The organism is Levilactobacillus yiduensis, from assembly GCF_024718525.1.
Classification (GTDB): domain Bacteria; phylum Bacillota; class Bacilli; order Lactobacillales; family Lactobacillaceae; genus Levilactobacillus; species Levilactobacillus yiduensis.
Map to the genome: position 1 here is coordinate 1 of NZ_JAMXAZ010000010.1, position 57,671 is coordinate 57,671.

Here is a 57,671-nt window from a genome sequence, read left to right on the forward strand (position 1 = left end):
GAAGCATCATTTATTTAAGTTAGATACATATTATATGTACGAAGGCATTTCGTTTACACAAGATTCTTGACGCTACCAGAAAGTTCTACGGCTAGCTAATGTTGGTACCTTCGTGTACTCACTATATCCCTTGCCATTGGCAAAATCGCTGGCCCTAAGCTTATTCCCCTTAATTTTGTAATATTTGGTAGAAATGTAAGCCTTCTTCATGCCAGACGTTTTATCCTTCGTCTGTAGTTTGCGATACCCATACTTGTTCTTCGTAGTGAGCGTGAAAGTCTTATTCTTCTTGAGTTTTTTTGATAGCCTAAGATGATGATAATCAGACTGGCTGTCCTTTTGGATTATCCAATTTTTCTTCTTGTTTTGCATAACGATACCAAATGTATAAGTATTCTTGGAAAACTTATACATGGTGTCCACTTCACCTGGTGCTCCAAAACCACTCCGAAAATTCTTGGGAACCACGGTTAACTTAGCTGCTTGTGCGGTCGTTAGGGGCTGCTAGGCCGATGCCGAGAAATGCCGCTGACAATGCTACTGCTGAAATAATCTTTTTCATTTTCAATAGTCCTTTCTAGTTCCAAATCTGGCCGTTAACTCGTGGGAAGTGCTTGATCTTATGCATCGTCAGCAGTTTGCCGTGCTTGCCTTCACCGGCCTTAATCTTCTTGTTGCTAACTTTTTGAACACGATAATAGATAGCGTGCATCTTTAAAGTGGCCCGATCCGGGTACCCACCTTTGATGAGATAAGTCTTACCTTTCTTTTGATATTTAACTTTTTGAGCAACCGTCACACCTGCCTGTGTATGCTTAATTGTAAAAGTATGCTTGGTACCCTTAGCCCAGGTATAGTCCTTTTGCTTGTTCTCATATTTGGTCCGGAATTTCTTGTTTCGCACAAACTTTGGCAATCCCTTATGCCAAGTAGCCGCGTCCGCGGACGTTACGGCTAATCCACCAAAACTAACAGCAACTAAAGCAGTTACACCCAATTTAAATGCTTTATTCATCTTTTGATCTCCTCACTTATTAAAAATCACGTTTACCCTACAATTACTTTGCTTTTAAATTATTGAAGTAAGCATTACGACTAGCCAGCGTTGGCAACTTGTTGTATATACTAAAACCATCACCACGATTAAACCAATTCACCCTGAGCTTCTTGCCACTAAGCTTGTAATAAAATGTAGTCGTAAAGGCCTTCTTTGTTTCGGCTGACTTAACTTTGTACTGCAGTTTCCGGTAACCATGCTTGTTTGCTGTTCCAAGTGTAAAGGTCTTGTTGACCCGAAGTTTCTTGCTTAACTTGAGATTTACATATTCATTGTTCTTCTTGTTTAGAATCCAATTACCCTTCTTCGACTGACGAGCATTGGAAAAAGCATAGCTATTTTTAGTAAATTTAACGAGGTAATAATCTTCAGGTTTGCAACCCCAACTAGATCTCCAACTCTTAGGAACTGCCGTTACCTTAGCTGCTTGAGCTTGGGTTGACATGGCTAACCCGACACCCAGAAACGCTGCTGACAACGCTACTGCTGAAATAATTTTTTTCATTTTAAACGTCCTTTTTAGTTCCAGATATGGCCTTGAGCTCGTGGGAAACGCTTAAACTTAGTCATCGTCATCAATTTCCCGTGCTTGCCAAAACCAGCTTTGATTTTCTTGTTACTGATTTTTCGGACGCGATAATAAACAGTGTGCCGCTTTAAGCCCGGATCCACATAAATCCCCTTGATAAGATAAGTCTTACCTTTTTTCTGGTATTTAACATTCTTGGCAACCGTAATACCCGCCTGCGTATGCTTAATCGCAAAAGTATGCTTGGTACCTCTGGCCCACGTATAGTCTTTATACTTATTCTCAAATTTAGTCCGGAATTTCTTATTCCGTACAAATTTTGGTGCCCCCTTGTGCCAAGTAGCCGCATCCGCAGTCATTTCAGTTAATCCACCAAAACTAACAGCAATCAGTGCCGCAACCCCTAATTTCATAAATTTATGCATTTTCTATTCGCCTCACTGATCATTTCCGCCAAACAATTGAAAGAAGTAGCCCGCTGGATCGGTGTGCTTAGTTAGGTTTCCCAGTTGTATGCCAGCTACTATTTTCCCTTTAAATTTTTTCTGCCAATCAAAACGCAAGTGCTTCTTACGTACCCATAAAGTCGAATTGATTGGACCCCAATCAGACATATTTGTCTTTATTACGTACTTCTTACCTTTCTTGGCTAGCGTAAACGTCTTGTTACGCTTAACTTTTTTGGCTAGTTTCAGAGTCTTATTGGCGTTCCAATTGCCAACAAAGCGATTTCCTACAAAGTGTCCCAACGAGATGCTATAGGTAGTGGCAGACATTTTAATTCTAAGGATAGTTCCCTGTTCTTCACCGCCATTTTGATACCAACTTCCACGCATGTTTGCTGGAACCGTTTTAGCTGCAGAAGCATTCTGCATACCGAACCCCCACAGACCAAGCATGGTTGCCACGATTAGCAAAACAACGCTATGTTTTCTCAGCATTTCTTCTTCCCCCTTACTTGTAGCTTCCCATACCGAAGTTCACCTTAAAATATTTAGCGGCATTAGCATGCTGCTTAAATACAAGATAGTTCTCATCAGTATTCAATACACCGGCATTAGAATAAGTCCTAGTTCTGTTTCGCAATCCGCCTTTTACACGCTTCATTAAATGAATTGCACGCAAAAGTTTATCATGCCTCATTGAAATGGTTCGGTAGCCAGCTTTGTTATTCTTAGCTGAAATTGTGAAAGTTTTGTTCAATACGACCTTATCACTTAACTTATACACCTTGCCACCATTCCAATTAGGTTGCCATTTTCCTTTATTGAAGAATCCAGTTGAAACATAAAATGTTTTGCCAGTAATTTGAATACGCCTTATCCCAGCCTGACTAGTCTGCGAGTACCAAGTCCCCCGCAAAGACTTCGGCACGGACGTCCCTAACTTTGTCGCTGCTGACGCCGTTTGCGTTTGACCTAACCCGCCGAGGACGCCAAAACCCATTAACGTTGCGGCGATAATCCACGTTTTTTTCATTTGTAATTCTCCTATCCTTCAACCAAACTAGTTCATCGTAGTTGTAAGAATTTCCTTCGTTATCGGTAAGTAAGTATCCGTACGTGTTCCAGTTTTTGGAAAACGCAACTGTATCTTCAAACGAGTCTTACCCTTTACTTTGATGCGTTTAATTTTTCTAGTCACATTCCCATCTTGGAGAGTTCCATCTGAGTAGGTGAACTTGACCCTTAAGGTGTAGAACCCTTTTTTATCTGGTTTCTTACTTATCGTAAAGGTCTTGTTTTTCTTGACCTTCTTACCCAGTCGAAGCGTATGCTGTGTACCATTGATGACCCATTTGCCATGTTGGTATAAGCCAAAGCTATCCGTTAATGTCTTGGCCGTAATCTTGACACGATGAAGTCCAGACTCACCACCCCACGCAAACCAAGTTTTACGCAACGCTTGCGGTACGGTTCTCGTCGCTGCATCCGCAGTCGTTGCCGGCGCCGCAGCACCCAAACTAACCAATGCAACCAACACCACGCCGACCTGACGTAGCTGTTTGTTCACCTTTTTCATATGTAATCCTCCTCGGGTTGGTCATACACCAGCCCCGTGTTTACTGACTTGCGACAATAGCTGACGGTCAAGTTAATTAACCGTTTTCACAATCGCCCTCCCAAAGAATAGCAAACCCGGTTGGCCGATAACAGTTCTTCCGACCAGCAGAGTTGCGGGTAACTCTGCACGTGAGTAAACACAAAAAAGACGTAGCCAGCGTCGTCAAAACGTTGGTTACGTCCTTTCATTCACAATTATGAATCTAAATCAAATGCCAATGCCCGGGTCCACAACCCATTACTCATTTGGTAATAAGTCGTAACCTTGCCGTTGGAATCCGTCCGCTTGACCCGGTGCGTAATGGTGACACGCCGTTCAGCGATGTCGGCTGTGGTGCCTTTTTGCTTAGCCAACAGTGGGTCATCGAATGGCCGCGTGTAGACTGGGTAAATCTTCATCAAGGTCAAATCACGACTGTATTCTTCACTCGTGAAGGTATCAAAGACCAAGGCCTTGGCCCGAATCCAGTACTTCGTCGTCGACTTCTTGCTGAAGCGGATCCGGTACCATTTACCAGTATCGGCCGTGGCCCGCATGTCGATGTAGACCCGCATCTTCTTTTGCTTCTTCCAGTTGTACTTCATGATATTCCAGTTCTTATGACCACGAATATGGTTGTATAAGGAATACGTATCGAAGTTGTCCGCCAATTGTGCGTGTTGTGTATTCAAGCCCGCCACGTAAGTTTCGTTCTTGTTCGTTTGCTTACGCTTCTTCAGCTTCTGAGGCTTCGGCTTGCTGCTGGAGCTCGAGTTGGACGATGGCTTGTGGACCGTCGTGTTGGCGATGGTCTGTTGCGACGTGACGTTAGTGTTCACGACGTCGCCCTTGGTAATCTTGTTATCACTGATGTTGATGGTGTCTCCCGTTAACGGGAAGTTCCCTTTAACAAAGGTGGCACCGGTCTTTTGGGTGATGGCCTTGTTGCCGGTGATGGTGACATCGGTCATCGGGTTATCACTAGACTTGCTGTCCAAGAAGACGTATTGCTTAGTCGGATTAACGTTGGTAAACGTGTTATCCGTGATGTTCAGGTTCGTCATCGTGTAATCTGGTTCGGAGTTCAACAGGTAAATGTAGTTCCCAGAACCCAACACGTGTTGGTTGATGAACTGGTTCCCGGTGATCCACAGGTTGGAGATACCCTTGAAGTGAATCGTGGCGACCCCGTCATCCATCAATGGTTTGGGATCAACGACCGTGTTGTTGGTGAAGTGGACATCGTGAATGATGCCGGCCTTCCCATGGCCGTAGATAGCGTGTTCACCGATAGGGTTTGGTGCGTAAGATGAGACTTGCCCGGACTTCTTAGATACTGGCAAGAACTGGTTGTTATCGACCGTTACGTCATAACTTGGTAAGTTATCGTATTGATCGCCCTTGTTCTTGTATGACATCGCTTTCTTGTTGGAGTAGTCCACTTGAATAGCTTCCTTGAAGTCTTGTGAGCCGTTGAAGCCAGTAAACACTGAGTTCGTGATGTTCACATTGTGGCTCCCATCGATATCGATGTAGTGGCCCGTCGGTGATTCGGCGTTATCAAAGACACACTTGTCAAAATTAACGTTCGTGGCGTGGTGGATACTCTGGGTGAAGACGCTTTGGCCCTTCGACGTGTTATCGCCTTGGAACGTGGCACCCTTCCAGGTCACATTGCTGATACCGCCGTCGTAACCGGCTTCCGGACTCGGATAAACAAAGTTTACACGATTCCCATCTGTAATCCGGAAAACGGCACCCTTGTCAAATTTAAACGTGATGTTCGAATGTAGCTTAATGGCACCCGCGTCAAAGAGGTAAGTCCCCTTGGGCACGTGAATCGTGACACTCCCGCTCCATTTATCGATCATGGCTTGTAAGGCGTCATTGTTTGTCGTCTTAGCATCGCCGACCATCCCCTGGTGCTTTGCGTTAATCGTGGAAGCTGCTTGCGCAACCGTGGTTCCACTTGTCCGTCCCGGTAACACACCTACCGGACTTAGGCCTAACAGCGTTGCCCCCGTCGCAACGACTACCAGCAGGCCCAGTTTTTTCCTCAGATTCAAAAAATCCCCTCCAGTTCCAAAATTCTTTCCACATGTTCCATTATAGCCAAGACATGAAAGCGTTGGGTCATCTTAACCAAATTGTCACACGATTGAAAGATTCCAGTCGTAAAGGGGACTTATTTTCAAAAATTGAGAAAGGCGATTGCCTTACATTAACTTGGCAATATCATCGTGCAAACCAGCCAGCCGTTCAACGACTTGGCCACGAACTTGCGTATAAACCTTGACACCATCTGGCGTTAACTTCAAGTTGTGTTGCCGACGGTCGACTTGAGAAGCGATACTTTCGATTAAACCAGCCCGCAGTAGCCGTGAGATCTGACCGGAGATCATGGACTTGGAAACGCCGATTTGGCCGGCGAATTTCGTTGGGGTAAATTCGTCTTTTTGGTCCGTGATGGCGTGTAACAGGTTAAATTGTTCCAACGAGATCGTAATTTCCTCCGTCTTGATTGTGGTTACTGGCCGCATGATCTTTTGGAGTTGAGAGAACCATTCCAAGGATTGGTTTAAATCGTTCGTTTGCGTCATTTAATCTTTCTTCCTTTCTGCATTGCAATTAGTGGGCCACTGTTCATCTGACCCGCTAACCATTTATTATAGCCCTTATTTTCAGTCTTTATGTTACTGATTCATTAATAGTTTATAGCATATTGGTTAAAAACACTAGTAATTCGAACCCTTTTTCTACTCTTCAGTTAACCTACACCATTGAATTCCCTACTTGAAGCCTTTATCATTAAAATTAGAAATTCTTAAAACATCAAGGAGAATACGATGACACAGATTAAACTGATTGCAACTGACGTCGATGGGACGTTCTTGAATCAACAACGACAATACAATCATGACCGTTTCGACCAACAATTGACCCGCCTGACCGCGGCTGGCATTCGCTTCGTCGTGGCCAGCGGTAACCACCTCGGCCACCTGGAACAGGTCTTTGCCCCGACCCCGCGTGTCCAAACATTCGTCGCCGAAAACGGTGCCCAAATCGTGGACCACGGCCAGACCCGTTTGGAAACCGCCTTACCGCTCCCCCTGGTCAGAGACGTGGTCACCGCCATTCTGGCTGACCCGCAGCTCCGGCCCCAGGTCTTACGCCTGTCCGGTGCCCACGGGACGTACATCCCCAAAGATGACCAGCCCAGCGATGCCGCCGCACAGTCCTACTTCTTCAACAACATCGTTCGGGTCGATGACCTCACCCAGGTCGACGACACCATTTACAAAATCAACGGTGAGTGGCCCAACGAAACCATTCGCACCCTAGCCGCCCAACTCAACGCCCGTTTTCCTGGGCAGATCAATGCGATGGCCAGTGGCTTTGGGAGCATCGACATCGTGGCTGCCCACATGAATAAGGCAATTGGCCTGACTGAACTCGCGCAGAGCTGGGATATCACGCCTGATGAAATCGCCGCCTTTGGGGACAACGATAACGACCGCGACATGCTGGCCCACGTGGGTCTCGGCGTTGCCATGCAAAACGGGACCGCCAGCGTCAAGGCCGTCGCCGACCTGGTGACCCCAACGGATAATAATCACGACGGGGTCCTCAACGTCATTGATGCCATTTTAGCCGGTGAAGTTTAAAAGCAACTAAACCATTCGCAGCTTGATTCACTTAGTCGCTGGTCGATCTGTTGCCCATAACAACCGCGCAATCAACCGCCACATTGTGGGCGAAGCGTGTAGCCGGCCGTGACCAACACCGGGAACGTGGTGTTCCTGATAGGTCAGTGGGCTGTCGGCAACGACCGATCGGAGCGCCGTAATCTGGTAGACCGGGACGGAACCATCCGTTAAACGGCCTGAAAGCGTCCCGTAGACGTTGTGGATCGTTCCTGGACCCAATTCACCTAGCTGTCCTCGCGTGGCTCTAAGCCGCTCAAAGGCTGCATCAACTGGTTGCGTCCGATCATGCTCATCGACGGGTGCCCCCAGTAAGACCATCCGGTTCAATTGCGGCATGGTCGCTTCCGAACCGTGTAACAACAAGCTACTCACCGCTGCACTGCCGCCCCAAGAATGCGCGACCAGATTATAGGTCGTGACTTGGTAGCGGCTTTTTAGCGTCCGCAGAATCGCTGTAATCCAGGTGATCTGCTGCTGATAGTCCGCCGTAAAGGTGTGGTCAAACAGCACTTGGATCAGGGGATTGCTAGCTGTATTTTCCCAATGTCCCGAAAAATGCAACCCGCCATGGCGATCGACCCGAACGGTCATGACCTTGTGTCCCAATCCCTGCCGAGCCAGCCACCGTAGCAGACCATTATAGGTCCACGCGTTGCCGCCCCAGCCGGGAACAAAGAGAGTTGGTGTCACGCTGTACGGCCAGGCCGAACGCCGCCGAGCCAACGGTTCAGCCGGTGTTCCCTGGCGGCTAGCCCAGTGAAGGCCGAACCAACCAGCCCCTAAAACGATTGGTAGCGCATGTAATTTACTAGCCATACCGCAACCCTCCTTGAACTTATCTATTATGCCAGTTCTTTTCATTGCGTACAAGTGAAAATTCGTGCAGAAAAACAATCCTTTATGTTAACCAATTGTTCAAAAATTCATCCGCATAAATTAATTTCGGTAATTAAGTCGCCTCCTCGCAGTCATCATTACTTTTCCCTACCATCTCAAAATGTCTTTACCCCCAAAATGCATTTGACAATTATCCGGATAAAAATATATGATAGGGTTAAAATGAAACCGCTTCAGAAAATTAGAATCGAGGACTTGCTATGCAAACTGCTACGAAACATTGGGATACTTACCAAAACGAAGCCGTCACAGAATATACAATCGAAAATGATCATGGTGTGAAGCTTGCTATCTTGAGCTGGGGTGCCACTTTACATCAGTTAACGGTACCGACAGACAAGGGTGATAAGAATCTGGTGCTATCTTACCACAAGATGGCCGATTATTTAGATAATCCGTTCTACGTTTGCATGGGAATTGGCCGAACTGCCGGTCGCATCACCCGGGGGACGTTTGATCTCGACGGGCAAACGATCCACGTTGATCCTAACGAAGGCCAAAACACCCTGCATGGTGGCCCGCATGGGTTCAACACGGTCAACTGGGCGGGCGACCTGGACACGACTGACCCTAACAAGGCGCGGATCATCTTGACTCACACCTTCAAGGGCGCGGATGACTCCTTCCCTGGCGACCTGACTGCCAGAATGATTTACACGCTCGACAATCACGACCGCATCACCCTGACCTTCGAAGGGAACAGTACCGCGTTGACGCTGTTTAACCCAACGCTGCACGTCTACTTCAACGTCGGCGACGACCAACTGATTGCCGGGCAAACGCTGCAGATCAACAGCCAAGAACATTTGGACTTAGACAGCGAAAAATTGCCGACGGGTCAAATGGTCGCCAATGCCGGTACGCCTTATGACTTCGCTGACGGGCAAAACCTAGGCAAGGCCATCCGTGGTTTACAAGACATCCCCGAAAAGGGCTTCGATGACGTCTACCACGTGACCCCCGGTGCCGACGACACGATTGCCAAGCTGTCCGACCCACAATCTGGCCGCGCAGTGACCATCAAGTCCAAGCGCAACGCCTTGGTCGTCTTCACCGCCAACTCCTTCACGTCGAATATGAAATTAGCGACCGGTGCCGGCCAACCTTACATGGGGGTCGCTCTGGAAGCCCAAACCTTACCGGACTCCCAGAACTTCCCTGAATTCGGCGACGTCAAGCTGGCCCCCGGCGAGACCAAGCAATACGAAATCACTTATGATCTGACTTACTAATAAAGTGGTATTTAGCTGGCCGCCTGCCGCGGCGGCAAATATGGGCTGGAACGCGGTGGGTGGACCGGTCGAGCCAAAGAACGGTCTCGTCCTCGCTTTGAGCCGAAAATCGCGTCTCAAAGACGCCAGTTCCCTAAGCGCCATGAACCACGCCGCTAAGGGAACTCCCACGGCTGAGCCCATATTTGCCGCCACTCTCGGCTACGATTCGTGGTCGATTGGCGGATTGGCTTAGTCCATCAGGTCGTGCTCTCAACTGCGACTGGTCTGGTAGCCGAATTCGAATGCGTACCTACTGACCAAACTTAATCCTAATCATTAGTCTAATAGCCACCGTCAACTCCCTAAAACTCAATCGGAATTGGCGGTGGCTATTTTCTACGCCTTCTCAGGTCGTTTTCGTTGACAGGCAACTTGACCCTATGATAGATTAGTAAAACGTAATTATTACTATTCTAAATATAAAGGAGTATCACTGATTCATGGCAAAGAAGTCAAAGATTGCAAAAGCAAAACGAATCGAAGCGACCGTTGAGCGTTACGCGGAACGACGAGCAGAACTGAAGGCTGCCGGCGACTACGCGGCCTTGGCCCTGTTACCTCGTGACGCGTCTCCCACTCGGATGCACCACCGGGATCATTTGGATGGTCGGCCCCACGCCTACATGCGCCAGTTCGGGCTTTCACGGCTGAACTTCCGTGAGCTGGCTCATAAAGGCCAGATTCCTGGCGTGCGTAAGGCTAGCTGGTAATTTCATTATCCGTAGTTCTGACTGCCCATCGCTCACGAAAAACGCGTTGGCACAGGCTAGTTACTGAATCGAGCCACAGCGCGATTACTACGTTTTAAAAACATCAGTTATCTATCCCACTCTTAATCACGTTTGTTGGTTAGGGGCGGGATTTTTGTAGTTTAAATTCCATAATTGTGGTAGCACAGCAAGTATCGTAAACTGCTTCCCAGTCAATAGGCACATAAATTGGTTTAATGGGTGTTACACTATGTTAAAAAAGGTGGCTTACCATGATGAAAGTAAAAACCATAGGCCACGGTGGTTCCTTAGCACTGAGTTTACCGAAAGATAATTGCTTTAAAAAAGGTCAACACTGGTTACTAATCCCTTCTGCAGACGGAAAGTCTTTCACTTTAGTCCCTAAAATGAAAAATCCATACACACAAGCCCCCGGCTCAAAAAACATGGCTGAAGAATGGTCTGACGTTTATTGGCGTGAGGTTGAGTAATTTACATCCTAACCCTTTTGCTTTTCCATTTTGAGTTAATCCCTGAATGCAGTCAGATCTATTACGCAGTACCGTTTGACGTGGGTTTTTCTATGCCGTAAACTAGGGCCAATACGCAAAAACGAAGGAGCAATTTAAATCATGGCAGAAGTTCTCACCATCCTACAGGAATTCGACGTCTTCGGCAACGGCGACGCCTCCCCTTACGGCATCGACACCCCCAAGATCAACGCCCAATTTGTCGGCGTGACCCCGGCCGTCGCGTTTGACGTGCACAACCAACCCAAGCTGGCCCGGGCTAATGAACGCAAGCTCCGCGACATTGAAGCGGCCGTTCGTACGCAATTCGCCATGCAGCTAAACAGCTTAGGCGGCCCCGACTTGGCGGAAAATCTTGGCGTCATTCAACAGCTCATCTCGACCTTCAAGAACCGGTTGGAACAGGACTTGTTAGTGCCCGAACAACTGGAACTCGAAAGCTTGACCACCAGTGGTGAGTGGCTGACCTACTGGCAGGACGAGGCGCCTTTGGTTCGCACCAAGGAACAGCAGCGCACCAACTTACCGAAAGATTTTTAATTCACAAAAAACGTCTACCAAATTGCGGTAGGCGTTTTTCTTTGTGACAAATCATTTCAAATTTTAAACGACAACACCTTCAGCCAAGCGGTCCACAATCGTTTGGACTGGCTCGATGGCGTGAATGTTGGAGATACCCAAGCCGAATGAGGCAAAACCCTTGCTGAGGTCGCCAAACAGCATCCCCTGGCGCATCCCGTCATACCGGTTACCTGCCGTGAAAATGGCTTCCTTAGTGGCTCCCTGTTGGTCGAGTTCGACTAGATGATTGGGCACTTCACCCGGCAAGGACCGGTAGAAAGCAGGCAACGTCCGGTACATCAAGAGGTCCTCGGCGTTGGCTGTGAGCATGGCCCGTTTGATGTTGTCGGCTAGCCGTGATTCTTCGCTGGCCAGAAAGGCAGTCCCACAGTACACACCCTCGGCGCCTAAATCCATCACCGCCTTGGCCGTCCGCGCGTCGGTGATTCCCCCGGCTGCCATGACGGGGACGTCCACGGCATCGGCAATCATTGGCACAATCGACAGCGTCCCAATCGTCCGTTCGGGGACCGTACCACCCTCGTCAAAACCAGTAGCGACAATGATATCGGCACCATTAGCCTCCGCCTCACGTGCGTTTTCAATGGTGGGGGTGATGTAGCGGTAAACAATCTTAATGTCATTTTCATGTAGCTTAGTAAATAGTTCGGGAATCACCGGCCCGACGTAGCTGACGACGGGGATGTGCTCGTCGATGAGCAATTGTAGCGTTGGTTCGGTGAAGGCATCGTTGCGCCAATCCTCGGTAGGCCCAAAGTTGAGGCCAAATGGTTTGGTCGTCAACGCCTTGGTCTTGCGAATCTCGCGGCGCATCCGGTCCATGGTTTCCGTGACTGACTTCGTCGGTTCCGTCTGACCAGCGTTAAAACCTAGCATCCCCAGGCCACCAGCATTACTGACGGCGGCGACCAGCTTGGCGTCCGTTAACCACAGTAAAGGGCCTTGGATAATGGGCTTTTCGATACCTAAAATATCACAAATTCTATTTGTCATGGGTTATAACCTCCTGGGAACATCTGATTAAATTGGCAACTTGTTATTTCGTTTACAAGTGCTATTATATTAGCAAATGACACGACTCGCCAATATGAAAATCAATCAGGATTATAACCAAAGTGTAATAACCCTGTATTAAGGAGGCTTTCCCACCATGAGTAAGCAACGTACTTTACTAAGTATTTTACAAGCTGTTACCTATTCCACCACAATTTCCGAAATCGCCGACCGCTTGTACCTCAGTCAGCCCTATGTCAGTCGCATTCTGAAGGACGAGGAGGCCAAATACGACGTCACGCTGGTCGACCGCAAAGCCAAGCCGATTGCACTGACGAAATTTGGTAGTAGCGTGCTGACCAATTTAAAAAAAATCGCCAGTGCCGAGGACAGCCTCACCACCAGTTTGGAAAATCTCAAGTCTCAACAAGCCCGGCCCATTCGTATCAGCAACAGCAATCCATTTCTGACCGATTACCTCGCCACCGCCATTGCCGATTACGTGGAGCAGCATCCTGACACAGTGATCGAACTGACGCGACCGGCTGAACGCAACGTGGCAAATAATCTCAACGAAGGCGCTATTGACATTGTGATCGATCAGCGCTGGAATGCCGCGAATATTTTGATTGCTGACCTGCCTTCGCCCGTTTACTACCTACCGCTATTTGCCCAGTGTCGGCCCTTCAACCCAGACGTCCTAACGCTGCCATTTGAAAAGAATACCTTAACAGGCATCAGTCACTGTCGCTACGTCGGGCTGTCTGGGCATTCCGAGTTTCAGGCCTACGTGGACTCCCTGTTCAAACGGGTGGGCATTCAGCCCCGCAACAAACTCTTCTTGCCAACACCAGCCAGCGCACTGCAAACTGTTGCCAAACTGCCAAACGCCACGACGATCACCACCCGTAAGATTGCGGCACTCAACCTGCCAGCCCACCAGTACAATCTGATTCCACTGCCGACTAATTTCATCCGCACCGACACTTCTATCATGTGCTTACAGACGGCTTCAGCGGCTGTTCAGGGGCTCACGGCCTTTCTGACGGCTGAGTTGACCCGGTCGATTCAATAAAAAACAGACTGTGGTCAACCATCACAGTCTGTTTTGCTTATGCTAAGTTGGTCACCGTCCGAACTACTTCAGCTAGATCAGCAGTAATTAACTGCACAGTCTCACCCGGATAGGCCCGTTGCACTTCGGCTAATGGCGTGCTCGCTGGCAAGCTAGGTGCGTCATACAGAATCAACCCCAGTGCTGCTGCCGCATTGGCTGACGCCGAATTCATAGACGCCGCCTCACTAATCGCACCAGGAACATCTGGAAAAATAATCGTCAAGCGCCTCGTATCTGGGTCACGCTTAAAAACAGCTGGATAGGTTACGACGTTGTGCGTCATCATATACCACCTCGTTTTAGCTAGTCTATTCCGTCTTCCAGAGTATATCTTAGCCACTCTAAAATTGCGAAGCATCCGCCTCACTAACGCGCTCAACCAAAACCAAAAATGGCGTCCACCAACAATCCGGTGAACGCCATTTTCATATCCTAAATTACTCAGTAACCGCGCTGCTCAATTCAACCTTTTCGCCAGCCACGTCAATCGTCAATGGTTCCCCACTGATCAACTTGAAGTGTGGCCCGTCGGCGTGGACGCTGACTTCGATCAGACGACCACGGAAGACTTGCCGGAAGCTGTAGCTCTGCCACTGCTTTGGCAGGAATGGGGCGTAGTGCAATTGATCATTGCGGACCCGCATGCCAGCGAAGCCTTGAACGACGGCAATCCAACCACCAGTCATGGCCGTGATGTGCAAGCCATCGACCGTATCGTTGTTGTAGTTGTCCAAGTCCAACCGAGCCGTCCGATTGTACAGTTCAACGGCCTTGTCTTCGTAATGCAAGTCAGCCGCCAAAACAGAGTGGATAGCTGGTGACAGACTGGATTCGTGCACCGTCAGTGGTTCGTAGAAGTCAAAGTTGGCCTTCTTTTGTTCTGGCGTGTAGTCATCAATGAAGTCCCAGATGCCTTGCAGCACATCCCCTTGCTTGATGTAAGGTGACCGCAAGATCTTATCCCACGACCAGTTCTGGTTGATTGGCCGTTGACCGTCTGGAATGGCACTGACGGGTTCGATGTCCTTGTCCAAGAAGCCATCGTGTTGCACGAAGATGTTCAAGTCCTTGTCGTAAGGCAGGTACATCCGGTCCACGATATCTTGCCACTTGGCCTTTTCGTCGGCGGAAATAGCCAGCTTCTTAGCGGTATCCTTGTCGACTTGACCCAAGATCTCCAACGTGTACTTCAACGTCCACTGTGCCAACATGTTGGTGTACCAGTTGTTATCAACGTTGTTTTCGTATTCGTCAGGACCCGTGACCCCGTGGATCATGTACTGGTTTTTACGCTTACTGAAGTGAACCCGGTCGGCCCAGAACTTGGAAATTTCGGTAAGGACCTTGGCCCCTTCATGCAAGACGTAGCTGGTATCGCCCGTGTAACGGGTGTAGTTGTAAATGGCAAAGGCAATGTCGCCATTCCGGTGAATTTCTTCGAAGGTGATTTCCCATTCGTTGTGGCATTCGATCCCGTCGAAGGTCACCATTGGGAAGAGTGCCCCGTCCAAGCCTTGTTCCTTGGCGTTGATGTAAGCCCCGTCCAATTGCTTGTAGCGGTACATCAACAGGTTACGGGTAACCTCAGGGTTCGTGATCCCCAAGTAAACGGGTACGGCGAAGGCTTCGGTATCCCAGTAAGTGGCACCACCGTACTTCTCGCCGGTGAAGCCCTTAGGCCCAATGTTCAAGCGGGAATCTTCGCCATAGTAAGTGGAGAAAAGTTGGAACAGGTTGAAGCGAATCCCCTGTTGTGACTCGTCGTCGCCGTTGATCACGACGTCAGACTTTTCCCAACGCTTGGCCCAAACTGCGGTGTGCGCTGCCAAGAGGTCGGCGTAGGCAGACTTGGCAACTTGGTCGCTGAGGTCATGCATTGCGGCGGTCAGCTTGGCTTGGCTGTCGTAATCGCGGGAAGTAACCACGATGACACGCTTTTCCAGAGTCGTTTCAGCTTGCGGTGCCAGGCTGCCCGTGTAGGCATTGACAACTTCCTTATCGTTAGGCTGCGTCACTGCCACGTTCTTTAAGTCCGTGACCGTCCGCATTTCCATACCGGAAGTGAATTGAGGCGTGCCAAATGGGTTCGGCGTCGTCTTGGCAACGACACTACCACTGTCTTGGCCTTGTTCTGCGGCTAAGACGTCCCAGAAGCGTTCGTCGTAGTTGGCTTCTTCGTTCTTGACATCGGCGTCGATACTTGGCTTGATGGTGACGTCCACGCTGTCAGCGCTCAAGTTCTTGACCGTGACCTTTTGCACGGAGAGTTCTTGTTGCGCCACACTCAAGAAACGTTGGAAGGTCAAGGCAACCTTGACGTCGCCTCGTTCAATGGTAAATGACCGGTTCAACACGCCTTGTTGCATGTCCAGGTCCAACGTGAAGTCGCTGAAAGTGTCCTTGGCTAAATCAACCGCTTGGCCATTGATTTCAATCGGTAGCTTAATAAAGTTGACCGCGTTGACGACCTTGCCAAAGTACTTGGGATAGCCGTTCTTCCACCAGCCGACCCGCGTCTTATCAGGGTACCAGACACCACCTAAGTAGATGCCTTGTAGTGAGTCGCCACTGTACCCTTCTTCAAAGTCACCACGCATACCCATGTAGCCGTTACCCAGGCTAGTCATGGATTCTTGCAGGCGCTTGTCCTTGGGGTCAAAAGTATGGGTAATGACGTTCCATGGTTGTACCTCAAAAATACGTTTCATGGTTAACATGTCTCCTTTATTTAAGTCAATTAGTCAAACAGTTCTGTCACAGAAAAGAGCGACCCTGGTGGTCAGCCTCCTGCATCATGGCAATCCATGACCCAGTTTCGGTTAAGCCGCTAGGCCGCTCACCCGGTAGACAGTTGTGTTGTCGACCAAAGTTAATTACGTTAATTTTCTGAAGTTTAAACGTTAATCCAGCAATTCTAAACGATTAAGCCTTGTACGTTTCCTTGATAGCACCAACGGAAACCGCCCCGATAGCCATGATAACACCGGCTAACAAGAACATGTTGGCTTGGGCACCACCCAATAATGGGAATAAAGCAAAGCTGGCCAGGGAAGCCACGATTTGTGGCAAGCAAATGGACCCGTTGAACAAGCCCAGGTAAGTCCCCATGTGGGCACCAGACAAAGCGTTGGTGACCATAGTTAATGGGTAAGTGTTCATCGCAGCCCAAGCAATCCCAACTAAGATAAATGATACGATCAAAGCGTATTGGTTGTGCAGGAAGAAGACGGATAAAAACCCAATGGCCCCTAAGCCTAAGCTTCCGGCATAGCCCAATTTGTGGACACTGTTTGGCAACTTAGCCAAGACGTAAGACCAAACAACAGCGGCGATGGATTGCACGGCGGCCAAGACCCCGTACCAGTTCCCAGCAGCCTGGTAACCAGCAGAAGCGGCGTTCGTCGTGTGCCAAACGTTGGCAGCGATGGCCCCAGCGGAGTAAGTCCACAGGTATTGGAAGGCAACCCAGCAGAAGAATTGCACTAAGGTAACGGTCCAAAAGACCTTTGGTGCGGACTTCAGTAACGTCCACCAGTTCCCACCTTCAGCGTTATCTTCCTTGCTGATCCCATGGTATTTCGCATAGGTATCTGGATCGTATTCGTGGACCCGGAAGATAGTGAAGAGGCTGGTGATGACTAACAGAATCGCGCCAACGTAGAAGGCAACTTTAACTGTTGCGGGAACGACCCCTTTAGAAGCGGTGTTGGCGATTCCAATGGCAGCGAACAGGAATGGCAGGATCGCCGCTAAAACGGCACCCGTGTTGGATAAGAAACTTTGAATCCCGTATGCATAGCTCTTTTGGTCATCGTTGACCATGTCCCCGACCATCATCTTGAATGGTTGCATCGCAACGTTAGAAGACAGATCCAGGAAGGCCACGGTGATGGCCCCGAACAGCAAGGCCGCGAGTGACGCGTAACCAAAGCCCATACTCCCGGAGTTCGGCAACAGACACATCACGATAACCGCGACGATAGTCCCTAACAACAGGTATGGCAACCGGCGACCACCTAATTTAGGTGCCCAAGTCCGGTCAGAATAATAACCCACGATTGGTTGGACGATTAACCCAGCCAGTGGTGGCAAAATGAAGAACCACCCAAGACTGTTCGGGTCGGCCCCAATCGTTTGGAAGATCCGACTCATTTGGGAACTTTGTAACGTGAAGGCGGTTTGGACCCCCAAGAAACCAAAGTTGATCATCCAAATGGTACTGGCAGGCAGTTTAGGCAAGCCGCTTTTTGGCTTGGCTTCAGCTGTTGGTGCCTTTGCAGAAGCAACATCTGACATGTGAAAATACCTCCTCAAACTAACAAATAATAATTGCTGAAAACGATTACATTGCTTATTATGGCACCGCTTTAATTTTAATGCAACCGTTTGCGCAAACTTTTTTGCGAGACTTTTCACCAACTCAAATGCCTCTGACAATTAAAAAAGGCTCGCTCACGGGATTTAGCGCCAGTTGAACGAACCTGAAAAAACTATTTAATTTCGTACGGAATTTTGATTCTGCCCGGCGTCGGGGTGGCCAATGGTTCGCGGTCACTGAACAACAACGCGACGGTCGCCGAACCCATTTTTTCCGGGAAAAGGTTGATGGAATGCAGGTTGGCGTCGGTCAGCCCTTCCGGTAGGGAGTGGTTAAAACTGACGATGGGAAAATGCCGGACGGGCGACTGTTCACGAACTAAACGGTAAAATTCAATCGCATTGAAGTCATCCGTGGCCATGATGCCATCGATCTCTGGATGTTGTTTGATGAATAACCGCACCCGGTTCAGCTCGCCCAATTTGCAGGTCAGCGGTTCCGCGTTAAAGGTCGCGGCTACCCGCTCGTAGCCCTGGCGACGCTGTTGTTCGTAGGCCCAGTCATGACCGGACTCCACGAAGACGGGATGTCTGACCTGTAGCTGGTCCAGCAGGTAGGTTGCCCCACCGATGCCGGCTTCCAGGTTATCGTTGTCCACGAAGTAGTCGTCGGGATTGTCATCGGGCTGGCCAATCGTGACGAACCGCAGCTGCTGCTTACGTAAAAACGCCGCAATCGGGTCGTCGTGGTGGGCGTACATCAACACGAACCGTTTGATTTTCCCCTGGGCCACCATCGACTTGACGTTTTCCAGTAGCTCATCGGCCGTCTTGCTGATGGCGACCGACAGAACGTAATGACGCTGCATCAGTTGACTATTGATGCCCCGCAACAGATCGATGTAAAACGGGTTCTCGGGCTGGCTGCGGTCGGCCGTGGGAAAGACGACCCCTACGGCATTGGCCTCGCCTGCCGTTAGATTTTTAGCATTGTAATTGGGTAAATACCCCTCCGCTTCCGCCAAGGCCTGAATCCGTTCTCTGGTCGCCTGACTGATACGGGGATTATTGTTTAACGCGCGCGAGGCCGTGGAAACGGACACACCAGCCTTCGCCGCAATGTCGCGGATAGTTAACATTTTTCTCGCATACTCCTTGTGCTCTCACATAGTTCTTGATGAAACCACCTTACCATAGAACGGCCGCCATTGAAACTTTTTCCCGGTTTGCTTACGGTTGCGACGTTGTGTTTTCTGGTCCGCCTACCGTGGCGTCAAATCTAGCAACCGACGTGCCAGTGCCTGCGGCTGCCAGGGGTCCCGTCTGCTATGGGGGACGGCTCCAGCCCAAGCATGGGCTTCCACCTCGCTTGGAAGCCTGGCAAAGACCGCCAGTCTCCCAAGTCGCCCCACGCTGTAGGCTGAGAAAAAACCTCAGCCAACACCGCCGACACAGCTGGCTACACCCCTGGCCTCCTCCGGCAGACTAGTCATTTCTGGCAAGATGTCTATATTTCAACGATTGACACTAATGCGATAACAATGTTCACATCAACAGCCGTGCTTTTTCGGATTTACTCGTCACTCGTTTCATTGCCAAGCGTGGCACTAAATATTGTTTAACCGCGGACGTTTGCTTGGCCGTAATTTTAGCCTTTTAGAAAATCGGCCTCCTTGAAAAAGATCCCGCCAAGTTACAAGTTGAGATAGATTTTTTACCCTGCAATCCGTCCACAACACAAAGACAGCCCCAGCGAAAATCCATCCGCTGGGACTGTTGCTATTAGGCTTTCTTTTCGTGGCGACTGCCCAGACTGGTGTTGGGCGAGACCGGTAGCGTGGTCACAAACTGGGTCCCCTGTGGCTGATTTTCCTTGGCCACAATCGTGCCATGGTGCAGGCCGACGATCCAGTTGGCAATTGACAAACCGAGCCCATTGCCCCCAGTCTTACGGCTCCGGGACGAGTCGACGCGGTAAAACCGATCAAAGATCCGCTGGCGATCAGCGCTCTTGATACCGATACCTTGATCCGCCACAGTCAGTTGCCATTTACGGCCGAGCAACTTGGCTGACACCGTGATGGTACTGCCCTTCGGTGAGTATTTCATGGCGTTATCAATTAGAATATTCATCAATTGGTGAATCAAGTTTTGGTCCAACGTGACCGCAAAATCCGCAACGGGGGCCAAAACTAGTTTTTTGCCCTGGCTAGCGGCAATCTCCGTGTACGGCTCCACCGTGTGATCCAAGAAGCTGGCCACGTGAGTTTTCTCAAAGTTCGTCTGCAACGTATTCGAATCCGACCGGGCCAATGCTAACAGATCCTGCGTAAGCTTTTGCAGGCGTTGGCTTTCACTGCTGGCAATCGCAATGTTTTCTGCTTGATCAATAATTTTATCGTTCGGTTTGGTCAACAGCAGTTCCAATTTATTTTGGATAATCGTCAAGGGGGTCCGTAACTCATGGGCGGCGTTGCCCACAAACTCAGTCTGCCGGCCCCACGACCGGAGAATCGGCCGCATGGTCAACCGCGACATCCAGACACTCATCAGAATTGACAAGAGCCAGAAGACGCCCATCGTAATCAACATGACCTTGGTAAACGTCCGCATGGCAGCCTTTTGCGGATCAATATTTTCTAAGATCAACAGATACTTTCCGGCCACCGTCTGATCCGCGTTGGTGACGGGGACCTTGACCAGCAACGTTCGGAAATTATATTTGCCATTGACCGTAATCGTATGGAGCTCGCCCTTTTGGCTGGTATCCAGCGTGATATTTTTCAATGTCTCGTAGCGTGACCCCAACTGACCTTGGTTGAGAATTTTGCCATTACGATTGAAAATGATGGTCGTGGTCATGAACGGATGCACGACCTTATGCTGTTGTTGTAGACCCTGGTTCGCGTTATTTTGCCCGAACGGCTGCTGCGTCGTCGTCTGACGAGGGGGTCCGGCTAAGCGCGCACTGCGTTCGACCCGCAACGTCTGGTCCACGCTGGTCAGAATCGTGCGGCGAAAGAGCACGAACACGATGACCCCCAGCAAGACGAAGATGACCGTGAACCCAATGAAGCTGCTCCAAAACAGCCGCCACTGCTGGGCGCGATTGACTTTATTGCTCATCGGGGGCCTCCACGATGTACCCCGCATTGCGGATGGTCCGTAACGACAGGTCGCTGCCGGCGTTCTTTAATTCTTTGCGTAAATTGCTCATGTAGACCTCGACCACGGACAGACTGGTCTCGGAATCAAAGCCCCACAAGCGATTGAAGATCTGTTCCTTGGTAATGATGGTCCCAGGATTGGCGACCAAATAAGCCAGCAAGTCAAACTCGCGGCCCTTCAAGGTCAGTGGCTCGCCGTTAAAGGTCGCCAGATGCTTGCTGGTGTTGATTTCCAACTGACCGAGGGTAATGACATCGCTACTGTTCAAATGGCCTGTCCGCTTCAATAACGCCTTCATACGGGCCAACAATTCTTCGCGGTGGAACGGCTTGGTGACATAGTCATCGGCACCATCATTGAAGCCCCGCAACTTATCGGCAATCGTATCTTTCGCCGTCAAAATCAAGACGGGGGTCTTCACACCTTTGTTCCGGATGTGCAACAGCAGGTCCAGCCCACTCTCACCCGGCAACATCAGGTCGAGGATAATGGCGTCAAATACGCCCTGGCTCGCGAGAAATTCCCCCTGCTCGCCATCATAGGCCGTCGTGGTTTCACAGATTGGCTTGATCAATTCCACGATATCAGCGGCCAATTCCTTTTCATCTTCAACAACTAATACTTTCGCAGTAGTACCCAACGGGCATTCCTCCTTGAGATTTCTTCTTTGTTTTAATTCATTAATAGTTTCTTTGGCAACTTTTTTCCTTTGCTGGCCGCCTTACCGTCCGTCAAACCTGAGCTGGAACGCGGTGGGCGGACGGGGCGAGCCTGATGAAACGGTCTCGACACCTCGCCTTTGAGCCGAAATTCACGTCTCAAAGACGCCAGTTACCTAAGCGGCATAACCCCGCCGCTAAGGTAACTCCCACGGCTGAGCTCAGATTTGACGGACTCTCGGTACTGTAGCGGTCATGACCAACACAGATTCATGCAAACTATTTTCCTATCGTTTGTGCACTTGGTGTCAACCTTTTCAAATGCCCAGTTGAAGCCGGAACGTATAAACAGCTAACGTAACAATTATAACTAGTTGCATTGTCAGCTCACTACGGTCAGCCGAGAGTGGCGCGAAACTAGGCTCAGCCGGGGAATTTAGCAGCGGTCTTGGCTGGTAAATTGGTGACTTTGAGACAGCGACTTTCTGGCTCAAAGCAAGCACCGAGACCGGTCTTTGGCTCGGGGCGCCCCCCACCAGTTTTCACCAGTGCTGGCTAAAGTTTACCACATCACGGGTAAGTAAAATTATACCCTACACCATTAACAATAACAGAACCTTAAGTTATTGGCCTTACCAAAGGCTAAGTTTTTGCGAAGTTTAACGTCTCCCTCACGGAACTATCAGCAATTTGCGGTAGACTTTTATCAAGGCAACTTGCTATGGTATTCTTATAGAGACAGATGCTTGGGGTAAGTTCGTTGTGTCCAACGACTATTGGGGAGACTAACCACTACGGTCCACAATCATGCTAGTGCGTGACGACTAGCCGACCGCCAACGCCGTCTGGAAACATTAAATCCATGATTTTTGATTGATTAACGGAGGGGTATTCATGAAACAACAACGGCACACCCTGACGGCATTGCGTGTTAGCCGCTGGGTGTATGGGGGAGCATTTTTGATTCCGTTCGCCATTTTGTGCGTGATTTTTTGGCACCTTAAGATTACGCCGTTTGGCCCACGAAACCTATTATTTAGTGATATGGGGACACAGTACGTGCCCATCTTGGAAAACTTACGGTCGACGCTACTGCACGGCCAATTTCATCTCTTTTCTTTTTCGCTGGGGTCTGGGAGCGGGATCATTCCCCTGTTGACCTACTACGTCATCAGTCCCTTTAACCTACTGATCTTTGCATTCTCGGCGACCAAATTACCGATTGCGGTCACCTGGATCATCATCTTAAAGATCAGTACGATTGGGCTGACCATGGCGTTTTTCATTCGCCACACCTTTTTGCGCAGCGGCTGGTCCATGCTGTTGTTCACCACGGCATTTAGTCTGAGCGGCTTTGTCAGCATGTATTTCTACGACATGATGTGGCTGGACGCCCTGATTTGGCTGCCACTGGTGGCCTTGGGGCTGCATCGTTTGGTCAGCCTGCACCATTACGGGCTGTACACCGTTAGCCTGACCGCCACGATTATTTGCAATTATTACATGGGATATATGACCTGTCTGTTCTCCGTCATGTACTTCATTTACTTGATCATTGAACACCAACCGACGCCCACGCCATTCAAGGACGTTTGGCACATGCACTGGCCGGCGATTCGGCAGTTCACACTGGGGTCGCTGCTGGCCGGTGGGATGTCGATGATCGTCTTGATTCCCACGGCACAAGGCATGCTGCTGACGGGGAAGAGCAACTTTTTCTTAAATAACTACCTGCCGACGCCAATGTTTGGACCGGAAGTCTTGGCCCAGTTTGCACCGGGCACTAGCAGCTACGCCTCACACCTGTACCACGCGCCGTCGCTCTTCATGGGCACGCTGATGTTCTTGCTACTAATCGTCTTCTTCGTCTCGCCGCAAGTTAAAGCGGTCGAGAAGAACCGGACCATGTGGCTGTTGATCGTCATGGGCCTGGGACTATTCGTTACGCTGCTGAACACGGCTTGGCACATGTTCCAACAACCCGCGGGCTTCCCGTACCGTAACGTCTATTTCTTCACATTTTTGGCGCTGGTCACGGCCTACCGGGCTTGGCAAACGCATCCCGCCCAGTCGATGAACGACCCGCAAAAGGTCCTTGCGCTGGTCTGGGGAGCTGGCCTGCTGGTCATCGGCTTCCTGAGTGCCCAGGTGATTCCGGTCGTTTGGGACCATCTGCTGCCCAACTACAACCATGACCTCTACGTGCTCAGTCAACCCGCGTTTCACCTGGTCTGGCCAGCCCTGGGGCTCTTGTTACTCAACACGATGCTCCTGTTCGTCAGTGAATGGCGGCCGGTCCGCATCGGTTTGCTAGGCCTCTTGTTGTTCGCCGAATTGGGCGGCAACTTCCTACTTGCCACGCACACGATGGAATTTGGGTCGCAACCGAAATTTGAAAAGTACTTCCACCGCGATACCCAAACGCTGGCGAAGGTGTCGGCATCTAAGACCAAACCCAACCTGCACCGCATCGACTTTTCTCACGCAGAAATTGGGCAATCCTACCAGGGTGCTTACAACCACTACAATGATCCGGTCATGTACAATTATCCCGGCGTGAGTTCTTACAGTTCCACGCTAATCGAACAGGCGCGGGTCTTCCAGCACGACTTGGGCTACTTCAGTCCCAACGTTCGCCGGATCAGCACCCAAGGTTTCTCACACCTGTCCGATACGCTGATGGGCGTGAAATACCGCCTGAACCCCGCCAAGCATCCCGTCGTCAACCAGTTGAATGCCTACGCGGGCATTGGGTTTGCGGTACCGAACCGTTTGGCCAGTCTGCAACTCGATGACCAAAACGCGATGATCAACCAGGAACACGTGCTCACCGCATTGGGCGCCACGCCAGGCACGATGGCACCCGTCACCGTGTTAAATGTTAAAACCCACCGCGCCGTGTCCCGTGACCTCAAGCACGTGTCCAAGAAGACTGAGCTGCCCAACCAGCGCTTCATCCAAACCTTTACCGTGCGGGTCAACGCGACGGGCTTGCTTCACGGATACTCGCCGGCCAACACCATCGTGTACTCTAGCCTCAAGGTCAACGGCAAGTCGCTGAAACCAGCGATCAACGCGGATGGCTACCGCTACCTGGTCAACCTCGGCCAGCATACAAAGGGCGAGGTCCTCAAAATCAGCTACGTCACCCAAGGACCGCTACAGGGTTATGGTAATCAATTTGCCACGCTCAACCAGCATCGCTACGAAAAGCTCGTAACTAGCCTGAAACAACAACGCTTCAAGCTACGCGCCAAGAGTGGGGTCACCTGGCTGGACGGTGATGTAACCGGGACGCCACAACGTTCCCTGCTGTACCTGGCCGTGCCAAACACGCCGGGCTGGACGGCCAAAGTCAACGGCCACCCCGTTGCGATTCGTTCCGTGATGCACGCGCAATCGTTGCTGCCTGTTCGTCAAAACTATAAGGGCATGATTGGCGTGCCGCTGAAGGTCGGCAAGAACCACGTCACCCTGAGCTACACCACGCCAGGACTCAAGTTAGGCATCATCGTCAGCTTGGCCAGCTTCATTGTCTTCGCGCTACTATGGTTCACGGTCGAATGGCGCCAGCCCCTCAAGCACCACGAGGAAGTCGCCGAACGTGCGCGTCACGCAGAATCACGTAAATTCTAACGTTAAAACAGCCACCGCTTCGTTTTCAGCGGTGGCTGTTTTTGTCCAGTTATTGAATGTTAGGCGTCTAAAGTCGTTTACAGCTTCATAGCGGAGACTGGCCGCCTACCGTCCGCCAAATATGGGTCGGGTCGCTGTGGGCGGACGGGTCGAGCCAAGGTGCGGTCTCGCCGCCTCGCCTTTGAGCCGAAGGTCGCGTCTCAAAATGGCCTCACAGTCGAAATGTGCGCAAACAAACGCCTGATCTCACTAATTTTAGCAATCAGCCACAACCAAATTTACTCACTCAGCCGGCCGAATCTTTGACCGATCCACGTCATGCTGGTGCACGCGGTCCATGGTCCACCGCAACAGGAATGGCGCCAGGAGCGTGGCTACAATGATGGCGGCGACGATGGCGGAGTAGCGCACCGGCGACATCAGCTTGGCCTGGTACCCGATTTGCGCAATGATCAACGCCATTTCGCCCCGGGAGACCATCCCAGCGCCGACCGCCGTGGCGCTACCCCAGCTGAAGCCAGCGAGTTTGGCCCCACTGCCGGCCCCCACTAACTTGGTCAGGACGGCGACAATCGTTAAGACGACGATAAAGCCGAGTTGTTTGCCCAGGCCGTTGAAGTCCATGTTCAACCCGATGCTGACGAAGAAAACGGGAATGAACAGCGCATAACCCACGGGTTCGATGTGCCGATCGACCGTTGAGCGGGCCGATGTTTGGGAAATGGCGATACCGGCAAAGAAGGCACCAACCACGTCGCTTAAGCCCACCAATTCGGCCACGTAAGCCATCCCGAAACACAGAATGATGGCCATCAGCGTCGGTCCCATCGGAATCATGAGCCGCTCGCCGATTTTGGCCATGTAAGGCGCCAACCAGCGAACCACAAAGTAGATGGCGGCGAAGTAAATGACCTGTTCAATCGTCGTCAACAACAGGCTGCTGGACTGCGCGGCACTTTCACCGACCGCTGTACCGGTAGTGCTGACCAAGACACTTAAAATAATCACGGCCAACACGTCATCGACCACGGCCGCCCCCAAGATGGTGGTCCCTTCCTGGCTGTTCAACGCGTTCATTTCCTTCAGGACTTCCACGGAAATGGAGACCGAGGTTGCGGCAAAGATCACACTGATAAACAGGCTTTCCGTCACGCCCAAGTTGTACAGCATCCCCACCGCGTAGGTCCCAATCATGGGGATCAGCACCCCCATGAGGGCCACCAACACGCTCGGTTTCAAGTAGCGTTTCAACAGTTGTAGGTCACTTTCCAAACCGGCAATGAACATTAAAATAATCACGCCGATTTCCGCAAAGCCCTCCAATGAATGGGACAAGGTGATCCAGCCCAATAATGCAGGCCCCACCAACACCCCTACCAGCAGTTGGCCAATGACGGCCGGAATGCCGATTCGCGTACAGTAGTGGCCGACCACGGTCGTTGCCAATAAGATTAAGGTTAAGTCTTTTAATAATTCCACAAGTTGCCTCCCTTTGCACGAAAAAAGCGCCCGCCAAAAACGGTCCCCCCAACCCAAGGAAGACACCATTCTTGAAAGCAGCCGCTTCAACCATCTCATTTTCAGTTATGCATAGTATACTTGAATTCACGTCAACCCGCAACCCAGACGCATTCCTAAGAGAAAAATCTGACCCAAGCAAAACTTAACTACCCGCTCAGCCGTTAATCGTGGTAAACTAATAACGATTGTGAGGTGACACGTGTGAAGTGGCTTGAATCTAATTTAGTCGTGATCTTTTGGTCCGTTATCTTCGGCGAAGTTATGGGTTACATCGGTGGTACGTTGGAACAAATGACTTGGGAACCCATGAAAATTGGGATCTGGATGGCAGTTGTCGCTGTGATCGCGGTCAACGGGATCACGCTACTTAGCCGTGACGACCAAGCTTCCAGTGAAAAATAATTCACGTTAAGCATGATCGATAGACCGAGCCTTGGCTGACGCTGAGGCTTTTTATTTTGGCCAAAATTCGTTTCCAATCCAGGCGACAAGTGTGCTACACTGCAATTGTAAGAGCTTTCACTACAGATAGGAGTGCCCCCCATGTTGCAGACCATCCTGACCGCCATCATGCTATATACCGCCACCGCCGTGGATTTACTCGTCATCTTGCTGATTTACTTTGCGCGAGTGACGGACAAACGGCAGATTCGTGACATTTATCTGGGACAATACCTGGGGTCACTGACGCTGATTGCAGTGAGTCTGTTCTTTGCTTTCGTCTTGCATTACGTGCCTGAGAAATGGCTCCTGGGCTTGCTGGGGCTGATTCCCATCTACTTCGGGATTCGCGTCTGGTTCGTGGCGGATACGGGGGAAGAGCGCGCGGAATCGCGGCTGAACACCAAGGGCCTGAGCAAATTGACGCAGACCGTCGCCATCGTCACGATTGGCAGCTGCGGGGCCGATAACCTGGGGCTATTCGTCCCATACTTCGTGACGCTCGACCGCGCCCAACTGGCGGCCACGCTACTGACATTTTTCATCATGATTTATCTGTTGGTCTTTAGCGCACAGAAAATTTCCTGCCTCCCCCGCATCGGCGAATTCATCGAGCGCTACAACCGCTGGGTGATTTCGGCCATCTACATTGGGCTGGGACTGTTTATCATCTTGGATAACGGCACGATTGCCCAATTATTACGGTTCCTGTAGCCGGCCACTTTTAAGACTCGCCTGTGCGAACACAACTGCATGGAAAAAATAAAGTTTGGGACAGACGCGCCCAAACTTTTTTGCGTTAATTTTAAATGACCAACCTGCAACAAAAGGTGGTTGGCCACCCGGTATGAATGCCACCTACCGTTCGCCAAATATGAGCTGGAACGCGGTGGACGGCGGAGGCATCTGGTTTCGCCAATCTTAATGGCGAAATAACCATCCGACCGAAATTTAATGATTTATCTTATAAAGCTTACTTGATGTAGTAAGCCACCCCAGTGTTGTAGGTCCACTTCAAAGCCACGTGATGCTGATAATGCGTGAGCTGCAACGTGTTCTCCGGGCTAACCTGCATGCCGTTAGCCGCTTGAAAGACCCCAATAGCCTGCGGGGCAATGTCAACGCCCAGTTGGTCGCCTTGATACGTCCCAAATTTGCTCTGAAACGACCGGGCACCAATCGTGAGCCGCGTCCCCTTTTTCAAGTTCCAATTACAATGCGCTAACCGCCAGTGGCCTCGATAGGCCTGTGGGATTTGGTCGCTCACCCCTTGTGCAATCGCCATTTGGGGCTGGACCAGAAACGCCCCCACGCCCAGGCTTAGAGCCGTTACGGCTAATGTCGTCACCAATTTTTGCTTAAACATAACGCGCCACCCCTTCCAGCATTTATCGTATCATTGGTTAAGGGGGACCCGCATCATTCGCGCACGCGTTTGCAAGCTCGCATTACGAACAAACCTACTGATTTTCCTGAGCCCGGATTTGATTTTTGATGCCATTCATATCCTGGTCCAGTTGATGGACCAATTCTGCCTTGGCAATCAGCTCGCGGCGCAGTTCATCTTGATGTTTCACGTTCTTTTTATAACTCAATTCATGTTCCAGCGATGCCCAGAAATTCATCGCAATCGTGCGAATCTGCACCTCGACCGTGACCGCCTGCACACCGGCCGCCAGATAGACCGGGATCGCCAAAATCAAATGCAGGCTGCGGTAGCCATTGGCCTTGGGCTTAGCCACGTAATCCTTGCGCTGCAGCACCTTGATGTCCGGTTGCTTTTCCAGCCGCCGTTCCATTGCCAAAATGTCGTCTTCAAACCGCACAATTATGCGGATACCAGCGATATCGTGCATCTGCTGGGGCAACGACTCAAAGTTAAAGTCCAGGTGTTTGCGCTGGGCCTTTTCCAAAATGCTTTCGGGCGACTTGATCCGTGACTGCAAGCTATCGACCAGCGTGTGGCCATTTTGAATCTGATATTCCTGGTCCAGGTAGTGAATCTTGGTCTCCACAACTTGCACGGCGCTGCGGTAATTCAGCATCAACGTCCGGAAGTTGTCTAGCGCCTTGAGTGAGGTCGGGTCATTGGGAAATTGCACGGGTAAATTTTGATTAGTCATGGGTAGTATTGCTCCTTGAAGTGGATGAACCGCGCCACTGCCGAATTTCGGGGACGAGCCACCACAGTAATAAGAAATTTAATAACAGGGTAATCGCGGTAAACGTGAAGACCCCGCTGTAATCGAACCAGTTGGCCACGACCCCACCGAGCATCGCGCCCAGCATACTGCCGAGGGCCTGAAAGGACTGGTTCCAGCTAAAGACGGTCCCGGTCAACGAGTGCGGCGCGTTCTTGGTCAGCATCGTTTGTACCGCCGGGAACAGTGCCCCATCGGAAACCCCAATCATGAACCGCAGAATCCCCAAGAGCCAAATGCTGGTGACGAAGCCCTGCGGAAAGTACATGATCACGGCAAAGACGTAGCCAAAGATCAGCACGCGTTGGGTGCCGTGCCGGTCGCCGTACTCCCCTAATTTGGGTGCCGCTAGCAGCGTGGAAATTCCGGGTAACGCCGCAATGATGCCGGCCACCAGGGTGATCGGCCCAGTATGGTGCATGAGCTCCCGCACGTACAGGCTGATGATGGGCGTGATGGAGTTATTACCCATCTGAATGAACATCGTCGATACCAGCAGGACTATGATCAGCGTTGGGTTCTTGACCTGTTTCAGCCAAAAACCAGCCTGGGCTTGTTTCTCCTTGCTAACGGGCGTGAAGTGTTCGTGAACCAGCGTAGCACTAAGGAAGAACACGATAATCAGGAAAATCCCGGTTAGAATAAACGTCCAGCGAATCGAAAAGACCTGCGCCAAGATGCCGCCCAGCACCGGCCCAATCAGGTTGCCACTCACGTACCCGGTGGTCAAAATGCCCAGCGCGTTGCCACTCTTGGCCTTAGGCGTTTCCGCCGCAATCAAGGCGCTGGCGTTAGGGATATACCCGGCAAAAAAGCCTTGCAGGAATCGCAGACCAATCAGCTCCCAAACGTTGCTGACGAAGCCCATCATGCCAATCACGACGGCCATCCCCAGCGACGACCGCAGTAGCATTAATTTTCGGCCTTTACGGTCCGCTAACTTGCCCCACAACGGGGAAACCACCGCAATCACCAGGAAGGTCGCCGCATAGGTCACCCCACTATACATGGTCAGTTGGCCCCGGGTAAAGGTGCCCAGGTCATCCACATATAGCGAAATGAAGGGCATGATTTCACTGAAGCCCATTCCGGCAATAAAGGTTCCTAACCACAATACCGCTAAATTTCGCCGCCACTGTTCCGTTTTCCGTGTCCCCACGCTCGTCGCCTCTCTCGTAATCTCGTTACTTAATAGTTTAGCACACCGCTGCCAGAATCAAGTAATTTAACGAATGCGTTGGGCCAGGTTTCAACACCATATATTCGGAGACACAAAAGGTCCGAGACTTTTGCCCCAGACCCCGTGATACGCTTCTATTCTGTGGTTAACCCTTGACCCCAATCACTAGGGCGATTAATAAAATAATCAATACCAAAGTGGTGATGGCCACGTACAAATGATCCTTTTCTTTGTAAAACGCGTAGATTGACACGACGACCCGTAAGACCGGCGTTAAGATCAGGCAGTAAACACCCAACATCATAATGGCGTAAGGCTTTAACTGCCAAGTGCCGGCCAGAATCATGCCCATTTGCCGGGGCACAAAATCACCTGCGTAGCCCGAGTAGCCCGTGACCAAGAAGAGAGCCAAGCCAATGAGCATGATGATTGCTGAGAAAATGACGCCGACCTGTAAGATGCGGCCAATGATCGTTTCGACCTGGGCCATTTCTCTGGCCGTTGTTGGTTTTTCCTCCATTAGAAGTGAACCCCCAATCCTTTAAATAACATTTCAAAACCAATGTACAAGATAATGGGAATGAACGCGATACGAATCCACCGCGCTGGCAGTACTTGCATGATGCGTGAGCCAATCACGGCCCCCACCAAAATTCCCAAGGCCATCGGTACCGCAATCCCCGGCAGGATGGCACCGTTAAAGAAGTACACCGTCGCACTAGCGGCCGCGGTGACCCCCATCATCAGATTAGATGTCGAGCTGGAAGGCTTCAACGGCATTTTCATGAAGGTATCCAATGCCATGACCTTGAACGCCCCGGAACCGATGCCCAGTAGGCCACTGGCAACCCCGGCCCCAAACATCACGGAAAAACCAGCGGGCACATTTTCCACCTGGTAGTCGACGTCCTTCATTTCGGCTTTATCAAAATAGGTGCCGTTGAGCTTGAGCTTGGCTGCAATCTTATCGGGTTCGACCCGTTGTAAGACCTCTTGACCACGCCGGAGCTTTCGGTACATGTTCCACCCAGAAAAGACCAATAGGCAGCCGAAGAGTAAGTACAGGTACTTCGGGTCCAGAACCCCCGTCAACAGGGCGCCAACAATGGCTCCGATGGTCGTCGCGATTTCCAAGAACATGGCGACCCGCAAGTTAAGGACGTTGTCGCGCAAATAAGCAATCGTTGACCCGGAACTGGTCGCAATCACGGCAATGATGCTGGCTCCAATCGCGTATTTAATGTCTAATCCCATCCCAAGGGTTAGAATCGGCGTGATGATCATTCCCCCGCCGATACCGAGGATAGCGCCGGCAATTCCGGCGAAGATACCCACGGCCAACATAATAATAGCTGTATGAATCATAAGTGTGCTGTCCCTCCTAATCAATCGAAATCACTTAATTGATTATCAACCTTTGCTGGGCTGGCGGCAAGTTTGTCAGCTTGTGATTTTAGAAACGATTGTGATTTTACTCACTTGTTGATTTACTTGAATATCAACGTTCATCTTTACATATAGCTCTGTTTGTTCACTAAAAGTCAAATATTAATTTGGCCAAGATACTTGTCCGCACGTCTAAGCACACCGGATAAGCAACGCGGTTATTGGTGGTGAATCGCTTTCACGACAAAGCCACCTAGCCATATAAAATAAATATGGCTAGGTGGCTTATTTTGTATTTAGCATATATTCAATAACTATCAATGAAGCGCTGTAACAGTGGGCTCGGCGTGATCTGTTCCGGCCAGACCAATTTCAGAGTGGTTCGCCACGGCTGGTAGCGAATCAAGCGAACGGCCGTCTGGGCACCACTGGTCTGCTCGGCAACTGACTGTGGGACCACCGCGACCCCCATCCGTGACTCCGCCCACTGAACAGCGGTCCGGGCATCGTCACAGGTACAGGCAATAAAGGGCGCCATCCGTTTGGCCGCAAAGGTCGTTTGAAACAGGTGCTCAAAGCGCCGGTAGATAATCAGGGGTACGCTGGCGAGGTCCTCGACCTTGAGTGTCGCCGCCGGAAAGTGGTCATACTTCTTGGGAACCACCGCCACCATCGATTCCGTCGCCAATTCCTTGCTGGCCAGCCCCGGTGCTGTAAAGGGCGTCCGCACAATGGCCACATCGATCAGACGTTTGTCCAGTCGGTCAATCAGGCCGTAGGTATTGTCCTCAAATAGGCGAATCTGCACCTTGGGGTAGTGACGGGTTAGCGTACGCAGCTTGGCGTTGGGCGTGGCCCCGATGGATGAGGAGATGACCCCAACTGACAACACACCGGCCAGGCCTTGGCCCAGCGAGCGAACCTGGCTATCAGCACGTTCTCGCAGGTCTATCAATTGTTGGGCATAGTCTCGCAATAGCTGACCGGCTGGCGTCAAGGTCGTCCCAGTTGCCGAGCGGTTCAGGAGCGTCACCCCGAGTTCTGCCTCCAACTGCTTGAGTTGATAACTCAAGGGCGGTTGGGCCATGTGCAGTTGTTGCGCCGCAGCCGTAATCTGACCGGCGTTAGCCACCGCTAAGAAATATTCCAATTGCCGAAAATTCACGTGAAGACCTCCCACCGTTTTTTCTTATTATACCAGAATGATTAAGGTAGGCCGGTCTCACCGGTAAGTGACCGGCGTTTGGTGTCGGCTTGATTCTGTGCTCGGTCCTTGGCGGGAAGATTTTCTTGTAACAGGTATTGCCGAATCAGGAGGACAATCTGCTTGTTTTGCGGCAGATCCGAGTGCGTCGTGTTATCACCGGTCACCGTGATCTGCGTGTAATGGGCCACCTGATTTTGGAAGACGTACTTTCCTTGGTTCACGCTATTAGCGGGTACCGTCCCGTCACTCGAATAATTTTCAGTACCAGCAACCGAGTAGACGGTCAATTTCTTGGGCAACTGTCGCCGACCAGCAATCAGTTCCTTTAGGATGGCCGTTTGCGTCGTCGTGCTGTTGGATTCCATATTGTATGGCGTGGCAATCGTCATCAACCGATCCACGTCTACGTGCGGTGTCTGGGCAAAGTATTTCTCTAGGAATAGGCTCAAAATCAGACCACCATTAGAGTGACCCATCGCCGAGAAATGGTTGAAGTGGTAGGTCTTCACGAGATCCTTGAAAGCCACGTTCAACCAGCGGGCCTGCTTATTGATATTTTCATAGCCATCACGGTTGTTCTCAAAAGCAATCACGATAAAGGGCTGATTATCCCCTCGCCGAATGGAACCGGTATAGGATAGCTGGCCATTTTCGGCAACCTTGACCTTCAGCACACTGTGGGCTACCTTGGTCTCCTGCCGCAATTGCGTGATCAACGAATCAAACCGATTTTGGCTCGCGCTGGACCCAGGAACCATGATGGTTGGGTTCAACGGCGTTTTATAATTTGACTTATACTGGGTAATTCGTTGGTGCATCCACGCCGTGCTGGGCAGGAAAATGGCCAGCACCACGAGTACACCAAGCACCCAACGCCACCAATTACGCCGCATGGTCATCACCTCCTGCCAGATTGGCCAACCGCACGAACGGCAGGTAAATGGCCACGGACAAGGCTAGGCAGATCAGACTCAACAGTAGCGCCCGCCAATCCCCACCGGTGCCTAGGTAGGCAATCAGTGGTCCCGGCGTCGTTCGCGGCACCGGATAGACGATGGGCGGCACCAATTTCCACGTAATCGCGCACCACGCCACGACGATATTCACGGCTGGTGCCACGATAAAGGGAATCAGTAAAAGTGGGTTGTAGAGAAGCGGTAAGCCCAACAGAGTCGGTTCGTTCAAGTTGACCAGGTTCGGTAAAAAGGTCTGATTGGCCACGCGACGGTAACTGGCCTGCTTGGAGCCGATCCAGATTGCCAGCAGCAACGCCAAGGTCATCCCCGCGCCGCCGAAGTTGGCATAGGCATCGCCCAGCGTATGCAACGTGATGGGATTGGGGGCATTCCAACCAGAGCCATGTTGGACCGCGTACGCCAGATTTTGCAGCGACGTCACGGAACTATTCCCTGCTAGTGAAATGGGCCCGATCAAGCCCAGCCACCACAGGCCGTTATTAATGGCCGTCACGGCAAGAATGATTACCCCCCGGTGTCCTGGGTTGGTGACCAAGGCGTTCAAGCCCTGATAGACCAAGCCATTCAAACCGCCACTGTTCAGCCAACTCAGACCATAGCCCATGCCGACCGTGAGGGTCAAAACCACGACCAACGGCCAGGCCACCCGGCTGGTCCAGGACAGCTGGCCCCATTGGGGATGCTTCAAGGCCCATTTACCCAGCCAACTCATCAAATGACAGCCGAACCAACCGACCACTAATCCCACCACAATGGCGAGAAAAATGCCTTGTGGTCCCAGGTTATTTTCCATGAATTGTGGGATGTCATCGCCATTCCCTCGCACCGGCGTATTCAATGCATCATAATTCACGTTCAACGTCAGAAAGGCTAACGCGCTCATGACCCCTACAGCCAGCGCATCACCACGATAAGTTCGCGCCAAATAATGCCCCGTGGTAAAAGCCACCATGACCGCGACGATGCCGTTGATCACCAGGCTAATGACTTGAAATAACTGCCGCCACAACTCTAGCCCTGGCAGCCAACTACCAACGTGATAGATCTGAAAGAAAAAGCCACTTTTCGTTAATAGGCCTTGGCCCACCACGTCAATCAAGGTCATGACTAAGATAAATGGGTACGCGACACGCAGGGCTTCTTTGATTGCCCGCATGGCACGCCACTGTTCGATTCGCTGATTCAGCCGCCACAGTCCCCGCAGCGGTGCTCGCTTTCCCGTCATTGACACTTACCCCCTACACCCATTGATTACTCCTTATTATACGAGTTTCCAGAGCGGGTTCGTGTTAAACGTCTCATAAATTTAATTATCAAGCCTAACGCTCTTGATGCCGCTTCACTGCTCGCCAGACCGTACTGGGACTCATCCCCAATTGCCCGGCAATTTCACGGTAAGTCTGACCGGCTGCCCGAAGTTCCTGCAACTTGGCCAACTGAACTGGCGCAGCTGACTGAACATCTGCGGTTGGCTGAGGCGCCGGTAACTGAAGCGGCGCACGGGGCTGCGGTGCCGTCAAGATCAACGGCGCTGTCCGCTTAAACCGGTCCAGTGCGTTCACCACGTAATGGGTCGTTTGTGCGTCCCACAGCGCGTTGTGCTGGTGCGGGTTGAAAATATTCAGTAACCCCGCGACCCCATTCAACGGCAGGAAATGGCGACTGGCATGCTGATGATTACTGCGATTGATGACCTCGTTGGTGTACAGGCTGCCATCAAAGACGGCGAGCGGGGCCTGCAAAATGGCGCGTTCTGCTGCCGTCAATTGCGCATAGTCCTGTGCCAAGGTGTTTTGCAGTAACCGCAAGTCATTGCCCTGATCCCAGAAGACTAGCGGCAAACGACGGGCCAGCACTTGCTGGATAAAGGCATGCACCACGGTTAGGGGCCGGGCCTGTTGCTCGAATCTGTCTAGCGTGACGCCCGTTTCCTTCAGGCCCCGTAGCTTCATGTCTGCTGAAAAATTAGGATTGTCCACGTAGCGATTGAAAAAGATATCCAGCGGTTGGGTACCCTGATAGCCCAGAGCTGCCAGCTGAAAAATCCCCGCCTTCTCTCCGGCAATCGTGGTGCGGGTCATGGCAACGTCATCGCCGGTACGCTGCGTCTTGAATAAGACCCCAAATTCGCAGTCGATCACCACGTAACTGCGGGGAATACTGGTCAGGCGATTTACTTGTGGCCACACCCGAGTTAAGTGCTCTGGTGCTTGCGCAGTTGGGGCCGGTGTCGTCTCCGGTAGCGTTAACCCGTGGTCTTGCAGCCGCTCCGTCAGGGTCAACTCATCCCGGTCGGTTTCGTAAGTCAGTACTTTCTTTTGGCTCAACACAAAGACCCGGCCCGAACTAAACGTGATGCGAAAGCGGTCCTTGTGGTCCACGACAATCGTTTGGACCTTGCCCCAACTATTTAATGCCGGTCGCAGTGTGGCCCCCTGATCAACCTGAAAAATCGCATAACCCACCAGAAATAGATTGTGCGTCTGGGCAGGCGCGTTACTGGCGGCCTTTTGCTCCAAGTACACGATTCTACTAGTCACGTCCATCCCCCATTTCTAAGTGATGACCTGTCTAAAAAAGTCTGGGCAATACTATCCCAGACCTCTTCCTTAAGGCTCTTCGACTTCGGTAGCTGCCGACTCCGCCATGGATTCAGCAACCACTTCGGGCTCCGCGGCCGTCTGCAGCCAAGCCCGGCTTTCCAGGTGGCTCAAAATAAATTGATTTTCTAACAACGTACTGTATTCTTCAACCGAAATTAAAACCACATTACGTTTATTTTTGCGCGTGATCATTAAAGGTTCTTGGTTGTTCGTCACCGTTTTCATGTAGTGCTTAATTCGTTTTCGAAAGTAAGGATAACTTGTTGCGTCCATCAGAATTCCTCCCCAGGTTCTTGGCGGTTACTGTCATCTTCTTGGCGATTGATTCAAGGACCTGATGTCCCCCAGCCATCACCTCAGCCGCTAATGATTAACTCCCATCTTACCGGAGAAAAAGCCCGCCGTATAGGGCCTTTACACAACATTTACATACAAATTTCGTAATAATGAAAACACCATTTTCTTAATATTTTAGTCAACAACAAAGGCGTCTGAGAACTCTCTCCCAAACGTCCTTCTACGCTGCTTTTTTACGCGTGATTGTTCAGATAATGCACCACATCCCGGCCTAGCCGGTTCATTGCCCGGTATTGGGCATACTGCTGGCCTTGTTGGGCCATAACGACGACGGTATAGACGCCGTGCTTAGTCTTGAAGAGTGCCGCATCGTTTTGGACCCCCTTCGCAGGAAACTCACCGGTCTTGTTATAAACCTTGGCGTGGGTCACCAGCTTGGGGAGCTTGCTGTGATTACGGCAGTGATGCAACAATGCCAGCATCTTCCGATCATAGGTCTTGCCCAGCAACCGGTGCTGATAAGTTAGCGTGAGGAATCGTGTGAGGTCGTGGACCGACGTATAGTTGTCGTGACCCCTGCGCAACGCAACGGTGTCCAGCATGTAGCGACGCAAATGGGTGTGCTTAAACCCAAACCGTTTGGCCGTTTGGTTGACCCGCTTAAACCCACCCAGCTTACGGATCAACGCGTTCGTGGCTGCGTTGTCCGAATAGTAAATCATCCGTTTAAGATTGCCCATGACCGTCCGCGTCAGCTTCAGGTGATGGGCTTGGGCGCGCTGAAAAACGGTGAGCATCACGTAGACCTTGATGGTGCTGGCGGACCGTTGCGCCTGAACGTGGCGATTGCCGGTAGTCATGCTCACTGGGCTACCTAGCCGCGTCACCTTGACCGACCAGCGGCCGTGGACTGACCGGAAATCGCGTTTGACCAATTTCTTAATAGCCACGGGTTGCGCCACCGTCTTGGCCTGAGCCGTGACGGCAGGTATCCCGCCCAGCAACACACCCACCAACGTGAGTAGTATTCCGAATCGTTTAAGCCTTCTCATGTTTGCTCCTTTTCCCGATTACTGTTGCTTTTCGGCCTCGCTAATGACCCGCTTGACCCAGCGCTGTGAATAGCCATATTCGTCGGCCAACGCCTTTTCCGTCATCTGAGGATACTTTTTCTTAATGGCCGCCACCGTACCGTCTCGCCCGTACAACTTCATCGGGAGATTCAGCTGTGTCCCGCGAAATTCCTGGTAAAGCTTCAACATTTCCTCTGTCCCCAACAATTCATTTAATTTCTTATAGATGCCCTGTAATGCCTGTGTATCCACGTCCATATCCCTAATGACCTCCGCTTACTACCAAAGATTGTAACCTCAAGATAACAAATTTTGCTGGCATGCAAAAATCACCGCGACAGTGTAGACCTGCACGCGTATTTGCATGTCGAATTACTTGCATCATTATTTGTGAATATACTTACGCACCGTCCGCTCAGCCAGCTGGTAGTGCGCGCTGAGTTCATGAATCGATGCGCCCGCCAGGTAGTCATTTTGCACCCGGCTCAGCAAGGCTTCGTGCCGCATCAAGCGCATCGGAAAGCTCACCGTACTTCCCCGAAAGTCCCGAAAAATCTTGAGCGTATTCTCCTCGCCAATTAATTCTGCCAACTCCTGATAAATGACCTGCCAATCCCGTTTGTCCGATTCCATCGCGCCCACCTTCTGCAAATTTCTAGTTACCTCCAGCTTAAACTATTCTGGCGGTTTAGTGACCAACTTTTTTCGCAAAAGGACAATTTTTTAAAAATGTCTATCACCCGGACCCGGTAATCACGGGACCAATTGTCAACTCCCGCAGTTGTTATGCTATCTGACCGAGTTTAATGGCTTAATCAAGACTACCAGACTAACTCTTCCACGCCATTAAACCACCACAAAAAATGCGGCCCTCTTTTAGATAGCCGCATCCTCACAATATTATTTTAGTTAAATTCTCAAGGATTTTATTTTCGAAATAAATCTTTAACAAGTCACTGTTTCAAGCAGTTTCATTATTTGTGGACTTCTCTAAGACCTTGCTCACATTTATTGTCGGCAGATTATATCCTGGGTACTCACCAGAAGACATCGTTAAGTTAGCCACTAAAGATCTTACATAGGGGTATAGCGTCGCAACTGCATTATTACGAATAAAAGTATCTATACCGTATGAATCATTGTCTTCATCTGGATTATATTCAAAAGAACCACTCATGGCCACTTTGACCTGGAACGGCACATTTTCCACGTTCAACGCCCCAACAACCACTTTCAATGTAACCACCACATTCATGCCATCAATACTATTTTTTGCACTAATTTGTGGTTTCAAGTTAATACTCTTCAAGCTTTTATCATAATTCTGATTTTTAATATAAGACATCTCGTCTACTACATAGTGATCAAATTTAAAAACTCCCATTACGCGGCCTCTCCATTCACTCTTAAACTATAGTTATCATACGTACTATCATTATTCTCATACATTACTGGATCTTGATAAGAATATTTCGATTCTTTGACCACACTCTTTTTGAAACTGCTATTTAGCGCATCAATTAGATCTTTCACCCCTATACTAGGCAACCTGCCGTTTAGGTTATAGTACTTATTGACCATTTGCAGTAGTGCATCTGTTTCTTTCGTTTGAACCCGCAAATTGTTCTCAAGTTGGGAAAGGGTCGATGAACCTATCCCTAAATAGTCTGAAAATTCTCTTACTGTTTGGCCAGCATTTTCTCTCAATTTTTTTATACTTTCTGGGGTCATGTAACCTTTTCGGGTACGATAAACAATAAAATCCTTCTTAGAATTTTCCATTGGATCATCAAAATCTGACCATAGCTCGCCACTTGAGTCTTTCCAATAACGGTGCAGAACTAAAAGATTGTCTATATCTCGAACCCGTACGAATCTTAACTCTTTAACTTCTGTATAAACATCAGTCGCCTCAAGCTCGTCATTATAAAACTCTTTTTTTATCTCAGTCATTTGTATACTCTCCTGAAATTCAAATTACTAATCCCACCTAAAAGGCATGTTCAGCGGGTATTCTACTGGGTGTATCGAAATCCACATCACGACACCACTTGGTCTGTCTTGAAACTTTAAGTAACAGTCAATTCCAGAGATTGTTAAGCCAAAAATCCAAATATCTCCGGGGAGCTGCGGCGTATGATTGTCTGCCTTTGGACCTGAGCTATAGTTGTGCCAACTTAAGTCGCTATAAATCATGTCTAGAATTTCCGATTGTGGAACCGCTAAGATACTGACCAATTCTCTATTCTTATCACGTTTCGACACTCTCCAGTTACTTCGCTTAGCCTTTATATTAGCGACTATTGCGCGTACTTCATTTGGCTCAGTCATTAATCACTACATCCAATCCCTGAATCCTCTCATGTACAATACATAATAACACATTTGTTTTTCAGGAAAAACAAATCAACCTTAATCACAGTGAAGCAATCTATGAATGGGGTTTTAAGACCTTTTACTATACTGATTAAAGTGTAACTAACATGTCTTGACACAAAAAGCCCGGGACAAACGCCCAGGCTCTACCAACGATTAATTATTTTTACCAATTCAACGAATTACCCACTAAGATTTCCGGGTTGTGATTACTCATCAGGTAGGCTTGACCGTCGCTGCCAAACGTTAACCCCTCGAACTCCCGCGTGGAGGCAAAGCCCGTCCAGGTCACGTCGGCCGCCGTCAGCGAGCCGTTGCCCGCGAGCTTAGCGACTGGCAGACTGGCAATCGAGTCATCAGCCACCAGGTACAGCCGGTCGTTGTGCGGGTTGTACGCCATGCTTTGCACACAGGTTCCAGGCCCGTGCTCCAAAATCTGCTTGGTCAAGCGGAAGTGGACGTTGTTGCGGTGAATCGTGCCCTGGTAAATGTAGACGTTTACCGGATCAGGCCGGGTCCAGAAGTACGCGTGCCCGGCGCGGTCAAACGCCAACACGTGGCCGCCAGGAACCGCCAGTGATTTAGACTTCAGCCGGAACCGAATCTGGTGGACCGGCTTTAGCGACGTGGGACTGATTTGTTGGAGAACGCCGTCATTACTCAAATTGATCCGTGGCGCCAGTTCGCGGTCACACCACATATAGAACTTGCCGGTCGCCCAATCGTAGGCCAGCGACTGACCGTGACCAGTCGTAAAGGCGGGGCCCACCTTGATGGCCGCACGAATCCGTTTTTCCTGTGGTGACTGGGCCGCAGCGTTGGTGTAGACGCGTTGAACCTGCGCCGGGGTGGCCTGTAGATTGCTGAGCGTGGCCATGTCAAATCGCACGATGCGGCCGCGGTTGTACCATGCCGTTGGGCAGTAGACCACGTACAGGTACTGGCCCACGACGGCTGAGCTTTGCGGGTCCCCCCAGGCTTGGTGCTGATAACCCGGAATCGGCAACTGGTACTTCGTCGTAAAGGTCACGGGACTGCCTTGATTGCTGGCAATCGTGTTGACGCCGTGCGGATTGGCCGCCTGAGCGTATGTGCTGGGTACCGGGATAAAATGAACCTGCCGATCATCGAGCGACGTTAGGTTTTTGGGCGTCGTTAATGCGGGGGAAGTCTGCCTCACCTGAACCATGGCGTTGGCGGTCACCGGGGTGGCAATCATCCCCAAGACCAGAATTAATCCCCCCAGTAAACTGATTCTTCTCATCATCCCTCATCCCCCAATGTTTTCGGCCAGTATAAAACGACTGACCGTCAGCATGGCGTCACAAGGCTTTTTTAACTTGCCCAACTTACCAACTGATGCGATTGCCCCGCAAAATTTCTGGATTGTGATTGCACAACAGGTAGGCGTGACCGCTCTTGGTAAAGGTCAGCCCCTCAAATTCTCGTTTGGAACTGAACTTGGTCCATTTCACGTTGTGCTTCGTCAAATGGCCCTTACCAGCCAGTTTGCTGACGGGCAGGCTGGCAATCGAATCGTCGGCCACCAGGTAAATACGCTTGGTATGCGGATTGTACGCCATACTCTGCACGTGTGTCCCCGGCCCGTGCTCGAGCACCTGATGGGTCAGGTGGAATTTTACATGATGCCGCGAAATGCTGCCACGGTAAATATTGACCGTGTGCGTCGTCGGCCGGCTCCAGAAGTAGGCGCGGCCCTGCTTGTCAAACGTCAGCACGTGGCCACCAGGAACCGCGAAGTGTTTGTGCTTCAACCGAAAACGGATTTGGTACCGGGGCGTCAGGCTGCTAGCTTTGATCTGCTTGATATAACCGTAATTATTGACGGGCGTGGCGGCCGATTTCTCTCGATCGCACCACATGTAGAGATGGTGATTCTTCCAGTTGTAGGCCAACGACTGGCCATGCCCCGTTTCAAAGGGCTTGCCGACCTTGATGGCCGCGTGACTGGCCAATTGGGCCTTGGCATGGCTGGCGTACGCCGTCTGTAATTGACGAGGCGTCAGGTCCAATTTGTTCAGCTTGTGCATATCATAACGCACGATGCGCCCGCGGTTGTGCCAGGCCGTTGGGGTGTAAAGGACGTACAGGTAGCGGTTATTGGTGGTCACGCTCTGCGGATTGCCCCAGGCCTGCTTGTGATATCCCGGGAGTGGCAGGAGGTATTTGGTCTTAAAGGTAATCGCTGACCCCCGGCTATGCTTGATGACATTGTGGCCGTGCGTATTCTTGGCATGACGATAGGTCTTGGGCGCCTTGACGTAGTGCACGTGGCTATCGTTGACGCGCCGCCGCGACCCCACGCTCAGGGCAGCGGCCTTTTGATGATACGTGTGGTACGCCTGGACGGTTGCGCTGCCGGTTAGCCCCAGACCCAACGCCGCCAGAAGTACCAGCCACCAGTTTAATTTTTTCACGATTCATTCATCCCCCACTTTAACTGATGCTAGCTTTTAAAATACATCGTCTTGCTCATTGATTAGTTTACACGCCTGCCCCCACAGTGTGGTCCCACCGCGACTGGTAATCGCGGCTACCTAATCAACCCACTTAACAGATTGCGACAAAAAAAGGGGCCCGGGATTCAGGCTCCTTCAGGGACGATTCAGTGACTCGGTTTAATTGCTTCAAGCCAGCCGGGTTACCCGTTGAACTGGCCAATCAGCGCCCGTACTAGTCAGCGCGTTAAACGACTTCGCGGGTGAATGGGTCTTTAGAGATGCCCTTGTCCAGGATATCCTTGCTCCATTCCTTAGCGGAGAACAGGCTGTGGTCGCGGTAATTGCCACAACTGTATTTGTCAGTACCTTGCACATCTTTCCATTCCGTATCAAAGGCGATGCGGTGCAAAGAGGCTTTCAATGCCTTGGCAACTTCTTCAGTAGATTGTTCCCCCCAGGTAATCAGGTGGAACCCAGTCCGGCAGCCAAATGGTGAGCAGTCAATGACCCCACTCATTTCGTCACGCAGATAACCTGCTAGTAAGTGTTCGATGGTATGTAGACCGGCCGTTGGGATTGCATTTTCATTAGGTTGAACTAACCGTAAATCAAAGTTAGAAATGACATCACCCTTTGTGCCCGTTTCGCGTGTGATCAGCCGTACGTAAGGTGCCTTAACGGCTGTATGATCTAAAGTAAAACTTTCAACTTTTGCCATTATTTGCCAACTCCCTTTTCATTAATAGCTTTCGGTACTCCTCTACTGTACACCAAATGGTAGCGCTTCGACCAATAATTTCCGTTACGAATTTTACCGGTCAATCACTTGGTTAAGAAATTGCCAAAATGCTTAAATTTGCGGTCGCTTTGGTTCTCACAACCAATTGATTTGGCTATAATGGGCCACGTAATTGGGGAGGGATCTATCATGCAAAATACACCATTGCCACCACGCGGGCGAACGTTTGCACCCCGTCGTCATCGGCGGTTACGCGTGTTCTTACTGGTGTTGAGTTGCCTGCTGATTGTCGGCGGCGTCTGGGGGTGGCGCGCTTGGCATGCGGCCCAACGAACCTTTTCACAGACCTATCAGGCCGCGGGACGGCCCAGCGACACGGCAATCACCAGCGGCAAACCATTTGCCATTTTACTTCTCGGAACCGACACTGGAGCCCTGGGGCGACACCAAGTCGGGCGGACGGACACCATGATCGTGGCCACCATCAATCCGAAGAAACAGACGGCCACGCTGACCAGCATCCCCCGCGATACCCTGGTCGACATTTATGGTAGCCAGCAGGATGATGAAAAAATCAACGCGGCTTATCCACTATACGGCGCGACGACCACGCTTAAGACCGTGTCACACCTGGTCAACGTGCCGATTCACTACTACGTGCTGTTGAACATGGGCGGCCTGGAAAAAATGATCGATGCGGTCGGCGGCGTCACGGTCGACCCACTCCTGACCTTTCACTACGAACAGGCCAACGTGACCAAGGGCACCAAGATCCATCTAAACGGGGCCAGCGCCCTCGCCTACTCGCGGATGCGGGACCAAGACCCACTGGGCGATTACGGTCGCCAAGCGCGGCAACGACAGATTATCAAGGCGTTAGTCCTCAAGGAAGCCAGCCTCAGCTCACTGGTTCGGTATCAAACGGTGCTCAAATCACTGTCGCACAACCTGCAGACCAACCTGACCTTTGACGACCTCATGTGGCTGCGGACCAAGGATGGCCATACCAGCCGGCACATCAAGTCCGCCACGTTGCAGGGCGAATCCGCGACCATCAACGGCATCGACTATCAAATTGCACCGCAAAGCGAAATCACTGCGGTCTCCAATCAGCTACGCCAGGAACTGGATTTGCCAGCGGTTAACGCCTTTGAAACGGATGCGCTGGAACCTGCTGGATTTTAAAACTAGGTATTTGCAGCGACACAGTACAAGCAAGCTGGCCGCCTGCCGTTCGTCAAATATGGGTCGGGGCGCTGTGGGCGGACGGGCCTAACTGGCTTAATCGCCCGCGTAATCTCAGTTCACGCCAAAAAAGCCTGAATCGCCAGCGTGCGGTCCAGACTTTTTGCGTTTACTTCGTTTTATGTTGACGTACTTGCCAAATGTGCCAACCGATGATTAGGATGCTGGCATCGGCCAGGATTGTGCCCACCGCGATCAGGAAATTTCCCGAACTCGTGACCATCAGTCCTGACGTCAGCGGGAACCGCGCCAGTAAGGCCAACAATGTCGTGATCCACAGGCTACCTAAAATGGCTGGGAACCAGGAATCCGCGTGACGGCGGTGATGCCACCAAGTCAGCGCGGTGACGGCCACGGCAAAGACCAGTAACGCCACGCTCCCGCCACCACGGGTCAGGTAGATCAGACCAGCTGCCGGCACGGTCCGAGCGGCAATCCACATCGCCAGCACGAGGCCGACGACGATGACCAGCCAGCCGATCACCTGTCCCTGTGGCGCCATCCGCTGTGACAGCCAGATGCCCAAAGCCATGGCGATAACGAATAGCCCGAACTGCACGGCAATCAACAATCCCTGCAGTGGCACGGCCGGCAGAATCGCGGCTGGTAAAATCACGCCGAGCACGAAAATGATGACGGGCACCAGGAGATCCCAAGTCCACCACGTCGGTCGCTTGCGGGCACTGCCCATCTTCTCGGCCACCGTCTGCGGGTCCGCCCCGTAAAATTGAGCGGCGGACTGGTCGTTAGACTGCGCAACTAATAGTTGTGGCAATTGTTCGCGCAAGTGGCGTTGTAATTTTTCTTCATCCGCAAACCGGGATTGTTGCCGTAGCGCTGTGACCAGGTCATCCCAGTACGCTTGATTTTCCGGCGTCAATTGTTCGCGTAATTCTCGATTCTGTTCCGCAATCGTTAAGCGGTTTGCCAAATTGGCCACTCCTCTCATAGTTAAGGTTTCTCTCCTAATGATAAGGAAATTGCCGCTGAAATGCCACTGGTTTCACGGCTAGGCCAGCTGCCACCCCAGCCACAAGCCACCGGCCGCCAACAAGAGGCCCCCGCCAACGCTCAATCCCAGGTACCCGGCAGTAGCAGCGAACCGGCGCTGATCCAGGAGCATGACGACTTCATGGCTAAAGGTCGAATAGGTCGTGAAGCCGCCTAAAACACCGGTCCCCAGCAAGACCAACCAGAGATGCGCAATTTGCCAACCAGTCAGAAAACCCAGTAGCGCTGACCCCAACCAATTAATGAACAGCGTGGCGATGGGCCAGCGATTGCCGTAAACTGCTTGAAGCCAGCGCGTGGTGCCATACCGCCCCAGTGCCCCTAGAGCGGCGCCCAGGCCGGCAATTCCCGCCATCATTGTTCCTCCAGGTGGAAGGTGCTCCACCGCCGGGCAATGCCCACGCCGACTGCGCTGCAGAGTATCCCGCCCAGCAAGGTCGCTAGGATGTAAGCAACGGCGATTCCCCACTGATGTTGCGCCACCAGCCGCACGGTCTCCACGCTGAACGTGGAAAAGGTGGTAAAGGCCCCGCAACCGCCGACCCCTAAGCCTACGGTCAAGGCAGTGGGCCAAGTTGCTGTGAGTCGCTTGGCATGTGACAGCCAAGCTAAAATACCGCTCCCGGCTAGGTTAATCAGCAGCGTCATCCACGGAAATCCCATTGTACTGGACACTAGTTGCCCCAGTAGGTATCGGCTTCCACCACCGATGAAAGCAAAAATGACGATTGAAATCACGTTAATCACGTCACGACCTCCTCAAAAATTATCTTCCCATTATATCAAAAAAAGCCGCCAATTCGGCGACTCATGGAAAAAATCAATGGGTTTTAACAACGAGGTCTAACGCCTCCTGTAGCTTGGCTTGCTGGTCAGCATCCAGCTGGCCATCCGCCACACACTGCTTGACGTTTTCCGCAACGACCACGCCCATCATTCTGTCAACACCAGAACGCACGGCAGCGAGCTGGGTCAAAACATCCTGACAATCGCGGCCTTCTTCCACCATTTTTAAAATGCCTTGCAGTTGGCCATCGGCACGCCGCAAGCGATTCTTGAGCTGAGTTGCCGTCGTTTGTACCACTAGGCACTCACCTCAGTCAGCTTTTCGTCAATGTACTTTTTGAGGGCCGCTTTGGGGTGAAAGCCAACGACCTTTTCCGTTGGCATGCCGTTCTTAAAGATGACCAGTGAAGGAATGCTCATGATTCCCAGGGATTGCGCCAGCTCTTGGTTCTGGTCAACGTCCAAGGAAGCAAACTTCACCTGGTCGCCATACTCCTCGTCCAGCTTTTCTAAGACTGGCGTTTGCATCTTACATGGCCCACACCAAGTTGCCCAAAAATCGACGACCGTGACCGCCGTGTCGTCCCCGATGTGTTCAAAATCTTTGCTTGTAATGGCTTGCATCTGAAAAATTCCTCCTCTAATTTAATCAATGCTCATAGTATACCCCAAGGGGTATGGATTTGCCAAGGAAAATGCGTTACTCCTGCTGGCAAGGGCTTTTAAACCGGCATATGGCTCATGAAATTCTTAACGAAAACGTCTTGAAATTTAGTTGTATAAGTCTGCTGAACACTGTATGATGGGTTTAGCAAGTTAAACAAAATCCGGGATTTGTGAAAAATAGAATGCCGGTGTGACGGCGTTTGGTTAGGGTGGTCCCCACAGGTGTGGGGGTGATCCCTTTCTTGGCGGGAAGGCGTGTGTCTTTTTTATGTGGTCCCCACAGGTGTGGGGGTGATCCCTGCAATAAGGCATTGAAACAAAAGCGTGTAGAGTGTTCCCCACAGGTGTGGGGGTGATTCTGCCATTTGGCTAGACTTGGACACTGAAAAAGTGTGTTCCCCACAAACGTAGGGCTGATTCATCCAAGCAAAAAACGCCTCCCCAAACGGAAAGGCGCCTTTCACACAATGTTTACTTTTCTTTGTCCGCAAATTCAGGGTCAGCGTCCATCCCCGCCGTTAAGCGTGGCTTGTTGTTGCCGCGCTTGGTTTCCTTTTCCACGGCCTGTTGGGCTACCAAGTTCAGGTAGTTAAATGGGTCGTCGAAGTTCGGGTTGAACAGCATGTCCACGAAGGCCAGGTCGTCAATCGTGTTGCGGTTTTGAATCGCAATCGAAATGGCGTTGGCTGATTGGGCAACTTCATGCTTACTGAAGAGCTGTGCCCCCAGGATACGCCGGTTTTCCCGGTTGTAGACCAAGTTGATGGTCAAGTCATCCGTGGATGGCATGTACCCTGGCCGCCAAGTCCCTTCGAAGGTGACCATGTCGGCATCTAAGCCCGCGTTGACCGCGTGATCGATCGTCAGCCCAGTTGAGGCCAACGTCCGACCGAAGATCTGCATCGCAGACGTGGCTTGCGTGCCCATGTATTTCTGAATGTTACCGAAAATGTTGATTCCGGCCAGCATCCCTTGACGAACCGCGTTGGTTGCCAATGGCGTGTAGGCTGGCTTGCCAGTTGGGTTGAAGTTAACCACACTGGCATCCCCACAAGCGAAGATGTCTGGATTAGACGTTTGCACGTAGTCATTGATGATAATGGCGCCGTGCCGGTCCATCTCGACTTGGCCCCGCAAGAGCTCCGTGTTCGGCACGAAACCGGTGCAGACCACCGCTAAGTCGGCAGTGAAATCGCCATTCGTGGTTTCAATGACCAGTTCACCATCGTCGTTACCCGTGAAGGACGTGACGCGCCGGTCCAGCAGAACCTGAACCCCATGGTCTTCCAACAAGTTAACGATATGATCGGATAAGCCCTTATCAACATAGTGATTCAAAATGATGTCCCGTGACTGGAATAGTTGAACGTCGTGGCCAGTCCGCGCGTAACTTTCAGCCAATTCCGTACCGATATAACCGGCCCCAACAATTGCAATCCGCTTATTACCGGCAGCGGCCTTATCAATGGCGACCGCCTGCTCATAGTTCTTACATAACATGACCTTATCTTCATCGATACCAAAAATTGGCGGTACCGTCACGGTAGACCCCGTTGCCATGATCAGCTTGTCATAAGTGTCCGTTGAAACTTCCCCAGACTCCATATCCACGACTTCGACCGACTTGTTTTCTGAGTCGATCTTAATCACGTTGTGTCGGGTCAAAACTTTCGCCCCGGCTTCCGCAAGTTGTTCAGGTGAAGAATAGAACATGTCCTCAAGATGCTTGACTTGCCCATCAAGGAACAAAGAAATCCCACAAGATAAGAAAGAAACGTTCGTGTGTCGTTCGTAAATGGTCACATCTGTTTCTGGATGATCACGCAAAATTTGTAGCGCTGCATTGGTTCCAGCGTGTGTACTACCAACAATGATGACTTTCATGTTTACCCTCCTACATGAAAAACGATTCTAAAGCTAGTCTACTTGAAAGTTAGCGAAAGATAAATGACTTCGTCTCGAAAAAACCGCCGATTCCGGTAAAAACCTCACACTTCAATAAAAATGGTGAGTGAATGTGCAATTTGCACTCTTAATATTTGTGAAATTGTTATTCTTCTATAAGCAATTTTGTAAACCGAAAAGCGTCAAAATAACGTCTATTGATACGCCATGCCTTCAGTGAAAATCCCCGGTTTGTTAACTTTCCTTGCAAACGTCCACACCGTAACCCGTATACTCCACTGGTAAATGGCTAGCGGCTACGGCTGGCCACCGATTGCGGCGACCCTAGTCACGACCGAAACACCGGTCCATTCAACTCGATTTAACTGTCTGCCTCTCCAGTTAAGGTTTCCCGAACACTCGTGCACGCCTGTTTTTAGCCATTCCGCTAGATAAGTTACAATTAGCTTGCTAACTCAACTTAAAATCACTATGATACGGATAGTTGGTTCGTGATACGTTCTGACCTTAAGCACTGTGATAGATGATAGGAATCACTGTCTATAGATGCACTCCCCCCAAAACAAGTGATTTATTAACAGATTCCTAAATAGTGACCCCAGACAATCCGCATGTTGTCTAGGGTCTTTCTTTTTGCCTAAATTTCCGCGACGCTACCGTGTCTGGCGGTAATACTGCCAGCCCTGGCGCGCCAAGAACGGCACCGCCAGTAGGCCGATGAACAGCCACGTGAAGTTCTGCTGGATGAACGGCGTGTTGCCAAAGAAATAGCCCACCGCCGAACAGCTAACGACCCAGATGAAGCTGCCCATGAGATTGAAGAGGCGAAATTGCCGCCAGTTCATGTCCGTGGTCCCCGCGATAATGGGCACGAACAGGCCCACAAACGGAATGAACCGGCCAATCAGCAGCGTTTGATCCTGGTTACGGGTGAAGACGGCCGTGGCCTGCGCAACTTTTTTAGCCGGTAACCGGTCGATCAACTTGTCTTGCAGGTCGCCCCATTTGCGCGTCGTCAGGTACTTAACTGCCGACCCAGCCGTCGCGGCCAGCGTAAACATCAGCACCAGCCACCAAATATTTAACTCAGAATGCGGGTTAGCCGCAATCGACCCCACCATGAACAGGAGGGACTGACCGGGAATGAATGAGAAGATCAGCATGCCCGACTCCAAGAAAATTAAAAAGAACAGTACCGGATAGATGCCCGTTCCCAACTGATTGGTCAGCGGCACCAGCACTGTCAGCGGATGCCAAATGACATCCCAAATCATCGTTATCATGCTCACGCCATCATCTCCAATCCTGTTACGTTTGGCCTGGCCAAACACGCTTGAGTCTTTAGTCAACGGCCCAGACTGCTTGGTACCATTGGTCCAACTGCTTATAGTACTATGAACGGTTAACAGGTTTCGACCATCACATTTTTTCTAAAAACTCTCAGTAACGGTCGCCCTCACCTGACCACTAGCCGCATTTTGTGTAAACGGTTTCGACCAAGACTGGTTTTCTTAGCCAACTACCGCATTTTCCGCAAAGTGTCGCCACTGACTAAAGCTACTCACTTGACTATTCCCATTATAAGGCCAAAAACAATTTTGTCAGTATTTTCTAAAATCTTTGGGGGTCACCACCGCGAAAAAAGTCGTCGTATCCCCGTCAACACAGGCCTACAACGACTTTCTAGTTTTGGCTGATACGTCACAAAAATAACCTTATCGGGTGGAAACCACTATTCAGTTTACCAACGATTGACAGCCAACTTCGTTATTAGTAAATTTATGAAACCAATCAATTGCACCTAATCGCCATCGGCGTTACACTACAATCAAGTTAGTAACAACGAGTGTTGCTAACGAAGTCGTACCAAATCTTAATACTCTTTACGAGCAGTAATTAGCACTCCCCCAAAGTATCTAAGCCTGCTCGTATCCCCCCTCAAGCCACGACTCTTATCGTGGCTTTTTTTGCGATTAAATTGATTGATGCAGTGCCTGCGGCTGCCAGGGGTTCCGCCTGCTATGGGGAACCCCACTACAATGAGACTTGCACGGTCTGCCAATAGGCTGGCAGAGGCGAACCACAGCGCTGTCCCAACAACTCACAACTGAGCTTATAGTTGGCAGACCCTCGGCTACGATTGCGCCAATCAACGTCACACCGCTACCGCTTGGCAGCTGTAGCCCGGCCTACAGATCCGGACTAGTCAGCTACGACGGCTAGCGTTATGGATAGCTACCAACTCGCCGGAAGCAGGCAGGGGTGGAACCAGCTGTGTCGACCCAGTTAGCTGGCGTCCTTGGCCAGGTTACTGGGTGGGACGACTTCGAAGACTTGCGGGTTCTAGCAAGGCTTTGAAGCGAGGTGGAAGCCCGCCCTTCGGCTGGAACCGTTCCCCAGAGCAGGTGGAACCCCTGCCTGCTGTAGGCATCTGGTTTAGGACGTTTCAATGAAATATCTGTCGTTAAGCTAGTCCAAGACTTGGACGCCGACGCCGATGAGGCCGGGGCCCGTGTGCACGCCGAGGGCTGGCGACACGTCGCCGGCATACCAGTGCTCGACCTGCGGGTACTTGGCCTGCAGCTGCGTCAACACCTGTTGCCGTAGTTCAGGGTTGACCCCGTCACAAACGGCGATGTTCACCCGCTTGGCGTCCCCGACGGCCGCATCGATCAACGCCAATAATTTGGTAATCGTGCGCTTCTCCCCACGAACCTTAGCAATCGGATAATAGACACCCTCTTCGTCACAGGAAATAATGGGCTTGACGTTCAGCAACGTGCCGGCCATGCCAGCGACCTTGCCGATCCGGCCCCCGGCCTGCAAGTATTTCAGACTGGGCACGTAGAAGAAGACCTTGGTCTGCGCCGTGACCCGTTCGACCTCCTGGATGATCTCGTCAAAGCTGTGGCCACTATCCCGCAATTGGGCCGCGTAAATGGCCGCGAAGCCACTACCGATACCGACACTGCGGGTATTGATGACATGGACCGTCAGCGGCGACTCAGCCGCCAATAACTGGGTCTCTTGAAAGGTCCCAGACAGGGCGGCGGAGATGCAGACGGCAATCACGTGGGTGTAGCCCGAGGCCTGAATTCGGTCGAGCGCGTCGACAATCATTTTTCCCGTGGGACTGGCCGTCGTCGCCGATTCAGTGGCCTGGCGCCGATAGAATTCGGCTGGCGTGATCGTCAACCGGTCCTCGTAGACCCGGTCGCGGAAAATCACGTTCATCGGCATTAACGCCATGTCAGCAGCCTTCAAGACATCTGCCGGGACGTCTGAACACGAATCCACTAAAATGGCGATTTTTTCTGGTTGCATAGAAGTTACCTCATTTCTACTAGTTTCACGTTTTGATCTTATCTGTTATTATAACGCAATCATCTAGTTTTGGAAACTAGGTCATCTACCATTTGTTTCTAAACAACCGGAACCAATCGGATTATTTGCGTTTACACCTGGTCATTGCCCCAGCTTACCAGGGGCCACACCTTTTGGGTGAAAAAAGTTTTTGCCCCGCAAATTAACCAACGCCTAATACTGCGATTAGACCGACCCACTGGTTTGTGTCCCGTCCCCACCTAGTTTTAACTTTGTGCAGAATTCACACAGTGTGGTAGAAACCGCATGGAAACGGCACCATAAAAAATTTCGTCGGCACTTCGCCACCAATCAGCCATTTAAAAAAGTTAAGCACTCGAATATAAAAACTTTTTTGGCCCGCCAAAAATTATCCCCAACACGGTTGACTTTACGGCTAAATAGCCTATACTTACGGGTGGAATTAAAGCGCGTCATTAGAGTTAGTTTCGTAAATTTTGCCATTATTCGCACCATTTTCGCCACGCTGACGCTGACTCGCGTTTACCAGGAAAGGCAGAAGTCAATCGACTACCTGAATTTCTAAGCCAATAGAAAAGAGGGATTTTATGAAGAATCATGAAACCGACGAGAAGAAGCACCATATGATTCAGTCAACCGGGAGCGACCAAAAGAGCCTGGATGAAGTCAACGGAACGGTGGAGGTCCCACAAAATGCGGGCTTCTGGCGCACACTGATGGCCTATACCGGCCCCGGGGCGTTAATCGCCGTGGGGTATATGGACCCCGGGAACTGGATCACGTCCATCGCCGGTGGTGCTCAGTACAAGTACACGTTACTGACCGTGGTCTTACTGTCTAGCTTGGTGGCCATGTTGCTACAAGCCATGTCAGCGCGATTGGGGATTGTGACCGGTAAGGATTTGGCCCAATTGACCCGGGAACGAACCGGTAAGCGAACCGGCTTCGTCCTGTGGATCATCACTGAATTAGCCATTATGGCCACGGATATCGCCGAAATCATTGGGTCGGCCATCGCCTTAAAGCTGTTGTTCGGCTTCCCACTGATTGTCGGGATCATCATCACTGCCATGGACGTTTTGGTCCTGTTGGTCTTGATGAAGTTAGGTTTCAGAAAGATCGAAGCCATTGTGGCGACCCTGGTGGCCGTGATCCTCTTCGTCTTCTTATACGAAGTCATCTTAGCCCAACCACACATGGGGCAAGTTCTTCAAGGCTACCTGCCTTCTAGCAAGGTCGTAACCAATCACGGCATGCTCTACCTGTCCTTAGGGATCGTCGGGGCGACCGTGATGCCCCATGACTTGTATCTGGGGTCATCAATTTCACAGACGCGGAGCTTTGATCGCAAGGACCGCAAGAGTGTGGCCCAGGCCATCAAGTTCACCACGATCGATTCCAACATCCAATTGACATTGGCCTTCGTCGTCAACAGTCTGTTGCTGATCTTAGGGGCTGCCCTGTTCTTCGGAACGAACAGTGACCTGGGCCGATTCGTCGACCTGTTCAACGCCTTGAGCGATAGTCAAATCGTGGGTGCCATCGCCAGTCCAATCTTGAGTATGCTGTTCGCCTTAGCCCTCTTATCATCCGGGCAAAGTTCGACCATCACCGGGACGCTGGCTGGGCAGATCATCATGGAAGGGTTCATCAACCTGAAGATGCCACTTTGGGCCCAACGGTTGATTACCCGGTTACTCTCCGTGACGCCAGTGATCATCTTCGCCATCATTTACCACGGTAACGAGGCCAAGATTGAAAACCTACTGACGTTCTCACAAGTCTTCTTGAGTATCGCGTTGCCATTTGCCATGATTCCGCTGGTCATCTTCACCAGTAGTAAGGATCTGATGGGTGAATTCGTCAACCGGACCTGGAGTAAGATTCTGGGTTGGATCATCGCGGTCATTCTGATTATTTTGAACATTTACCTGATTTTAAATACGGTGGGTATCGTCAAGTAACTCACCACGACCAAACGGCTGGGACGCGTTCCTGGCCGTTTTTATTTTGGACACTTTGACTTTCCGCCTGGTAGCGCGTATAACTGGAGAAAAGGTTCAGGAGGTGCGCCAATGACACAACCAAAAATTGACCTACGCTCGCCCAATGTGGCGGATGCGCCGGCCTTGTTCGCCCTAATCCAACAAGACCAAGCCACCCTGGCTCGCTGGCTCCCCTGGGCGGCAACGACGCATTCGGCGGCCGATGAACGGATCTTCCTGCGCTACTGTCAGGGACGCATCGCGGATAAACAGCTTTGGTTGGCCGTCATTTGGGTCGACCAACAGCCCGCTGGCATGATCGACCTGCACAATTTCCAAGACCGCCACGCCGACGTCGGTTATTGGCTCGGCCGCGATTTCCGGGGACAAGGCGTCATCAGCCGCAGTCTCGCAGAGGTAGAGGCGGTCGGCTTTGACCAGCTCAACTTGGTCAAGTTAGAGATTCTAGCGGCGACCGCCAATCACGCTAGCCGCCAAGTCGCCGAACGCAATCACTACCAGTTGGATGGCATTTTGCGCCAGCACATCCCCACGACCACGGGATTTACCGACGCGGCCGTCTATTCAAAATTAGCTACCGAACATTAATCTACGACTGAAAAGAGAGGCCTGTGACGGTTATCGTCATCGGCCTCTCTTGGTGTCTTGCATTCAGTTATCGTTAAGCGCGTTGACCACCGTCAACCGTGAATTCGGCGCCGTTGGCAAATTTAGACTCGTCGCTCCCCAGGTAGACACAGACTTCGCCGATGTCTTCGGGTTCGCCCATGTGACCGACGGGGATGCCGGCAATAATCTGCTTACGTGCGGCTTCGGGAACGATAGCCGTGTCGATCCAGCCAGGGTGAACTGAGTTGACGCGGATATTGATCTTCCGTTGAGCCAGGTTTAAGGCCGTGGCGTGCGTCAACAGGCGCGTGCCCCCCTTGCTGGCGGAGTAGGCTGGGGCAAATGGCAGGCCCACCAGACCGGCAACTGAGGAAACGTTGATGATGGACCCCTTGGCGTCGGCGGTATCCTTCATGGCGTGAATGGCTGCCTTCTCGCCTAAGAAGTTTGCCGTCAAATTAACGTCGATCACCTTTTGCCAGTCGTCTAAGGACAGGTCTTCGATAGCGCCGTTAACACCGCCGATGCCGGCATTGTTGACTAAAATATCGACCCGGCCAAATTTAGCGACCGTGGCGTCAATGACCTTTTGCCAGTCCGCTTCCTTGGCAACGTCTTGCTGCACAAACAGGCTCACATCTTCACCAAATTTGGCAACGGCAGCATGCCCGCCATCAACATTATGGTTGGCAGTCAGAACCACCTTTGCCCCTTCACGCACGTAGCAATTCGCGATACCGAGGCCAATTCCGGCAACCCCACCCGTAATAATAGCCACTTTGTCCTTTAAACGATCTGTCATCATCAATCACCCTTTCAACTTTTGTACTTGTTCAGATTATCACATTTTATTTGATTTTTACAATAATTTTGCGTAATGATGAATTTTTAAGATTGATTCTTCCACCTAACTGATAACCTGATTAGCAAGGATGGCTGACTATTCCCAAAACATTTAGCGACTAACCCAATGTCATCGCCAAACTTCTCACAACTTTCCACTAAAAAAGGAGGCTGACAAGCAGCCCCTCAACACTAAATCTCTCACTTATGGCAGAGAATCGCCTATCGTAAACCTCTCACTTTTTGGTAGAGAATCACCAATTTATTTCTGAAAAAGCACAGCTCTTACCAGTGAATATACACAACTCGCATTAAGATATCAATCACTTTGTATGACTAATTATCACCCACTGGCATCCACTTTTTTGAGCCCATAAAAAGGGACAACCCACGACAGGTCATCCCCTCCAAAAACATCATTTCATTCTCTAAAACTTATGTGGCAAAATCAACCCACCAGTTTCATCATCATTCGGGTGGTCCCGCTTAACGACCAGTTCCTGGTTGACGAAGCTGGAAATCCCGGTTTGACCCAATTCACGGCCGAAGCCGGACTTCTTGACGCCACCGAATTCCAGCTCTGGCAATGAGCTGAAGAAGGTGTTGACGAAGACCATTCCCGTTTCAATCCGGGAGGCCAACTTAGCGCCCGCTTCTTGGCTGCCGGCAAAGACAATGCCGCCCAGGCCGTAGTCCGCATCGTTAGCCAAGGCAACGGCTGCGTCGTCATCAGCGACCTTGTAGACCTGCGCCACGGGACCAAACATTTCCTTACCATATGCCGGGTTACTCTTATCGATATCCGTCAAAATGGTTGGCATGAAGAATTGGCCCTCGTCGTCGATCGGTTCATGCACGTAGTAGGCCGTCGCGCCGCCAGCAATGGCTTCGTTGACCTGTACCTGTAGCTTTTCCTTCGCCTTCTTGGAGTTCATCGGTGCCAGCGTGGTTTCTGGATCCATCGGGTCGCCCATCTTAACTGATGAGAAGGCCGCCTTCAAGGATTCCAGGAACTCATCGTAATGGTTAGCCGTCACGATAAAACGCTTGGATGACGTGCAGACCTGCCCGGCGTTGTATAAACGCGCCCGCGGGGCAATCGCCTTCACGTCAGCCATGTTGGCGTCATGGGCCACGATAAAGGCATCGACCCCGCCAAGCTCCATGGTGTTCTTCTTCAAGTACTTGCCAGCCACTTCAGCGACCGCAGTCCCCCCACGTTCGGAACCGGTCAGAGCGACCCCTTGGATCCGCTTGTCAGCGACCACGTCAGACACTTGGTCGTAAGACAAGAAGAGGTTGGTCAACGCACCATCTGGCGCACCCGCGCGGCGAACAGCGTCTTCAAAAGCCAATGCTGAGGCTGGGGTGATGGCCGCATGCTTGTACACGATGGGGTCCCCTACCGCAAAGTTAGGCGCAAAGATCCGCATCATTTGGTAGTATGGGAAGTTCCATGGTTCGACCGCCAGCAGGACGCCTAACGGATGATTTTCCAATTGCGCTTCGCCGGCAATCGTTTCGATCTTGCGGGGCGTCAGGAGTTCTGCGGCATGGTCAGCGTAGTAATCCG

The 57,671-nt window shown here is 51.1% G+C and carries 58 protein-coding genes (1 of these 58 running past the window's edge); 12 read left to right on the top strand and 46 right to left on the bottom strand.

Features of this window, described 5'->3' with window-relative positions; all coding sequences use genetic code 11:
* Positions 1 to 72 precede the first annotated feature (72 nt).
* From NGM66_RS07315 to NGM66_RS07355, 9 genes are all read right to left on the bottom strand, one after another.
* Complete coding sequence (locus tag NGM66_RS07315; protein ID WP_258115515.1) at positions 73 to 414, bottom strand: hypothetical protein; 342 nt, start codon at positions 412 to 414, stop codon at positions 73 to 75.
* Positions 415 to 577: 163 nt separating this feature from the next.
* On the bottom strand, positions 578 to 1,015 hold the full coding sequence (locus NGM66_RS07320; protein WP_208907610.1) for a hypothetical protein: 438 nt from the start codon (positions 1,013 to 1,015) through the stop codon (positions 578 to 580).
* A 43-nt stretch (positions 1,016 to 1,058) separates the two neighbouring features.
* Positions 1,059 to 1,562 (bottom strand): hypothetical protein, encoded by a 504-nt coding sequence (locus tag NGM66_RS07325; protein WP_208907609.1) that lies wholly within the window; start codon positions 1,560 to 1,562, stop codon positions 1,059 to 1,061.
* 14 nt (positions 1,563 to 1,576) lie between these two features.
* Positions 1,577 to 2,011, bottom strand: a complete 435-nt coding sequence (locus tag NGM66_RS07330) for a hypothetical protein (protein WP_208907608.1) — start codon at positions 2,009 to 2,011, stop codon at positions 1,577 to 1,579.
* A 12-nt stretch (positions 2,012 to 2,023) separates the two neighbouring features.
* The gene (locus tag NGM66_RS07335) at positions 2,024 to 2,527 is read right to left on the bottom strand and encodes a hypothetical protein (protein ID WP_208907607.1); all 504 of its coding nucleotides are present in this window, start codon (positions 2,525 to 2,527) and stop codon (positions 2,024 to 2,026) included.
* 13 nt (positions 2,528 to 2,540) lie between these two features.
* Positions 2,541 to 3,065, bottom strand: coding sequence for a hypothetical protein (locus tag NGM66_RS07340; RefSeq protein WP_208907606.1), 525 nt, complete (start codon positions 3,063 to 3,065; stop codon positions 2,541 to 2,543).
* A gap of 27 nt (positions 3,066 to 3,092) precedes the next feature.
* Positions 3,093 to 3,608, bottom strand: coding sequence for a hypothetical protein (locus NGM66_RS07345; RefSeq protein ID WP_208907605.1), 516 nt, complete (start codon positions 3,606 to 3,608; stop codon positions 3,093 to 3,095).
* 236 nt (positions 3,609 to 3,844) lie between these two features.
* Positions 3,845 to 5,695: a glycoside hydrolase family protein gene (locus tag NGM66_RS07350; RefSeq protein WP_208907604.1), complete on the bottom strand. Its 1,851-nt coding sequence runs from the start codon at positions 5,693 to 5,695 to the stop codon at positions 3,845 to 3,847.
* A gap of 150 nt (positions 5,696 to 5,845) precedes the next feature.
* On the bottom strand, positions 5,846 to 6,229 hold the full coding sequence (locus NGM66_RS07355) for a MarR family winged helix-turn-helix transcriptional regulator (RefSeq protein ID WP_208907603.1): 384 nt from the start codon (positions 6,227 to 6,229) through the stop codon (positions 5,846 to 5,848).
* 246 nt (positions 6,230 to 6,475) lie between these two features.
* Here NGM66_RS07355 and NGM66_RS07360 point away from each other — a divergent pair, with 246 nt between their 5' ends.
* Positions 6,476 to 7,294: a Cof-type HAD-IIB family hydrolase gene (locus NGM66_RS07360; protein ID WP_208907602.1), complete on the top strand. Its 819-nt coding sequence runs from the start codon at positions 6,476 to 6,478 to the stop codon at positions 7,292 to 7,294.
* 27 nt (positions 7,295 to 7,321) lie between these two features.
* Here NGM66_RS07360 and NGM66_RS07365 read toward each other — a convergent pair whose 3' ends face one another.
* Positions 7,322 to 8,152 carry an alpha/beta hydrolase gene (locus NGM66_RS07365; protein ID WP_208907601.1) on the bottom strand — a complete coding sequence of 277 codons (831 nt, stop codon included), beginning with the start codon at positions 8,150 to 8,152 and terminating at the stop codon, positions 7,322 to 7,324.
* Between the two features lie 281 nt (positions 8,153 to 8,433).
* On the opposite strand from NGM66_RS07365, the gene NGM66_RS07370 reads away from it, so the two are divergent.
* The 4 genes from NGM66_RS07370 (at position 8,434) to NGM66_RS07385 (ending at position 11,287) form a co-directional block, all read left to right on the top strand.
* Complete coding sequence (locus NGM66_RS07370) at positions 8,434 to 9,465, top strand: aldose epimerase family protein (protein ID WP_208907600.1); 1,032 nt, start codon at positions 8,434 to 8,436, stop codon at positions 9,463 to 9,465.
* A gap of 482 nt (positions 9,466 to 9,947) precedes the next feature.
* On the top strand, positions 9,948 to 10,217 hold the full coding sequence (gene rpsN / locus NGM66_RS07375) for a 30S ribosomal protein S14 (protein ID WP_208907599.1): 270 nt from the start codon (positions 9,948 to 9,950) through the stop codon (positions 10,215 to 10,217).
* Positions 10,218 to 10,489: 272 nt separating this feature from the next.
* Entirely contained in the window at positions 10,490 to 10,708 is a 219-nt protein-coding gene (gene mazE / locus NGM66_RS07380) for a type II toxin-antitoxin system PemI/MazE family antitoxin (RefSeq protein ID WP_208907598.1), read from the top strand.
* A 141-nt stretch (positions 10,709 to 10,849) separates the two neighbouring features.
* Positions 10,850 to 11,287 (top strand): hypothetical protein, encoded by a 438-nt coding sequence (locus NGM66_RS07385; RefSeq protein WP_208907597.1) that lies wholly within the window; start codon positions 10,850 to 10,852, stop codon positions 11,285 to 11,287.
* A gap of 63 nt (positions 11,288 to 11,350) precedes the next feature.
* On the opposite strand, the gene NGM66_RS07390 is transcribed toward NGM66_RS07385, so the two are convergent.
* Positions 11,351 to 12,322, bottom strand: a complete 972-nt coding sequence (locus NGM66_RS07390; protein WP_208907596.1) for an NAD(P)H-dependent flavin oxidoreductase — start codon at positions 12,320 to 12,322, stop codon at positions 11,351 to 11,353.
* A 157-nt stretch (positions 12,323 to 12,479) separates the two neighbouring features.
* Here NGM66_RS07390 and NGM66_RS07395 point away from each other — a divergent pair, with 157 nt between their 5' ends.
* A complete protein-coding gene (locus tag NGM66_RS07395) occupies positions 12,480 to 13,397 on the top strand; it encodes a LysR family transcriptional regulator (RefSeq protein WP_208907595.1) in 918 nt (305 codons plus the stop codon).
* Between the two features lie 37 nt (positions 13,398 to 13,434).
* Here the strand turns inward: NGM66_RS07395 and NGM66_RS14400 are convergent, their stop codons facing one another.
* From NGM66_RS14400 to NGM66_RS07425, 6 genes are all read right to left on the bottom strand, one after another.
* Complete coding sequence (locus NGM66_RS14400) at positions 13,435 to 13,662, bottom strand: type II toxin-antitoxin system HicB family antitoxin (protein ID WP_506530930.1); 228 nt, start codon at positions 13,660 to 13,662, stop codon at positions 13,435 to 13,437.
* Between the two features lie 214 nt (positions 13,663 to 13,876).
* Positions 13,877 to 16,147, bottom strand: coding sequence for a glycoside hydrolase family 65 protein (locus NGM66_RS07405; RefSeq protein ID WP_208907593.1), 2,271 nt, complete (start codon positions 16,145 to 16,147; stop codon positions 13,877 to 13,879).
* Positions 16,148 to 16,361: 214 nt separating this feature from the next.
* Positions 16,362 to 17,735: an SLC45 family MFS transporter gene (locus NGM66_RS07410; protein WP_208907592.1), complete on the bottom strand. Its 1,374-nt coding sequence runs from the start codon at positions 17,733 to 17,735 to the stop codon at positions 16,362 to 16,364.
* Positions 17,736 to 17,929: 194 nt separating this feature from the next.
* Complete coding sequence (locus NGM66_RS07415) at positions 17,930 to 18,895, bottom strand: LacI family DNA-binding transcriptional regulator (protein ID WP_208907591.1); 966 nt, start codon at positions 18,893 to 18,895, stop codon at positions 17,930 to 17,932.
* Between the two features lie 643 nt (positions 18,896 to 19,538).
* The gene (locus tag NGM66_RS07420; RefSeq protein ID WP_208907590.1) at positions 19,539 to 20,882 is read right to left on the bottom strand and encodes a sensor histidine kinase; all 1,344 of its coding nucleotides are present in this window, start codon (positions 20,880 to 20,882) and stop codon (positions 19,539 to 19,541) included.
* Positions 20,872 to 21,564, bottom strand: a complete 693-nt coding sequence (locus tag NGM66_RS07425) for a response regulator transcription factor (RefSeq protein ID WP_208907589.1) — start codon at positions 21,562 to 21,564, stop codon at positions 20,872 to 20,874. The genes NGM66_RS07420 and NGM66_RS07425 overlap by 11 nt, the downstream gene beginning before the upstream one ends.
* A gap of 913 nt (positions 21,565 to 22,477) precedes the next feature.
* On the opposite strand from NGM66_RS07425, the gene NGM66_RS07430 reads away from it, so the two are divergent.
* Entirely contained in the window at positions 22,478 to 25,219 is a 2,742-nt protein-coding gene (locus NGM66_RS07430; protein WP_208907588.1) for a YfhO family protein, read from the top strand.
* A gap of 282 nt (positions 25,220 to 25,501) precedes the next feature.
* Here NGM66_RS07430 and NGM66_RS07435 read toward each other — a convergent pair whose 3' ends face one another.
* Positions 25,502 to 26,698: a cation:proton antiporter gene (locus NGM66_RS07435; RefSeq protein WP_208907587.1), complete on the bottom strand. Its 1,197-nt coding sequence runs from the start codon at positions 26,696 to 26,698 to the stop codon at positions 25,502 to 25,504.
* Between the two features lie 243 nt (positions 26,699 to 26,941).
* Between NGM66_RS07435 and NGM66_RS07440 the strand changes: the two genes are divergently transcribed.
* Complete coding sequence (locus NGM66_RS07440) at positions 26,942 to 27,142, top strand: YjzD family protein (protein ID WP_208907586.1); 201 nt, start codon at positions 26,942 to 26,944, stop codon at positions 27,140 to 27,142.
* A gap of 141 nt (positions 27,143 to 27,283) precedes the next feature.
* Positions 27,284 to 27,895 (top strand): CadD family cadmium resistance transporter, encoded by a 612-nt coding sequence (locus NGM66_RS07445; RefSeq protein WP_208907585.1) that lies wholly within the window; start codon positions 27,284 to 27,286, stop codon positions 27,893 to 27,895.
* A gap of 259 nt (positions 27,896 to 28,154) precedes the next feature.
* Here NGM66_RS07445 and NGM66_RS07450 read toward each other — a convergent pair whose 3' ends face one another.
* The 18 genes from NGM66_RS07450 to NGM66_RS07535 form a co-directional block, all read right to left on the bottom strand.
* Complete coding sequence (locus NGM66_RS07450) at positions 28,155 to 28,547, bottom strand: hypothetical protein (protein ID WP_208907584.1); 393 nt, start codon at positions 28,545 to 28,547, stop codon at positions 28,155 to 28,157.
* Between the two features lie 94 nt (positions 28,548 to 28,641).
* A complete protein-coding gene (locus NGM66_RS07455; RefSeq protein ID WP_208907583.1) occupies positions 28,642 to 29,304 on the bottom strand; it encodes a GTP pyrophosphokinase in 663 nt (220 codons plus the stop codon).
* A complete protein-coding gene (locus NGM66_RS07460; RefSeq protein WP_208907582.1) occupies positions 29,297 to 30,541 on the bottom strand; it encodes a multidrug efflux MFS transporter in 1,245 nt (414 codons plus the stop codon). Before NGM66_RS07460 ends, NGM66_RS07455 begins: the two co-directional genes overlap by 8 nt.
* A gap of 166 nt (positions 30,542 to 30,707) precedes the next feature.
* On the bottom strand, positions 30,708 to 31,082 hold the full coding sequence (locus tag NGM66_RS07465) for a DUF1634 domain-containing protein (RefSeq protein ID WP_208907581.1): 375 nt from the start codon (positions 31,080 to 31,082) through the stop codon (positions 30,708 to 30,710).
* Positions 31,082 to 31,927: a sulfite exporter TauE/SafE family protein gene (locus NGM66_RS07470; protein ID WP_125576142.1), complete on the bottom strand. Its 846-nt coding sequence runs from the start codon at positions 31,925 to 31,927 to the stop codon at positions 31,082 to 31,084. The genes NGM66_RS07465 and NGM66_RS07470 overlap by 1 nt, the downstream gene beginning before the upstream one ends.
* A gap of 328 nt (positions 31,928 to 32,255) precedes the next feature.
* Positions 32,256 to 33,113, bottom strand: coding sequence for a LysR family transcriptional regulator (locus NGM66_RS07475; RefSeq protein WP_208907580.1), 858 nt, complete (start codon positions 33,111 to 33,113; stop codon positions 32,256 to 32,258).
* Positions 33,114 to 33,154: 41 nt separating this feature from the next.
* Positions 33,155 to 34,048 carry an alpha/beta hydrolase gene (locus NGM66_RS07480; RefSeq protein ID WP_208907579.1) on the bottom strand — a complete coding sequence of 298 codons (894 nt, stop codon included), beginning with the start codon at positions 34,046 to 34,048 and terminating at the stop codon, positions 33,155 to 33,157.
* Positions 34,038 to 35,357, bottom strand: coding sequence for a PTS transporter subunit EIIC (locus NGM66_RS07485; protein ID WP_258115516.1), 1,320 nt, complete (start codon positions 35,355 to 35,357; stop codon positions 34,038 to 34,040). The genes NGM66_RS07480 and NGM66_RS07485 overlap by 11 nt, the downstream gene beginning before the upstream one ends.
* Positions 35,358 to 35,451: 94 nt before the next feature.
* Positions 35,452 to 36,672, bottom strand: coding sequence for a helix-turn-helix domain-containing protein (locus tag NGM66_RS07490; RefSeq protein WP_258115517.1), 1,221 nt, complete (start codon positions 36,670 to 36,672; stop codon positions 35,452 to 35,454).
* A gap of 69 nt (positions 36,673 to 36,741) precedes the next feature.
* Positions 36,742 to 37,008: a type II toxin-antitoxin system Phd/YefM family antitoxin gene (locus tag NGM66_RS07495; protein WP_208907576.1), complete on the bottom strand. Its 267-nt coding sequence runs from the start codon at positions 37,006 to 37,008 to the stop codon at positions 36,742 to 36,744.
* A gap of 257 nt (positions 37,009 to 37,265) precedes the next feature.
* Positions 37,266 to 38,084: a serine hydrolase gene (locus tag NGM66_RS07500; RefSeq protein ID WP_258115518.1), complete on the bottom strand. Its 819-nt coding sequence runs from the start codon at positions 38,082 to 38,084 to the stop codon at positions 37,266 to 37,268.
* Positions 38,085 to 38,102: 18 nt separating this feature from the next.
* Positions 38,103 to 38,363: a hypothetical protein gene (locus NGM66_RS07505; RefSeq protein WP_208907574.1), complete on the bottom strand. Its 261-nt coding sequence runs from the start codon at positions 38,361 to 38,363 to the stop codon at positions 38,103 to 38,105.
* A 126-nt stretch (positions 38,364 to 38,489) separates the two neighbouring features.
* Positions 38,490 to 38,738, bottom strand: coding sequence for a Mor transcription activator family protein (locus tag NGM66_RS07510; protein ID WP_208907573.1), 249 nt, complete (start codon positions 38,736 to 38,738; stop codon positions 38,490 to 38,492).
* A gap of 328 nt (positions 38,739 to 39,066) precedes the next feature.
* Positions 39,067 to 39,489, bottom strand: a complete 423-nt coding sequence (locus tag NGM66_RS07515; RefSeq protein WP_258115519.1) for a protein-export chaperone SecB — start codon at positions 39,487 to 39,489, stop codon at positions 39,067 to 39,069.
* Positions 39,489 to 40,058, bottom strand: a complete 570-nt coding sequence (locus NGM66_RS07520) for a helix-turn-helix domain-containing protein (RefSeq protein ID WP_208907571.1) — start codon at positions 40,056 to 40,058, stop codon at positions 39,489 to 39,491. Before NGM66_RS07520 ends, NGM66_RS07515 begins: the two co-directional genes overlap by 1 nt.
* 589 nt (positions 40,059 to 40,647) lie before the next feature.
* The gene (locus tag NGM66_RS07525) at positions 40,648 to 41,748 is read right to left on the bottom strand and encodes an SdiA-regulated/phytase-like domain-containing protein (protein ID WP_245155294.1); all 1,101 of its coding nucleotides are present in this window, start codon (positions 41,746 to 41,748) and stop codon (positions 40,648 to 40,650) included.
* Positions 41,749 to 41,830: 82 nt separating this feature from the next.
* Positions 41,831 to 42,919: a hypothetical protein gene (locus NGM66_RS07530; protein ID WP_208907570.1), complete on the bottom strand. Its 1,089-nt coding sequence runs from the start codon at positions 42,917 to 42,919 to the stop codon at positions 41,831 to 41,833.
* Positions 42,920 to 43,187: 268 nt separating this feature from the next.
* The gene (locus NGM66_RS07535) at positions 43,188 to 43,661 is read right to left on the bottom strand and encodes an S-ribosylhomocysteine lyase (RefSeq protein WP_135367290.1); all 474 of its coding nucleotides are present in this window, start codon (positions 43,659 to 43,661) and stop codon (positions 43,188 to 43,190) included.
* A 210-nt stretch (positions 43,662 to 43,871) separates the two neighbouring features.
* On the opposite strand from NGM66_RS07535, the gene NGM66_RS07540 reads away from it, so the two are divergent.
* A complete protein-coding gene (locus NGM66_RS07540; RefSeq protein ID WP_208907569.1) occupies positions 43,872 to 44,867 on the top strand; it encodes an LCP family glycopolymer transferase in 996 nt (331 codons plus the stop codon).
* Positions 44,868 to 45,036: 169 nt separating this feature from the next.
* Here the strand turns inward: NGM66_RS07540 and NGM66_RS07545 are convergent, their stop codons facing one another.
* The 8 genes from NGM66_RS07545 to NGM66_RS07580 form a co-directional block, all read right to left on the bottom strand.
* Positions 45,037 to 45,867 (bottom strand): DUF1129 domain-containing protein, encoded by an 831-nt coding sequence (locus tag NGM66_RS07545; protein WP_258115525.1) that lies wholly within the window; start codon positions 45,865 to 45,867, stop codon positions 45,037 to 45,039.
* A 69-nt stretch (positions 45,868 to 45,936) separates the two neighbouring features.
* The gene (locus tag NGM66_RS07550; protein ID WP_245155292.1) at positions 45,937 to 46,296 is read right to left on the bottom strand and encodes a fluoride efflux transporter FluC; all 360 of its coding nucleotides are present in this window, start codon (positions 46,294 to 46,296) and stop codon (positions 45,937 to 45,939) included.
* On the bottom strand, positions 46,293 to 46,685 hold the full coding sequence (locus NGM66_RS07555) for a fluoride efflux transporter FluC (protein WP_208907567.1): 393 nt from the start codon (positions 46,683 to 46,685) through the stop codon (positions 46,293 to 46,295). The genes NGM66_RS07550 and NGM66_RS07555 overlap by 4 nt, the downstream gene beginning before the upstream one ends.
* 73 nt (positions 46,686 to 46,758) lie before the next feature.
* Entirely contained in the window at positions 46,759 to 47,022 is a 264-nt protein-coding gene (locus NGM66_RS07560) for a metal-sensitive transcriptional regulator (protein ID WP_258115520.1), read from the bottom strand.
* Positions 47,022 to 47,348: a thioredoxin gene (gene trxA, locus NGM66_RS07565; protein WP_208907565.1), complete on the bottom strand. Its 327-nt coding sequence runs from the start codon at positions 47,346 to 47,348 to the stop codon at positions 47,022 to 47,024. Before trxA ends, NGM66_RS07560 begins: the two co-directional genes overlap by 1 nt.
* Before the next feature lie 513 nt (positions 47,349 to 47,861).
* Positions 47,862 to 49,274 carry an FAD-dependent oxidoreductase gene (locus NGM66_RS07570; protein ID WP_208907564.1) on the bottom strand — a complete coding sequence of 471 codons (1,413 nt, stop codon included), beginning with the start codon at positions 49,272 to 49,274 and terminating at the stop codon, positions 47,862 to 47,864.
* A gap of 674 nt (positions 49,275 to 49,948) precedes the next feature.
* Positions 49,949 to 50,578: a VTT domain-containing protein gene (locus NGM66_RS07575; RefSeq protein WP_208907563.1), complete on the bottom strand. Its 630-nt coding sequence runs from the start codon at positions 50,576 to 50,578 to the stop codon at positions 49,949 to 49,951.
* 1,186 nt (positions 50,579 to 51,764) lie between these two features.
* A complete protein-coding gene (locus NGM66_RS07580; RefSeq protein WP_208907562.1) occupies positions 51,765 to 52,619 on the bottom strand; it encodes a DegV family protein in 855 nt (284 codons plus the stop codon).
* A 608-nt stretch (positions 52,620 to 53,227) separates the two neighbouring features.
* On the opposite strand from NGM66_RS07580, the gene NGM66_RS07585 reads away from it, so the two are divergent.
* Together NGM66_RS07585 and NGM66_RS07590 are read left to right on the top strand one after the other, a co-directional pair.
* Complete coding sequence (locus NGM66_RS07585; protein WP_208907561.1) at positions 53,228 to 54,604, top strand: Nramp family divalent metal transporter; 1,377 nt, start codon at positions 53,228 to 53,230, stop codon at positions 54,602 to 54,604.
* 111 nt (positions 54,605 to 54,715) lie between these two features.
* Complete coding sequence (locus NGM66_RS07590; protein ID WP_208907560.1) at positions 54,716 to 55,234, top strand: GNAT family N-acetyltransferase; 519 nt, start codon at positions 54,716 to 54,718, stop codon at positions 55,232 to 55,234.
* 73 nt (positions 55,235 to 55,307) lie between these two features.
* Here NGM66_RS07590 and NGM66_RS07595 read toward each other — a convergent pair whose 3' ends face one another.
* Positions 55,308 to 56,057 (bottom strand): glucose 1-dehydrogenase, encoded by a 750-nt coding sequence (locus NGM66_RS07595; RefSeq protein WP_208910962.1) that lies wholly within the window; start codon positions 56,055 to 56,057, stop codon positions 55,308 to 55,310.
* A 469-nt stretch (positions 56,058 to 56,526) separates the two neighbouring features.
* Positions 56,527 to 57,671, bottom strand: partial view of an NAD-dependent succinate-semialdehyde dehydrogenase gene (locus NGM66_RS07600; RefSeq protein ID WP_208907559.1) — the 3' portion only. 271 nt of this gene lie beyond the right edge of the window; 1,145 of the gene's 1,416 nt are visible here — the last part of the coding sequence; its start codon lies beyond the right edge, outside the window; the stop codon is at positions 56,527 to 56,529.

Excerpts from the sequence above, each read along its gene's own strand:
- NGM66_RS07315 (WP_258115515.1), bottom strand. The coding sequence starts at position 414 with ATGTATAAGTTTTCCAAGAATACTTATACATTTGGTATCGTTATGCAA.
- NGM66_RS07320 (WP_208907610.1), bottom strand. The coding sequence starts at position 1,015 with ATGAATAAAGCATTTAAATTGGGTGTAACTGCTTTAGTTGCTGTTAGT.
- NGM66_RS07325 (WP_208907609.1), bottom strand. The coding sequence starts at position 1,562 with ATGAAAAAAATTATTTCAGCAGTAGCGTTGTCAGCAGCGTTTCTGGGT.
- NGM66_RS07330 (WP_208907608.1), bottom strand. The coding sequence starts at position 2,011 with ATGCATAAATTTATGAAATTAGGGGTTGCGGCACTGATTGCTGTTAGT.
- NGM66_RS07335 (WP_208907607.1), bottom strand. The coding sequence starts at position 2,527 with ATGCTGAGAAAACATAGCGTTGTTTTGCTAATCGTGGCAACCATGCTT.
- NGM66_RS07340 (WP_208907606.1), bottom strand. The coding sequence starts at position 3,065 with ATGAAAAAAACGTGGATTATCGCCGCAACGTTAATGGGTTTTGGCGTC.
- NGM66_RS07345 (WP_208907605.1), bottom strand. The coding sequence starts at position 3,608 with ATGAAAAAGGTGAACAAACAGCTACGTCAGGTCGGCGTGGTGTTGGTT.
- NGM66_RS07355 (WP_208907603.1), bottom strand. The coding sequence starts at position 6,229 with ATGACGCAAACGAACGATTTAAACCAATCCTTGGAATGGTTCTCTCAA.
- NGM66_RS07360 (WP_208907602.1), top strand. The coding sequence starts at position 6,476 with ATGACACAGATTAAACTGATTGCAACTGACGTCGATGGGACGTTCTTG.
- NGM66_RS07365 (WP_208907601.1), bottom strand. The coding sequence starts at position 8,152 with ATGGCTAGTAAATTACATGCGCTACCAATCGTTTTAGGGGCTGGTTGG.
- NGM66_RS07370 (WP_208907600.1), top strand. The coding sequence starts at position 8,434 with ATGCAAACTGCTACGAAACATTGGGATACTTACCAAAACGAAGCCGTC.
- rpsN (WP_208907599.1), top strand. The coding sequence starts at position 9,948 with ATGGCAAAGAAGTCAAAGATTGCAAAAGCAAAACGAATCGAAGCGACC.
- mazE (WP_208907598.1), top strand. The coding sequence starts at position 10,490 with ATGATGAAAGTAAAAACCATAGGCCACGGTGGTTCCTTAGCACTGAGT.
- NGM66_RS07385 (WP_208907597.1), top strand. The coding sequence starts at position 10,850 with ATGGCAGAAGTTCTCACCATCCTACAGGAATTCGACGTCTTCGGCAAC.
- NGM66_RS07390 (WP_208907596.1), bottom strand. The coding sequence starts at position 12,322 with ATGACAAATAGAATTTGTGATATTTTAGGTATCGAAAAGCCCATTATC.
- NGM66_RS07395 (WP_208907595.1), top strand. The coding sequence starts at position 12,480 with ATGAGTAAGCAACGTACTTTACTAAGTATTTTACAAGCTGTTACCTAT.
- NGM66_RS07405 (WP_208907593.1), bottom strand. The coding sequence starts at position 16,147 with ATGAAACGTATTTTTGAGGTACAACCATGGAACGTCATTACCCATACT.
- NGM66_RS07410 (WP_208907592.1), bottom strand. The coding sequence starts at position 17,735 with ATGTCAGATGTTGCTTCTGCAAAGGCACCAACAGCTGAAGCCAAGCCA.
- NGM66_RS07415 (WP_208907591.1), bottom strand. The coding sequence starts at position 18,895 with ATGTTAACTATCCGCGACATTGCGGCGAAGGCTGGTGTGTCCGTTTCC.
- NGM66_RS07420 (WP_208907590.1), bottom strand. The coding sequence starts at position 20,882 with ATGAGCAATAAAGTCAATCGCGCCCAGCAGTGGCGGCTGTTTTGGAGC.
- NGM66_RS07430 (WP_208907588.1), top strand. The coding sequence starts at position 22,478 with ATGAAACAACAACGGCACACCCTGACGGCATTGCGTGTTAGCCGCTGG.
- NGM66_RS07445 (WP_208907585.1), top strand. The coding sequence starts at position 27,284 with ATGTTGCAGACCATCCTGACCGCCATCATGCTATATACCGCCACCGCC.
- NGM66_RS07450 (WP_208907584.1), bottom strand. The coding sequence starts at position 28,547 with ATGTTTAAGCAAAAATTGGTGACGACATTAGCCGTAACGGCTCTAAGC.
- NGM66_RS07455 (WP_208907583.1), bottom strand. The coding sequence starts at position 29,304 with ATGACTAATCAAAATTTACCCGTGCAATTTCCCAATGACCCGACCTCA.
- NGM66_RS07465 (WP_208907581.1), bottom strand. The coding sequence starts at position 31,082 with ATGGAGGAAAAACCAACAACGGCCAGAGAAATGGCCCAGGTCGAAACG.
- NGM66_RS07470 (WP_125576142.1), bottom strand. The coding sequence starts at position 31,927 with ATGATTCATACAGCTATTATTATGTTGGCCGTGGGTATCTTCGCCGGA.
- NGM66_RS07480 (WP_208907579.1), bottom strand. The coding sequence starts at position 34,048 with ATGCGGCGTAATTGGTGGCGTTGGGTGCTTGGTGTACTCGTGGTGCTG.
- NGM66_RS07485 (WP_258115516.1), bottom strand. The coding sequence starts at position 35,357 with ATGACGGGAAAGCGAGCACCGCTGCGGGGACTGTGGCGGCTGAATCAG.
- NGM66_RS07495 (WP_208907576.1), bottom strand. The coding sequence starts at position 37,008 with ATGGACGCAACAAGTTATCCTTACTTTCGAAAACGAATTAAGCACTAC.
- NGM66_RS07500 (WP_258115518.1), bottom strand. The coding sequence starts at position 38,084 with ATGAGAAGGCTTAAACGATTCGGAATACTACTCACGTTGGTGGGTGTG.
- NGM66_RS07505 (WP_208907574.1), bottom strand. The coding sequence starts at position 38,363 with ATGGACGTGGATACACAGGCATTACAGGGCATCTATAAGAAATTAAAT.
- NGM66_RS07510 (WP_208907573.1), bottom strand. The coding sequence starts at position 38,738 with ATGGAATCGGACAAACGGGATTGGCAGGTCATTTATCAGGAGTTGGCA.
- NGM66_RS07515 (WP_258115519.1), bottom strand. The coding sequence starts at position 39,489 with ATGGGAGTTTTTAAATTTGATCACTATGTAGTAGACGAGATGTCTTAT.
- NGM66_RS07520 (WP_208907571.1), bottom strand. The coding sequence starts at position 40,058 with ATGACTGAGATAAAAAAAGAGTTTTATAATGACGAGCTTGAGGCGACT.
- NGM66_RS07525 (WP_245155294.1), bottom strand. The coding sequence starts at position 41,748 with ATGATGAGAAGAATCAGTTTACTGGGGGGATTAATTCTGGTCTTGGGG.
- NGM66_RS07535 (WP_135367290.1), bottom strand. The coding sequence starts at position 43,661 with ATGGCAAAAGTTGAAAGTTTTACTTTAGATCATACAGCCGTTAAGGCA.
- NGM66_RS07540 (WP_208907569.1), top strand. The coding sequence starts at position 43,872 with ATGCAAAATACACCATTGCCACCACGCGGGCGAACGTTTGCACCCCGT.
- NGM66_RS07550 (WP_245155292.1), bottom strand. The coding sequence starts at position 46,296 with ATGATGGCGGGAATTGCCGGCCTGGGCGCCGCTCTAGGGGCACTGGGG.
- trxA (WP_208907565.1), bottom strand. The coding sequence starts at position 47,348 with ATGCAAGCCATTACAAGCAAAGATTTTGAACACATCGGGGACGACACG.
- NGM66_RS07570 (WP_208907564.1), bottom strand. The coding sequence starts at position 49,274 with ATGAAAGTCATCATTGTTGGTAGTACACACGCTGGAACCAATGCAGCG.
- NGM66_RS07575 (WP_208907563.1), bottom strand. The coding sequence starts at position 50,578 with ATGATAACGATGATTTGGGATGTCATTTGGCATCCGCTGACAGTGCTG.
- NGM66_RS07580 (WP_208907562.1), bottom strand. The coding sequence starts at position 52,619 with ATGCAACCAGAAAAAATCGCCATTTTAGTGGATTCGTGTTCAGACGTC.
- NGM66_RS07585 (WP_208907561.1), top strand. The coding sequence starts at position 53,228 with ATGAAGAATCATGAAACCGACGAGAAGAAGCACCATATGATTCAGTCA.
- NGM66_RS07590 (WP_208907560.1), top strand. The coding sequence starts at position 54,716 with ATGACACAACCAAAAATTGACCTACGCTCGCCCAATGTGGCGGATGCG.
- NGM66_RS07595 (WP_208910962.1), bottom strand. The coding sequence starts at position 56,057 with ATGACAGATCGTTTAAAGGACAAAGTGGCTATTATTACGGGTGGGGTT.